52 protein-coding genes and 1 pseudogene (2 of these 53 cut by a window edge) are annotated in these 57,671 nt (G+C 60.1%); 34 read left to right on the top strand and 19 right to left on the bottom strand.

All coding sequences use genetic code 11. From position 1 onward, the window contains the following. The 11 genes from RCH91_RS12070 to RCH91_RS12020 form a co-directional block, all read right to left on the bottom strand. Window positions 1-967, bottom strand: partial view of an efflux transporter outer membrane subunit gene (locus RCH91_RS12070; protein WP_306535208.1) — the 5' portion only. 482 nt of this gene lie to the left of the window's left edge; 967 of the gene's 1,449 nt are visible here — the first part of the coding sequence; the start codon lies at window positions 965-967; the stop codon falls past the left edge of the window. Next, a complete protein-coding gene (locus tag RCH91_RS12065; RefSeq protein ID WP_373694385.1) occupies window positions 960-4,160 on the bottom strand; it encodes an efflux RND transporter permease subunit in 3,201 nt (1,066 codons plus the stop codon). The genes RCH91_RS12070 and RCH91_RS12065 overlap by 8 nt, the downstream gene beginning before the upstream one ends. A 5-nt stretch (window positions 4,161-4,165) precedes the next feature. Continuing rightward, window positions 4,166-5,455: an efflux RND transporter periplasmic adaptor subunit gene (locus tag RCH91_RS12060; RefSeq protein ID WP_306535206.1), complete on the bottom strand. Its 1,290-nt coding sequence runs from the start codon at window positions 5,453-5,455 to the stop codon at window positions 4,166-4,168. Between the two features lie 47 nt (window positions 5,456-5,502). Continuing rightward, window positions 5,503-6,591, bottom strand: coding sequence for an AI-2E family transporter YdiK (gene ydiK / locus RCH91_RS12055; RefSeq protein WP_306535205.1), 1,089 nt, complete (start codon window positions 6,589-6,591; stop codon window positions 5,503-5,505). A gap of 108 nt (window positions 6,592-6,699) precedes the next feature. Further along, window positions 6,700-7,350 (bottom strand): membrane integrity-associated transporter subunit PqiC, encoded by a 651-nt coding sequence (locus RCH91_RS12050; RefSeq protein WP_306535204.1) that lies wholly within the window; start codon window positions 7,348-7,350, stop codon window positions 6,700-6,702. 10 nt (window positions 7,351-7,360) lie between these two features. Then, window positions 7,361-8,341: an MlaD family protein gene (locus RCH91_RS12045; protein ID WP_306535203.1), complete on the bottom strand. Its 981-nt coding sequence runs from the start codon at window positions 8,339-8,341 to the stop codon at window positions 7,361-7,363. A gap of 34 nt (window positions 8,342-8,375) precedes the next feature. After that, a complete protein-coding gene (locus tag RCH91_RS12040; RefSeq protein WP_306535202.1) occupies window positions 8,376-9,167 on the bottom strand; it encodes an ABC transporter ATP-binding protein in 792 nt (263 codons plus the stop codon). Beyond that, window positions 9,164-10,324 carry an ABC transporter permease gene (locus tag RCH91_RS12035; RefSeq protein WP_306535201.1) on the bottom strand — a complete coding sequence of 387 codons (1,161 nt, stop codon included), beginning with the start codon at window positions 10,322-10,324 and terminating at the stop codon, window positions 9,164-9,166. The genes RCH91_RS12040 and RCH91_RS12035 overlap by 4 nt, the downstream gene beginning before the upstream one ends. A 75-nt stretch (window positions 10,325-10,399) precedes the next feature. Beyond that, window positions 10,400-11,095 carry a DUF3313 domain-containing protein gene (locus RCH91_RS12030; RefSeq protein WP_306535200.1) on the bottom strand — a complete coding sequence of 232 codons (696 nt, stop codon included), beginning with the start codon at window positions 11,093-11,095 and terminating at the stop codon, window positions 10,400-10,402. Between the two features lie 28 nt (window positions 11,096-11,123). Further along, on the bottom strand, window positions 11,124-11,480 hold the full coding sequence (locus tag RCH91_RS12025) for a putative quinol monooxygenase (protein ID WP_306535199.1): 357 nt from the start codon (window positions 11,478-11,480) through the stop codon (window positions 11,124-11,126). A 140-nt stretch (window positions 11,481-11,620) separates the two neighbouring features. Beyond that, a complete protein-coding gene (locus RCH91_RS12020) occupies window positions 11,621-13,798 on the bottom strand; it encodes a sigma 54-interacting transcriptional regulator (RefSeq protein ID WP_306535198.1) in 2,178 nt (725 codons plus the stop codon). Between the two features lie 343 nt (window positions 13,799-14,141). On the opposite strand from RCH91_RS12020, the gene RCH91_RS12015 reads away from it, so the two are divergent. The 19 genes and pseudogenes from RCH91_RS12015 to RCH91_RS11925 all read left to right on the top strand — a co-directional run bounded on the left by RCH91_RS12015 (window position 14,142) and on the right by RCH91_RS11925 (window position 31,400). After that, a complete protein-coding gene (locus RCH91_RS12015) occupies window positions 14,142-14,705 on the top strand; it encodes a lipid-binding SYLF domain-containing protein (RefSeq protein ID WP_306535197.1) in 564 nt (187 codons plus the stop codon). A gap of 53 nt (window positions 14,706-14,758) precedes the next feature. Beyond that, entirely contained in the window at window positions 14,759-15,748 is a 990-nt protein-coding gene (locus RCH91_RS12010) for a TAXI family TRAP transporter solute-binding subunit (RefSeq protein ID WP_306535196.1), read from the top strand. A gap of 51 nt (window positions 15,749-15,799) precedes the next feature. Next, on the top strand, window positions 15,800-17,086 hold the full coding sequence (locus RCH91_RS12005) for an alpha/beta hydrolase (protein ID WP_306535195.1): 1,287 nt from the start codon (window positions 15,800-15,802) through the stop codon (window positions 17,084-17,086). 2 nt (window positions 17,087-17,088) lie between these two features. Further along, window positions 17,089-17,853, top strand: coding sequence for a VacJ family lipoprotein (locus tag RCH91_RS12000; RefSeq protein WP_306535194.1), 765 nt, complete (start codon window positions 17,089-17,091; stop codon window positions 17,851-17,853). Window positions 17,854-17,876: 23 nt separating this feature from the next. Further along, window positions 17,877-18,566, top strand: coding sequence for a potassium channel family protein (locus tag RCH91_RS11995; RefSeq protein ID WP_306535193.1), 690 nt, complete (start codon window positions 17,877-17,879; stop codon window positions 18,564-18,566). Window positions 18,567-18,663: 97 nt separating this feature from the next. After that, window positions 18,664-19,674 (top strand): DUF4105 domain-containing protein, encoded by a 1,011-nt coding sequence (locus RCH91_RS11990; protein ID WP_306535192.1) that lies wholly within the window; start codon window positions 18,664-18,666, stop codon window positions 19,672-19,674. 2 nt (window positions 19,675-19,676) lie between these two features. After that, window positions 19,677-21,548 carry a triacylglycerol lipase gene (locus tag RCH91_RS11985; protein WP_306535191.1) on the top strand — a complete coding sequence of 624 codons (1,872 nt, stop codon included), beginning with the start codon at window positions 19,677-19,679 and terminating at the stop codon, window positions 21,546-21,548. 36 nt (window positions 21,549-21,584) lie between these two features. Next, complete coding sequence (locus RCH91_RS11980) at window positions 21,585-22,565, top strand: hypothetical protein (protein ID WP_306535190.1); 981 nt, start codon at window positions 21,585-21,587, stop codon at window positions 22,563-22,565. Window positions 22,566-22,739: 174 nt separating this feature from the next. Continuing rightward, the gene (locus RCH91_RS11975) at window positions 22,740-23,288 is read left to right on the top strand and encodes a hypothetical protein (RefSeq protein ID WP_306535189.1); all 549 of its coding nucleotides are present in this window, start codon (window positions 22,740-22,742) and stop codon (window positions 23,286-23,288) included. Beyond that, window positions 23,248-24,273 (top strand): class II fructose-bisphosphate aldolase, encoded by a 1,026-nt coding sequence (gene fbaA / locus RCH91_RS11970; RefSeq protein WP_306535188.1) that lies wholly within the window; start codon window positions 23,248-23,250, stop codon window positions 24,271-24,273. Before RCH91_RS11975 ends, fbaA begins: the two co-directional genes overlap by 41 nt. 30 nt (window positions 24,274-24,303) lie before the next feature. Continuing rightward, complete coding sequence (gene aspT / locus RCH91_RS11965; protein ID WP_306535186.1) at window positions 24,304-25,983, top strand: aspartate-alanine antiporter; 1,680 nt, start codon at window positions 24,304-24,306, stop codon at window positions 25,981-25,983. Between the two features lie 44 nt (window positions 25,984-26,027). Continuing rightward, the gene (locus tag RCH91_RS11960) at window positions 26,028-26,453 is read left to right on the top strand and encodes a hypothetical protein (RefSeq protein ID WP_306535185.1); all 426 of its coding nucleotides are present in this window, start codon (window positions 26,028-26,030) and stop codon (window positions 26,451-26,453) included. Then, window positions 26,441-26,872, top strand: a pseudogene (locus RCH91_RS11955) (aspartate ammonia-lyase); the annotation flags it as partial. The gene RCH91_RS11960 and the pseudogene RCH91_RS11955, both read left to right, overlap by 13 nt. Before the next feature lie 56 nt (window positions 26,873-26,928). Further along, window positions 26,929-27,582, top strand: coding sequence for a hypothetical protein (locus RCH91_RS11950; protein ID WP_306535183.1), 654 nt, complete (start codon window positions 26,929-26,931; stop codon window positions 27,580-27,582). Window positions 27,583-27,597: 15 nt separating this feature from the next. Continuing rightward, a complete protein-coding gene (locus RCH91_RS11945) occupies window positions 27,598-28,185 on the top strand; it encodes a hypothetical protein (RefSeq protein ID WP_306535182.1) in 588 nt (195 codons plus the stop codon). A 39-nt stretch (window positions 28,186-28,224) separates the two neighbouring features. Then, window positions 28,225-28,635, top strand: coding sequence for a cysteine rich repeat-containing protein (locus RCH91_RS11940; RefSeq protein WP_306535181.1), 411 nt, complete (start codon window positions 28,225-28,227; stop codon window positions 28,633-28,635). Window positions 28,636-28,671: 36 nt separating this feature from the next. Then, a complete protein-coding gene (locus RCH91_RS11935; RefSeq protein ID WP_306535180.1) occupies window positions 28,672-29,025 on the top strand; it encodes a hypothetical protein in 354 nt (117 codons plus the stop codon). A 52-nt stretch (window positions 29,026-29,077) separates the two neighbouring features. After that, the gene (locus RCH91_RS11930; protein ID WP_306535178.1) at window positions 29,078-30,298 is read left to right on the top strand and encodes a sodium:proton antiporter; all 1,221 of its coding nucleotides are present in this window, start codon (window positions 29,078-29,080) and stop codon (window positions 30,296-30,298) included. 25 nt (window positions 30,299-30,323) lie between these two features. Continuing rightward, the gene (locus RCH91_RS11925; RefSeq protein WP_306535176.1) at window positions 30,324-31,400 is read left to right on the top strand and encodes a hypothetical protein; all 1,077 of its coding nucleotides are present in this window, start codon (window positions 30,324-30,326) and stop codon (window positions 31,398-31,400) included. A 159-nt stretch (window positions 31,401-31,559) separates the two neighbouring features. Here RCH91_RS11925 and RCH91_RS11920 read toward each other — a convergent pair whose 3' ends face one another. After that, window positions 31,560-32,075: a GSU3473 family protein gene (locus tag RCH91_RS11920; protein ID WP_306535175.1), complete on the bottom strand. Its 516-nt coding sequence runs from the start codon at window positions 32,073-32,075 to the stop codon at window positions 31,560-31,562. A 439-nt stretch (window positions 32,076-32,514) separates the two neighbouring features. Here RCH91_RS11920 and RCH91_RS11915 point away from each other — a divergent pair, with 439 nt between their 5' ends. The 14 genes from RCH91_RS11915 to RCH91_RS11850 all read left to right on the top strand — a co-directional run bounded on the left by RCH91_RS11915 (window position 32,515) and on the right by RCH91_RS11850 (window position 49,033). Then, window positions 32,515-33,504, top strand: coding sequence for a response regulator (locus RCH91_RS11915; protein WP_306535174.1), 990 nt, complete (start codon window positions 32,515-32,517; stop codon window positions 33,502-33,504). Between the two features lie 149 nt (window positions 33,505-33,653). Next, the gene (locus RCH91_RS11910) at window positions 33,654-35,327 is read left to right on the top strand and encodes a SulP family inorganic anion transporter (protein ID WP_306535172.1); all 1,674 of its coding nucleotides are present in this window, start codon (window positions 33,654-33,656) and stop codon (window positions 35,325-35,327) included. 12 nt (window positions 35,328-35,339) lie between these two features. Next, entirely contained in the window at window positions 35,340-38,078 is a 2,739-nt protein-coding gene (locus RCH91_RS11905) for a glucosidase (RefSeq protein WP_306535171.1), read from the top strand. 64 nt (window positions 38,079-38,142) lie between these two features. Continuing rightward, window positions 38,143-39,027, top strand: a complete 885-nt coding sequence (ppk2, locus tag RCH91_RS11900) for a polyphosphate kinase 2 (protein ID WP_306535170.1) — start codon at window positions 38,143-38,145, stop codon at window positions 39,025-39,027. A 127-nt stretch (window positions 39,028-39,154) separates the two neighbouring features. Next, window positions 39,155-40,474 (top strand): ATP-dependent 6-phosphofructokinase, encoded by a 1,320-nt coding sequence (locus RCH91_RS11895; RefSeq protein WP_306535169.1) that lies wholly within the window; start codon window positions 39,155-39,157, stop codon window positions 40,472-40,474. A gap of 56 nt (window positions 40,475-40,530) precedes the next feature. Further along, window positions 40,531-40,716: a hypothetical protein gene (locus RCH91_RS11890; RefSeq protein WP_306535168.1), complete on the top strand. Its 186-nt coding sequence runs from the start codon at window positions 40,531-40,533 to the stop codon at window positions 40,714-40,716. 9 nt (window positions 40,717-40,725) lie between these two features. After that, window positions 40,726-42,651 carry a rhodanese-like domain-containing protein gene (locus RCH91_RS11885; protein WP_306535167.1) on the top strand — a complete coding sequence of 642 codons (1,926 nt, stop codon included), beginning with the start codon at window positions 40,726-40,728 and terminating at the stop codon, window positions 42,649-42,651. Between the two features lie 20 nt (window positions 42,652-42,671). Then, window positions 42,672-42,854 carry a hypothetical protein gene (locus RCH91_RS11880; protein ID WP_306535166.1) on the top strand — a complete coding sequence of 61 codons (183 nt, stop codon included), beginning with the start codon at window positions 42,672-42,674 and terminating at the stop codon, window positions 42,852-42,854. Between the two features lie 56 nt (window positions 42,855-42,910). Next, complete coding sequence (gene glk, locus RCH91_RS11875) at window positions 42,911-43,885, top strand: glucokinase (protein ID WP_306535164.1); 975 nt, start codon at window positions 42,911-42,913, stop codon at window positions 43,883-43,885. A 50-nt stretch (window positions 43,886-43,935) separates the two neighbouring features. Continuing rightward, window positions 43,936-45,609 carry a mechanosensitive ion channel family protein gene (locus tag RCH91_RS11870; protein WP_306535163.1) on the top strand — a complete coding sequence of 558 codons (1,674 nt, stop codon included), beginning with the start codon at window positions 43,936-43,938 and terminating at the stop codon, window positions 45,607-45,609. 102 nt (window positions 45,610-45,711) lie between these two features. Further along, the gene (locus RCH91_RS11865) at window positions 45,712-46,959 is read left to right on the top strand and encodes a DUF3300 domain-containing protein (protein WP_306535162.1); all 1,248 of its coding nucleotides are present in this window, start codon (window positions 45,712-45,714) and stop codon (window positions 46,957-46,959) included. A 48-nt stretch (window positions 46,960-47,007) separates the two neighbouring features. Next, window positions 47,008-47,946 (top strand): DUF2950 domain-containing protein, encoded by a 939-nt coding sequence (locus tag RCH91_RS11860; RefSeq protein ID WP_306535161.1) that lies wholly within the window; start codon window positions 47,008-47,010, stop codon window positions 47,944-47,946. Between the two features lie 76 nt (window positions 47,947-48,022). After that, on the top strand, window positions 48,023-48,610 hold the full coding sequence (locus RCH91_RS11855; RefSeq protein ID WP_306535160.1) for a hypothetical protein: 588 nt from the start codon (window positions 48,023-48,025) through the stop codon (window positions 48,608-48,610). A 162-nt stretch (window positions 48,611-48,772) separates the two neighbouring features. Next, window positions 48,773-49,033 (top strand): hypothetical protein, encoded by a 261-nt coding sequence (locus RCH91_RS11850; RefSeq protein ID WP_306535159.1) that lies wholly within the window; start codon window positions 48,773-48,775, stop codon window positions 49,031-49,033. A 1-nt stretch (window position 49,034) separates the two neighbouring features. Here RCH91_RS11850 and RCH91_RS11845 read toward each other — a convergent pair whose 3' ends face one another. From RCH91_RS11845 to bfr, 3 genes are read right to left on the bottom strand one after another with little or no spacing between them, the layout of a single operon-like run. After that, window positions 49,035-50,192, bottom strand: a complete 1,158-nt coding sequence (locus tag RCH91_RS11845) for a CapA family protein (RefSeq protein ID WP_306535158.1) — start codon at window positions 50,190-50,192, stop codon at window positions 49,035-49,037. A gap of 2 nt (window positions 50,193-50,194) precedes the next feature. Then, entirely contained in the window at window positions 50,195-50,503 is a 309-nt protein-coding gene (locus tag RCH91_RS11840; protein ID WP_306535157.1) for a hypothetical protein, read from the bottom strand. 11 nt (window positions 50,504-50,514) lie between these two features. Continuing rightward, complete coding sequence (bfr, locus tag RCH91_RS11835) at window positions 50,515-50,982, bottom strand: bacterioferritin (RefSeq protein WP_306535156.1); 468 nt, start codon at window positions 50,980-50,982, stop codon at window positions 50,515-50,517. A gap of 232 nt (window positions 50,983-51,214) precedes the next feature. On the opposite strand from bfr, the gene RCH91_RS11830 reads away from it, so the two are divergent. After that, a complete protein-coding gene (locus tag RCH91_RS11830; protein ID WP_306535155.1) occupies window positions 51,215-51,607 on the top strand; it encodes a pyridoxamine 5'-phosphate oxidase family protein in 393 nt (130 codons plus the stop codon). A 241-nt stretch (window positions 51,608-51,848) separates the two neighbouring features. Here the strand turns inward: RCH91_RS11830 and acnB are convergent, their stop codons facing one another. The 4 genes from acnB to RCH91_RS11810 form a co-directional block, all read right to left on the bottom strand. After that, the gene (gene acnB, locus RCH91_RS11825) at window positions 51,849-54,392 is read right to left on the bottom strand and encodes a bifunctional aconitate hydratase 2/2-methylisocitrate dehydratase (RefSeq protein ID WP_306535154.1); all 2,544 of its coding nucleotides are present in this window, start codon (window positions 54,390-54,392) and stop codon (window positions 51,849-51,851) included. Window positions 54,393-54,596: 204 nt separating this feature from the next. Beyond that, a complete protein-coding gene (gene hisS / locus RCH91_RS11820) occupies window positions 54,597-55,838 on the bottom strand; it encodes a histidine--tRNA ligase (RefSeq protein ID WP_306535153.1) in 1,242 nt (413 codons plus the stop codon). A 43-nt stretch (window positions 55,839-55,881) separates the two neighbouring features. Continuing rightward, window positions 55,882-57,261 carry a diguanylate cyclase gene (locus RCH91_RS11815; RefSeq protein WP_306535152.1) on the bottom strand — a complete coding sequence of 460 codons (1,380 nt, stop codon included), beginning with the start codon at window positions 57,259-57,261 and terminating at the stop codon, window positions 55,882-55,884. Between the two features lie 81 nt (window positions 57,262-57,342). Continuing rightward, window positions 57,343-57,671, bottom strand: the end of a protein-coding gene (locus tag RCH91_RS11810; protein WP_306535151.1) for a DNA internalization-related competence protein ComEC/Rec2. Its footprint extends 2,068 nt past the window's final position; only the last 329 of its 2,397 coding nucleotides appear in the window; its start codon lies off the right edge, out of view; its stop codon occupies window positions 57,343-57,345.

Raw genomic sequence — 57,671 nt, 5'->3', positions numbered from 1 at the left:
ACAGGTCGGAAAAATCGGCGCTGGCGGTCCCCAACAGGCCAGAGAGGGATATCACCGGGAAATAGAGTGCCTTGGCTACCCCGATCTGGGCATTGGCGGCGATGAGGTTCTGTTCGGCCTGAACGATGTCGGGGCGCCGCTCCAGAAGCGTCGAGGGGAGTTCGGCGGGGATTCCGGGCGGGGACAGCTCGTCGATGGTCCTGCCACGGGGGATCGGGCCGGGGTTGCGGCCCAGGAGGACCGAAATGAGATTCTCCTGCTGCCTGACCAGGGATTCCAGCTGGGGGATCGCCTGGCGGGCGATCTCGTACTGGGATTCGACCTGGCTCAATTGCACCCGCGAGATGGTGCCGTACTCATGGCGAAGCCCAAAAAGCTTGAGCGACTTGCCATAGGCCTGCTCCGTCTCCCGGGCAATCTCCAGTTGCCGGTCGAGGCCCCGCAGCACGATGTAGCTATTGGCCACGCTGCTGACGAGCGTGAGGACCACCGCCCGGCGCCCCTCTTCGGTGGCAAGCACCTGGGCCTGGGCCGATTCGGAGGCACGGCGGATGCGGCCCCAGACATCGATCTCCCAGTTGACGTTGAGGGCGGCCTGGTAGTAGTCGTAGGTGGTACTGTGGCGGGGCACGGGACCGGTCTCGGTGTCACGCTGCCGCGCGGCGCTTACGGAGGCGCCGAATTGGGGGAAAAACTGCGATCGGGTCGTGTCCAGCTGCCCGAGGAACTGGTCGACCCGTGCCGCGGCGGCCTTGAGGTCCCGGTTCTCCTTGAGCGCCGTCTCGATGAGGGTGTTGAGCGCCGGATCGCCGAACTGCTCCCACCAAGCGGTGTCGGCCAGATTCGCAGCCCCCTGGTAGTCAATCCGCCAGGACGGAGGCGAAACGATCTGGGGCTTCACATAGTCGGGGCCCACTGCGCACCCCGCAAGTAGAAGAGTAATCATACCGATGATCGCGTTACGCATGGCCCGCACCTCCTTCCTCATCGGAACCGCCTGTCCCTCCGTGCGGATGCCCCTCCCCTGCCCCAGCCACCGCCCCCTTCTTGCGGCGACTGAAGATGCCGGTTGCGCCCTCCAACACCACGAAGAAGAGCGGTACGAAGAAGGAAGCCACGATGGTCGAGGCGAGCATCCCGCCGATGACGCCGGTGCCGATGGCCCGCAGGCTGTTGGCGCCGGCGCCGGTGGCGATGGCCATCGGCACGCAGCCGAGGATGAAGGCCAGCGAGGTCATGACGATGGGGCGCAGGCGCATCCGTGCCGCCTCGATGGCCGCTTCATCCAGGGCCATCCCGGCGCGGACGTTCTCTGCGGCGAATTCGATGATCAGAATCGCGTTCTTGGCTGCCAGGCCCACCAGGGTCACCATCCCCACCTGGAAGTAGACATCGTTCTCCAGCTTGCAGATCCAGGTGAGGAACAGGGCGCCGCAGATTGCGAACGGCACCGCCAGCACGACCCCCACCGGGAGCGACCATTTCTCGTACTGGGCGGCGAGGATCAGGAAGACCATGATAATGCCGAAGATAAACGCTGCCGACGAGGTCCCGCCGGCCTTCTTCTCCTCGAAGGCCTGGCCGGCCCAGGAGAAGTCATACCCCTCCCCCAGCACTTCCTTGGCTGTCTCTTCCATGGCGGCAATGGCCTGACCGGTACTGAAGCCCGGTGCCTGCGCCCCGGTAACCTTGGCGGCAGGGAAGCCGTTGAAGCGGGTCAACAGGTTCGGGCCGGGAGTATAGCGCCTCGTGGTAAGGGCCGAGAGCGGCACCATGCTGCCGCTGTTGGAGCGGACGAAGATCTGGGAGAAGTCCTCAGGGGCGTCCCGGTATTCGGGGTTCGCCTGGATGATGACCTGCCAGATGCGGCCGAACTGGACGTACTGGGCCACGTAGGATGAGCCGAAGTAGGACTGGAGGGTCTCGTAGACCGCGGACACGGGTACCCCGAGGGTTTCTGCCCGGGCACGGTCCAGGTCCAGGTAGAGCTGCTGCTGCGAGGCGGAGAAGGTGGATGAAACCGTTGCCAGCTCCTTCCGCTCCTTGCATTTGGCGATAAAGGCCTTGATCTTTGCCTCCAACTGCTGGGGAGTACCGGATCCTTTGCTCTGGATGTAAAACTCGAACCCGCCGGTGGTGCCCAGGCCGGGAATGGAGGGCGGGTTGAGTGCCACCACCAGTCCCTCCTTGATGGAGGCGAATTTCTTGCGGGCGTCGGCCACCACGGCAAAGGCGGTCCCCTCCTTCCCCTTCCGCTCCTCGTAGGGTTTGAGGGAAGCGAACATGAGGGCGGCGTTCGTCTTGTTCTGGCTGTCGATGATGCTGTAGCCGTCAAGCTGGGCGATATCCCCCATGGCCGGGTTCTGCTTCAACAGGGCGACTGCCTTGTCGCTGACGGCGGTAGTCCGCTCCAAGCTTGCCGCGTCGGGCATCATGTTGGCCACGAAGATGTACCCCTGGTCCTCCTCGGGCACGAAGCTTCCCGGTACCACCTTGAAGAGGAAGAGCACCGCCGCAATGACGCCGCCGAAGATGGCGATGCCGATCAGCTTGTGGCCGACCAGAAAGCGGACCCCGGACACGTAGCCGTTGGTGAGCTTCTCGAAGCTCGCCTCGAACCACTTGAAGAATCCCTTCTTTTCTCCGTGCCCCGGTTTCAGGATCCGCGCCGCCAGGGCCGGAGACAGGGTGAGCGCCACCACCCCCGACAGGACCATGGAGATGGCAATGGTGATGGCGAACTGTTTGTAGAGGGTGCCGGTCATGCCGCCCAGGAAGGCCACCGGCAGGAAGACCGACCCGAGAACGAGGACGATGGCAATCAGCGCCCCGGCCAACTCGGCCATGGCCTTCTTCGATGCCTCCATGGCGGACATGTGGAGGGCGTGCATGTTGTGCTCCACGTTCTCCACGACGATAATGGCATCGTCGACCACGAGGCCGATGGCGAGGATCATGCCGAAGAGGGTCAGCATGTTGGTGGAGAAGCCCAGCATCTTGATGCCGATGTAGGTGCCGATGATGGCGATAGGGACCGCCAGGACCGGGATAATGGTGGCGCGGAAGCTCTGGAGGAAGAGGAAGACCACGAGCACCACGAGCACCACCGCCTCGAAGAAGGTATGAACCACCTTCTCGATGGATGCCTCGGTGAACTTACTGGTATCGAGGACGACCTTGTATTCAAGTCCGGCCGGGAATGTTCCTTTCAGGTCATCGATCAGTTTGCGGATCTGCTTGGAGGTCTCAATGGCGTTGGCGCCCGGCTGCTGGTAAACGACAATGCAGCAGGCCCGCTTGCCGTTGACCTTGGTGGCGATGGAGTAATCCTTGCTCCCCATCTCCGCATGTCCCACGTCCTTCAGCCGGACAATGGCGGCACCTTCACTGGCGGCGCGGATGATGATGTTGTCGAACTCCTTCGGGTCGGTGAGCATCCCCTGGGTGGTGACGACAAAGGACTGCTGGGTCCCCTTGGTGGTCGGCGACTGCCCCACCTGGCCGACGCCGTAGGCCTTGTTCTGGCGCTGGATCGCCGCGGTCACATCCTGGGACGTAATGCCAAGCTGGGCAAGCCGGTCGGGCTTCAGCCAGACCCGCATGGCGACGTCCGGCACCGGGAACATCGTGGAGAGGTTGGCGCCGGGAATCCGCTTGATGGCGTCGAGCACGTAGAGGTTGGTGAAGTTGGACAGGTAGGTCTGGTCGTAGCGCTCATCGGGGGAGTAGAAGCTGATGACCATCATGAACGCCTGGGAGCGCTTCTCCACCGTCACTCCCTGCTTGTTGACGATGTCGGGAAGCTTGGACGACGCCTGGCTGACCCGGTTCTGGACGTTCACCTGGGCCATGTCCGGGTCGGTCCCCGGCTCGAAGGTGACGGTCAGGGTCATGTTGCCGGTGGAGGAGCTGGTGGAGGACATGTAACTCATCTTGTCCACGCCGTTCACCTGCTGCTCGATGGGTGCGGCAACGGTATTGGCGATGACCTCGGCGGTGGCCCCTGGGTAGACGGCGCTTACCTGCACCGTCGGCGGGGCAATGTCCGGGTACTGGGCGATGGGTGTCGCCTTCATGGCCACCAGACCCGCCAGCACCAGGATGATGGAGATGACTGCGGCAAAGACTGGCCGATCAATAAAGAAGCTTGCCATGGTCAGGACTCCTATTTAGCCGCCGGCTGTGCCGGTTTGACAGCTGCAGCCGCCGCCTTTGCCGCGGCCTCTTCGGGGGTTATGACCTTCACCGGGGCTCCCGGGGCCAGACGCTGGAACCCTTCGACAATAATCTTGTCACCACCCTTCAACCCCTGGTTGATGACCCATTCATCGCCGACCCATTCACCGACCATGACCGGCCGAAGTTCAGCCTGCCCCTTGTTGTTCACCAGATACACCACGTGGCCGTTGGCGGTCTGCTGCACCGCCTTCTGGGGAACCACGATAGCGTTGGGGCGGACCGCCCCCTTCACATGGACTTTCACGAACATGCCCGGCCGGAGGGCTCCCTTTGGGTTGGGGAGCTCGGCACGGACCAGGAAGGTGCCGGTCTGCTGACTGAAGGAGGGGTCGGCAAAGCTGAGCTTGCCCGTATGGGGATAGCGGGTGCCGTCGGACAGTTCGACCTCCACGTCATAGTTCTGGTTCTTCGGCACGGTGAGCCGCCCCTTCGCCACCTCCTGCTGGTTGGTGGCCATCTCGTTCTGGGAGACACTGAAATTGATCCAGATGGGATCGAGCCGGGCCACATAGCTGAGCTTCGAGGCCTGCCCCACGGGGGAGAGGTAAGCCCCCTCGCGCAGCAGGGCCTGACCCGACACGCCACTTACCGGCGATTTGATCGTCGTGTAGCTCAGGTCCAGTTCAGCCTTCTCGAGCCGGGACTTGGCCTCGTAGAGGGACGCCTCGGCCGACTTGACCGCGCCGACGGCGTTATCCAGGTCGCTCTTGCTGGCGGCGTCCTGGGCAGCCAACGGCTGGATCCGGTCCAGGTTGGCCTTTGCCGTCCAGAGTTGCGCCTGGCGGTTTTCCACCTCGCCCCTGGAGGCATTGACTTGGGCCTTGAACGGCTTCTGGTCCATGAGAAAGAGGACCTGCCCTGCCTTCACCACTTCACCCTCCTTGTAGAGGATCTTTTCCAGGAAGCCGTTGACCCTGGCCACGATCTCCACCTGGTGGGAACTCTCGGCCTGGGCGACAAAGGGGGTGGTGATCGGGACCGTCTTCGGCGCTACCGCGACGGCAACCACCTCGGCGGGAGGGGGCGCGGCAGCCTTGGGCGCTTCCTTCTTGCAGCCGCAGACCGTCCCCATGAGCATAAAGAGAAAGACGGCAGGCATGCGCCATGACCACGATGAGCTGGTGCCGCGTCCGGACGATGCGCACGCCACGTTCCCGTCGGGCAGGAACTTTTCAATACAAGGGAGGCAGGATTTCATGATGGTCGACTTGAACATGGATGCTCTCCTTCCAGGGAAATCGTGATACTGCTTCGCAGATGTCATCAACCGGCATCGACGGACGATTTTTCAGGTTCCTGCTCGCCCGTGGAAACCCACGCCTGAAGCAGGGTGTAGGTCACGGCGAGCATCACCGGGCCGATGAACAAACCGATGACGCCGAAGGCGATGAGGCCGCCGATCACGCCGGCAAAAATCAGGAGCAGAGGAAGATCTGCCCCTCTCCTGATGAGGATCGGGCGGACGAAGTTGTCGAGGGTTCCGACAATGATCGTCCAGACGACCATGACCGACCCCCAGAGGGTCTGGTCCGTATAGAAGAGCCAGGCCACTGAGGGAATAAGCACAAGGGCGGGACCCAACTGGGCCACGCAGAGGATAAACATGACCGCCGTCAGTACCGCCGCTGCCGGAATGCCGGCCATGGCCAGGCCGATGCCGCCGAGGAGCGACTGGATAAGGGCAGTGACGACAACACCGAGTGCAACGCCGCGGACGGCCTTGGCGGCAAGGATGGCAGCGTCTTCGCCTTGCTGGCCCGCAAGCCGCCGGGCAAAGCGGCACACGCCACTGGCAGCCGTCTCGCCGTTGGCGTAGAGAACCGCGCTGATGATCGCGGTCAGCAGGAACTGCACGATCATCATCCCGACGCTGCCGGCCTGGGCTACCAGCCAGCTCACGATATTTTTCGCGTGGGGTGCCAGACGCTCGGACAACTCTCCCGGGCCGACCGACGCAAACTGATTCCAGCGGGCGGCAAGCTTCGGCCCGACAACCGGGAGCTGTTCGACCCACGCGGGTGGCGGTGACGCGGCAAACGCAGCAAGGGATTTTGCCCAGCCGACGATCTCGTCGGACCGCTCGATGATGCTGACAACGGCAAGGGTAAAGGGGATGATGAATACCAGCAGGAGCGTAAGTGTCATAACCGTGACGGCGAGGGACCTCTTGCCCCAGAGCCGCTTCTGGACAGCGAGCATGAATGGCCAGGTGGCCACGACGATCATGGTTGCCCAGACGAGGGCCGTAAAGAATGGGTGCAGGATCCAGAAGCTGGCGCTGATGAGAATGCCGATGAAGAGCACCGCCAACGTCGTTCGTGCTATGTCCCGGGAGGGGAGATTCTGTGTCATTGGTTCGGCCCTCCGTACATGTATTCGAGATATCCAGGTAAGTACGACTTTACCTGCACATGCATCTGCCTGTGAACAGGGTGTCGCCCGTCACGCCGCTGTTTGGCGTCATGGACGCACCTCGACTGTCGGGCTTGCGGGAAGAACGTCCTTAGGCCGTGCCGCGATCTCCCGAGCGATCTCGCGACTCAACTGCCCGACCGTGCGGCTGACGGCAGCCACGAGGGTTTCGTAGCGTCCGTCGCCCACTTGTTCGGTGTAGGTCGAAAGTCCGTTTGCCACCCCCTGCTTCTCCTGCCCCGCCGAGACGACCCATTGGGCCTTGAGCTCAACCCGGTCGCCGGGAACGCAGTCGAGGCGCAGAATCCTTACCCCCACCCAGTAGTCGGGCTTCTCGGGATGCAGTCTCGGATAGGCGAAGACCCGGTCGGACTCCAGGAGCGCCGAGAGGTTCTCCACGAGCACCGTGGAAATATTCTCGCCAAGGGAGCCGCCCCACCGGTCGAATTCTGCGAGCTTGAGACCGTTATTCCCATCACGGGTGACGATCTGGGACCGGTCCAGGTAGTCGGGAACCTCGACTGGTGCAACGCTCACCGAAACCGGGTTCGCTCCCTGCCCTGCCGCCGGCTTCGCTTCTTGATGTTCGAGGGAGCTGAGCGTGTACATTCGCGCCGGCTGCGTGCTGCCACACCCGGCACCGAGTGCTGCAACCGCTCCAAGGAAAAGAATTCCTGCCAGTGAATATCCCTTCAGCATCTCATTCTCCTTACTCGCCGGCCTTGCCTCTCAGCAGTGCCTCGGGGTGCCGCTCAAGATAATCGGAGAGCTGTCGGAGCGACCGGGTCGTCATGGAGAGCTCCCGCAGGGTCTTGTTCAGGTCGACGACCAGCCGCGAATCCTCTCCGTACGCCTGCAGGGTATGCTCGGACTGCTTCAGGGCCGACTGGGCCGAAACAAGGGTTAGCTGCGCACCATCGAGGACCTTCTGGGTGTCGCTCCGGACGGCAACCATCGTTTCCCTGGTTTCCACGAGGGCAGCATCGGCGGAGCGGGCGGCCTGGGCAAGGTTATCGGCTACGGGGCCGATCCTGCTGTTGAGGTTCTGCACCAGCATCTGGGTATCCCTGATGGCAGCGTCAACAGCCTCCGCCGTCTTTTTCGCGTCGACCGAGTTGACGAGCCTGTCGACTCCCGCGAGCGTGTGATTGAGGTTTTCGACGATTTCCTTGAACGGAAGATTCTCTATGGTCTTCGCCAGCTCCTCCAGCGACGTGGGAATGCTCGGGATCTCGGGATACTCCTTGTACAACCCGACGTAATTAGCCGGCTTGTCGGGAAAAAAATCGAGAGCAACCATCAACTGACCGGTTACGAAACTCTGGGTCTGGAGTTGGGTCCTCAATCCCATCTCGACGGCCTTTTGGATGGACTTGGCATCCCGTCGAAACTCGGACTGGGCCCCCTTGAACTTCCCAGGCTCCAGAGTGAAAATCACCGGGATCTTCAACTCACGCTTTGCGGGGTCTGCGGTGATGCTGATATCGGTCACCGAACCGACCTTCACCCCCCGGAACATGACGGGCGAACCCACGTTCAGCCCTTTCACGGAGCCATCGAAGTACGTGATGTAGACGAACTCATGGGTAAAGAACTTACCGGCGCCAAGGACGAGCACCCCGGCAACCAGCAGGGCAATGGCACCGAGAACGAACGCTCCGATCGCTGTCTTGTTCACTTTAGTGCTCATCTGGGTCTCCGCTTCCGGGTTACTGCTGGCACAGTCAGCGTTGCCGCGCCCCTTCACCCCGCGTCAGGAAGTTGATTACCTTCGGGTCCGGCGATTCCCTGAGGAGCAGTTTCGGGTCGCCGGCAGCGGTCATCGTCTTCACGTCGGGATCGAGAAATACCGAGTTGGTGCCGATGGCGAAGATGCTCGCCAGTTCGTGGGTCACCACCACCACCGTGGTGCCGAGGCTTTCGCTCAGCTCGATGATCAGGTCATCCAGCAGCCGGGCGCTGATGGGGTCCAGGCCGGCCGACGGCTCGTCGAAGAAGAGGAGGTCCGGGTCCAGGGCCATGGCCCGGGCAAGCCCTGCCCGTTTCTTCATGCCGCCGCTGATCTCCGAGGGATAGAACTCCTCGAATCCGCCAAGCCCCACCAGTGCCAGCTTGAACGACACCAGCTCCCGGATCTGCGCCGGCGCGAGGCCGGTGTACTGCTCCAGGGGCATGGCGACGTTCTCCGCCAGGGTCATGGAACTCCAGAGGGCCCCGCTCTGAAAGAGGATCCCGAAGCGCCTCTTGAGCCGCTCCTGCTCCTCGCTTTCAGCCTCCCAGTAGCTGACGCCGTCGTAAAGAATCTGCCCCTTGGCGGGCTGCTTGAGTCCCACCAGGTGCTTCAGCAGGGTGCTCTTGCCGCAGCCGCTTCCCCCCATGATGATGAAGATGTCGCCCCGGTTGATGGTGAAATTGAGGTCGCGCATCAGCACGAAGCTGCCGTAGGACATCTCCAGGCCACGGACGGCGATGACCGGATCCTTACTGCTGCTTTTCAGTGCCTCCGCTCCGCTCATATCCCCAGCACCTGACAGGAAAGGGTGATGATCGCCGTGGCAACGACGATGCAGACAATGCCGGTCACGACCGCCGAGGTGGCTGCATAGCCGACCGCCGAGGCGCTCCGCTCGCACTGGATGCCGCGCAGGCAGCCGGATATGGCCACGAGGATGCCGAAGACGAAACTGTGGAACAGGCCGATCAGGAAATGGGTCAGCGTCAGGGATGAGCGCGACTGGTTCACGTACTCAACCACGCCGAGGTCAAGCATCCCCACCCCCACGATCATCCCCCCCAATACCCCCATCAGGTCGGAATAGACGCAGAGGAGCGGCATCATCAGCATGAGGGCCAGCATCCGGGGGAGAACCAGGAACTCCACCGACGAAAAGCCCAGGGTCTCCAGGGCATCGATCTCTTCGTTCACCTGCATGGTGCCGAGCTGGGCGGCAAAGGCCGCGCCGGTTCGGCCCGACATGATGATGCCGGTCATGATGGCTCCCATGACCCGCACCATGCCGATTCCCACCACATCGGCCACGTAGATCTGCGCCCCGAAAAGCTTCAGCTGGATCGCCGCCACAAAGGCCAGGATCATCCCCACCAGCAGGCTAATGAGGGAGACGATGGGGAGCGCCTGTGCCCCGGTTTCCTGGATGGTCGTGACCAGGTCCAGGCGCCGGAAAACTGCCTTGCCCCGCAGCATCTTGAGGAAAACCAGCGTCACCTCGCCGATGAAGGCGAGCACCTCCTTCGTCCCCTTCATCTGATCGAGGGCAGCATCCGCAACCCGCACCAGGAACGCAGGGCGCCCACCTCCCCGTGTCACTCCCGAGCGCTGGTTTTCGGGGGAGGCCAGGTCCATGAGCTTCCGTATCCCCGGCGGCAGACCGGTCGGGTCAACATCGGCCCCTGCCTGCCGGCAGATGCCGGAGAGCTTCATCAGGAACACCAGCAGGCCGCTGTCCCACGGGCCAAGCTCCGTCGTATCGAACGTGACCCGTGTGACCGGCGGCTGGGATGCAAGGTGCTGCTGAACCTCTTCGGCCAACGGGAGTTTGCCACTCACCTGCCAGGATCCCGCAAGGGTCACGAGCAGCGTATCTGGCGCCGGACGACTGAAACTCAGACCGGCTGTCGCAGATTTCGTTTCGCCGTGGGTCTCCTGATCCATACAGCCCCCCGTGTCATGTGCCCTGACAGGTTTCCCCTGGTACCCCAAACCAAGGGAAACCCTCTTTGGGCGCGATTACGGTTTTTCGCAGTTCGGTCCCTTCCGCTCCGTGCAGAGTCCCCAACGGACCTGCTTGGCCCAGAATTTCAGTGCCTCGTCAGCGTTGTACCAGGTATCGACAATCCCTTGGGCTGCCTTCCCCCCGACGCGGCGGTCGACGGCCGCGGCCAGCAGTTCGCCGGTAAGCGCATCGGTAACTTTCATCTCGCCGGTAATCTCCCCTACCCCCGACTGCTTGCCGGTTGCCCCATACTTGAGAACGGAAACACCGATGCCAATGGGCATCACCGTGGAGAAAAGGTTACGGACCGGCTTGGACGTGTCGGCATCGACGATGGCAAACTTGAGCTGCATGGTATTTGCCTCTGGCGACATCACGATCTGGTAATCCTTCTTGAGCTCTTCGTTCAGATAGACGAAGGCGTTGTTGGCGAGCTTCCGGTAATTTTCCTGTTCATCCGCGTCCAGCTCGCCGTCTTTTGCAATAGTGACCGGCTCGATCATCACCTTGGTGTAACTTGCAATATTGACCTTCGGATTGCGATACCGGTACAGGGCCTGGTCCTCGGTCCCCTCTTTAAGCAGGGACGGATTTACCAGCGTTGATTTCAGATCAACGCTCCGCGCCTGATAACTGGCACCGCACCCCCCGAGCAGCCCTGCCAGAGCAACACACACCGCGCCTGCTACCAATGACTTGATACGTTCCATGATGATCCTCCTTGTTTGACTCTGTCCCCTACGTCCCTCTCCTCGGCTCAGCTTTCTTTCTGCTCTGTTTTAGTACCTGCTCCACCAACTCCAGGCCGCTGGACTCGACTATCTCGAAAAAGCATACCTGCGGTTCCGTGTCCGAAAGCTCCATGGCCTGCAGAATCCGTGCATACAGAGGCGTTCGCATGTGACGATGCATTTCCGCAAAGCTTCGCCACTGCTCCACATAGACAATTGCCGGATCTTCCCCGAATTCCGCGAGAATCCAGCAGGCAAGACAACCCTGCTCCGCCTGGGTAGGCCCCTTCACTGAAAGGAGAATATCCAGGACTTCATCTCGCCTCTCCGGAACGGGAGTAATTCTGACCAATGACAGTCTCATGCCTACACACAATCCGAGATTTGTGCCAAGGTTTCGAGACAGATGATAAATGGCAAAAACTGTTTAGTTACAGGGGGTAATCGACTGCCGAAGAGAATAGAGAGGACGGATGGGGGATGGGAGTGGGCGACATTTCGTCCTTAAGACGAAATGTCGCCCCTTGCCTCCCGTGAGGGGATGCCAAGCTTGAGCATCCTTGAATAGAGGGTGGAAGGATTCATTCCCAGAAGCTGGGCAGCCCCCCCTTCTCCCTTGATGCGCCAGCCGGTCAGCTTGAGCACCCTATTGATGTGACTGGATTCAGCCTCCTCAAGGGTCATGATCTTCGCGGGTTCCGAGTTGTCATTTTCAGGCAGCCGGATTTTCAGGGTGTCGTCGGTGCTCACGATGACGGCATACTCGATCACATTCCGCAGTTCCCGGATATTGCCCGGCCACGAGTAGCGCTGCAGAGCCGCCATGTCACGCTTGGCGACCTTATTGATCTTCTTGCCCATTTTTTCGGAGAATTCGTTGATGAACCCCCAGACCAGAAGGGGAATATCCTCGATCCGGTCGCGCAGGGGTGGGACGACAATGGGGAAGACATTGAGGCGATAGAAGAGGTCTTCCCTGAACGTTCCTTTCTTCACTTCTTCTGCAAGGTTCCGGTTGGTGGCGGCTATCACCCGGACATCGACCTTCATGGTCTTTGGACTCCCCAGCCGCTCGAAACGTCCTTCCTGCAGCACCCTCAGCAGTTTCGCCTGCAGTTCGATCGACAGCTCCCCTATCTCGTCAAGGAAGATCGTCGAGCCATCGGCCAGCTCGAACCGCCCCGCCTGCCGTGACAATGCCCCGGTGTAGGCCCCCTTCTCCCGGCCGAACAGCTCGCTCTCCACCAGTGCCGCCGGGAGCGAGGCACAGTTGACCGTCACCAGAAGCCTGTCCCTGCGGGAACTGAGGTTATGGACGGCCTGGGCCACAAGCTCCTTGCCGGTGCCGGTTTCTCCGCAGATGAGCACGGTGGAACTGGTGGGGGCGACCTGTTCCACCTGCATCAGGACATTGGTGAGCGCCTCGCTCTGCCCGATGATTGCCTCGTGCTCCCTGCCGATCCTGATTTCCGACCTGAGATAGTCGGCTTCGAGTTCAAGCCGGTTCTTCAGGCTCACGATTTCGTCGAAGGACCGCTTCAATTCCAGGTCTGACCCCATGCGCTTCAGGGCGTTCACGATGATTTCCCCGAGCAGACGCACCCTCGGTATGTACTCCTCCGGCCAGGTACGCTGCCGGGTAGTGGCCACGGTAAAGCAGTACACTGTCGGAGATCCGAAAGCGATGGGGAGATTAATGGATCCTTCAACGCCAATTGCCTTGTTGGTTATCCGGTCAATCTCCGCCTCGGGAGGAATGTCGTCCAGGCAGGTGCGAATGCACGGTTTTCCTTGCCGAATGATTAGATCGTATGCCCAGGGGAAGGCCTCCCTTGGATCAATATCCTCCGGCAGGTGTGATGCTTCCGGGGCATACCTGATGTAGGGAAGGCTAGCCTCCATGGTCACGTTATTTGCTTCGAACAGTGCACAGAAATCGGCATGGAAAAAGGTGCGGACATGCTCAAGCGCCGAAGAAACCGCTCCCTCGACCTCTTCAGTGGAGAGATTGATAAAGCTGGCGGAAAGATTCGATATCAAGGTCTCAAAGCGTATCCGTTCCTCGAGCTGTCCATGGGAGACTTTGCGCTCCAGCGCATTTCCGAGTACCGCTCCAATACGCGTGAGCTGCAGGATAGTTTCGTCAGACCATTCCTGCTCTGACCCTACCGTTGCCAGGGAAAGACATCCCCGCGGAGCACCAGCCGTGAACATAGGGATTGAGAGCATTGATTTGATGCCATAGCGTTGGAACTTCTGCCTGTCGATTGAGGCCGAGTCAGGGAGGTCGACGATTCGAGACATGCGGAAGATTTCATTCTGCCGTATCCGGCTCAGAAGATAGGGCATTTCCGCGTGAAGAACGCTCCTGACAGGCGGTTCTGCGCCATTCTCCGCAAAGAAATGGGTCATCACGGCCAGTTTTCCGCCGTCGACAAATTCCCACAGGGTAATCCGGTCGCCCCCGAAATAGGCAATGACATCCTTGAGCCCGGCATCGATTTCCTCGTCCAGTTCCTTCGGGGAGGCGTTCTTGAGCCTGGTTGAAAGGGAGATCAGCAGCTTGTCGAACCGCCGGCGTTCAGACGGAACTTCGCAAGTGCACCCAAAGATGGCGACAGCGTTCCCTTTTTCCCTGGTCCTGTTGCTCGGAGCCCCCTTGTGCTGCCTTATTTCTGCCATACCGACATTTCCTCCCTGAAATGTAGTTGGAACACGGCTTCAAGTAACACCATGGAAACAGATCACGATCACAAGCCTACCACCAGATTAGAAACATTCAAGGCGACATTTCATCCGAAGGACGACATATCGTCCTAACCGCCACTGCCGTCCCAGGTGTCATTCATTTATTGATTCAACATTACAGCATGTTACGCAAAAAGATCATTCACCGGACTTCTGGCACGAATCTGGGAATTAATTTTCGGCAAAGGCAGGACTATCGCCACGACAACAACGCCCTGCGTGTGATTGGGACGTGAATCCCTGACTCTGTCAGCACCAAACGCAAAGGAGAAAAATCATGATCAAGCATATTCGTCTGGTAATCGCGGCACTTATTCTGGCACTGGCAGTGCCGTCTCTGATGAACGCGACCACAGCCCTCGCCGCCAGCATGGCCGAGATCGACCGCGACGTGGACTCGGCCCTGCAGAAGCTTTACGAAAGCACCCCGGCAGCCAAAGCCCTTTCGGAGAAGGCAACGGCAATTCTCGTCTTCCCGAGCATCATCAAGGGAGGACTGGTCATCGGCGGCCAGTACGGCGAAGGGGCGCTCCGTGAACAGGGGAAGACGAGTGGCTACTATCGAAGCGTCGCCCTTTCCTACGGTCTGCAGGCAGGCGCCCAGACCTTCGGCTACGCCCTCTTCTTCATGAACAAGGAAGCACTGGACTACCTGAACAAATCGGAAGGATGGGAAGTCGGGGTCGGCCCGAGCATCGTGGTCGTCGATATGGGCGCGGCAAAATCGCTCACCACCACGACGGCCAAGGACGACATCTATGCGTTCTTCTTCGATCAGCGGGGCCTCATGGCCGGTATTGGCCTGCAGGGGACGAAGATTACCAGAATCGAGCCGAAATAGCGCCGGCACTGAAACACCATGACCGATTCGATCCCAACAGGAGGAAGATACTGATGATATGCCCAAACCGATTCAAACACGCCGCACTCCCCCTACTCTCGGCAGTGGCTCTGCTGCTGGCGCCGGCCGCCCTCCCCGCCTTCCAGCAGCCGTCCATCGTCATCAGCTCCGGAGACACCACCAGCACCAACTACGCTGCCTCCAGCGCCGTTGCGAAACTTTTCAACCGCAAGAGTGCCGAGTACGGGTTGAGGGTCTCCGCCATGCCATCGCAGGGGGCGCTTGCCACCATCGACAATGTGGTGCAGGGAAAGACAGCCTTCGGGATTGTCCAGGCCGACATGCTTCAACGTGCGGCAGACGGAACCGGTCCGTGGAAGGGAAAACCCCAGAAGGAACTGCGCGCCGTCCTCGCCCTCCATGGGGAGGCATTGACGATCGTCGCCGCCACTGATCGCGAAATACGGCGGATCAGCGATCTCAAGGGGAAACGGGTCAACATCGGTGCCCCCGGTTCGAGCGATAACGAATACGGTACGACTCTGCTGGAGCGGTCGGGTGTAAAACTGGCAGACATGAAGATCTCCGAACATCCCTCGGCACTGGCCGCCGAGCTCCTGCAAAAGGATGATATCGATGCATACATCTACACGGTGGGGCACCCGAACCTCTCGGTTCTTGAGGCAAGCGCCGGCAAGCGGAAGGTGCGACTGGTCCCCCTCGACAACACGATCATTTCTCAGGTGACTGCCGGCAATCAGGTCATCATCCCCGTGACGATCCCCACAAACCATTATCCGGGCCTGGAGAAACAGGGGGAGGTTCCGACCGTCGGCGTCAAAGCCGTACTGTTCACCAGAGCAGACACTTCTGATGAAACCGTCTACCGCCTGGTAAAAGAAGTCCTTGCAAACTTCGATCTCTTCAAGCGCCAGCATCCCGCCCTGCAGGACCTGACCTCACGTGACGTCAGCACCATCACGGTAGTTCCACTCCATCCGGGGGCTGAACGCTATTTCCGCGAGGCAGGCCTCGCCCCCTGACGAATGTGCCGGACTGAGCGGTTGACTACCTTATTCTCATCGGAGGACGTAATGAAACGACTGATTGCATCAATACTTATTATGGCCTGCCTGTGGTGGGCGCAGAGCGCCTCTGCGGCTTCCCAGCCCTATTTCTATCCCTTTGTCAATCCCTATGTAGCTACCGTCACGGAAATGCCGAAAGCTTTCGAAGTCAAGCTGCCGGAGGAAGTCCCCACCAAGGAATACACCCTTGACGTATTCCCCGAGCGCGAGATCCCCGACGTTTTCTGGTACGAAGACGGGCTCCCCTTCTCCCTGGCCTACCAGGACCACAAGGCACCGCTCGTCTTCGTGGTTGCCGGCACCGGGTCCCGCTACAACACGCCGCGGATGGTGAAGCTCCAGAAGGCGCTCTACCAGGGCGGATTCCACGTCATCACCATCACCTCGCCGACCCACATGGATTTCGTGGTGAACGCCTCGGAAGGGCTGCCGGGGGATTCCCTCCGGGATGCCAAGGACCTCTACCGGGTCATGAAACTGGCCTACGAGAAGGTCAAGCCCAAGATCGAAGTCTCTTCCTTCGCCCTGACCGGCTACAGCTTCGGCGCTTTCAACGCGGCATTCATCTCCAAGCTGGACGAAGAGCAAAAACAATTCAATTTTAAACGGGTCCTGCTCATCAATCCGCCGGTCAATCTCTACGATTCGGTAACAGCCCTCGATCAGCTGATGGTGGAGAACATCCCCGGCGGACCGGAAAAGTTTGATCTGTGGTTCCGGGGCCTCCTGGCGAAGCTGGCAGCCGTCTCGAAAGAAATGGGAAACGCGGAACTGAGCGGTGACTTCATCTATAACGCCTACAAACGCCTCCCCCCCAGCGAGGAAAATCTGGCCGCCATCATCGGCACGGCATTCCGCATGAGTTCGGCAAACATGCTCTTCACGGCCGATGTCATGAACGGCGGCGGCTACATCGTCCCGAAAAATGCCAAGCTCAACAACTCGACGTCGCTGACCAACTATGCCTTGGTCTCCTACCGTACCCGTTTCGTGGACTACTTCAACGAGTACTTACTCCCTTACTCCGAGAAGAAGGATCCGTACATGAACCGGCAAGCCCTCCTTGACCGCTCGAACCTGCACAGCATCGAGCCGTACCTCAAGAGCGCTGGCAAGATCGGTCTGGTCCACAATGAAGACGACATCATCCTGATGCCCGGCGAGATCGACTACCTGCAGGGAGTCTTCGGCAACAGGGCCCGGATATTCCCGACCGGCGGCCACATGGGCAACATGTTCCATCCCGACGTGGTCCGCTCCATGATCGATTTTCTGACGGGTAAGGAGATATGACCATGAACTATACCAGCAAAAGGATATCACTCATTTCGGCTGCTCTTTCAGCCATGCTCCTGGTGAGCGGATGCAGCACCCTGCCCGAAACCAGTAGCAAAACCATCCCCCCGCTGCGCACCTACGAGGACGTGGTGAAGAAGGATAGCCCTCGCCTGCTTGAAATCAGCGACTCCATGGAAGGGTTCAACCGCGGCGCCTACCGTTTCAACTACAACTTTGACAAGTATTTCTTCATCCCGGTCGTCCGGACTTACGAATTCATCCTCCCTGACTATGTTGAGGATCGGGTCTCCAACGCCATCAACAACATCGGCGAATTCGGCAACCTCACCAACAACCTGTTCCAGCTCAAGTTCAAGGATGCCGGCATCACCCTGAGCCGCTTTGCCATCAATACCACCATCGGTATCGCCGGCCTCTGGGATCCTGCCACATCCTTTGGGCTGGAGCGCCAGAGTGAGGACTTCGGCCAGACCCTCGGCCACTACGGGACGGGCAACGGTTCGTACATTGTCCTCCCCATTGCCGGGCCGTCCAACGTACGCGACACAGCGGGCATGGTAGTCGACGGGGCAATCTTCACCTTTGTGGGACCGAGCGCCTGGGTCGATGACCAAGGAATTTCCAATGCGTACACCGCGACGTATGCCGTGGACAAGCGGCACCGTATCCCCTTCCGCTACCGTCAGACCGGTTCGCCGTTCGAATATGAGCTGGTGAGGATGCTCTACACCATGAAACGGGACTTCGATATAGCACAATGATCTGGGGGGGGAGGCCTCCGCACATGCGATCAGTTGCCGATACATTCAAGGGGGTCACCAGTTTCTGGTGGGGGGACAAGGGGCTTTCGGCCTTTCTTATCCTGCTCTTCATCTCCCTGTTCCTGGGGCCGTTCATCGAATCGGTCCTGATGCGGATTATTTCCTCTCTGTTCTTTTCGTTCCTGCTGATCTCGGGGGTTGTGACGATTTCGTCACGCCCCCTTCCCCGTTTTATTGCCGGTATGGTCGCCGTAGCGGCCATCATCCTGCGCTGGGCGGACAGGTTTACCGAGAACACCACCATAGCAGTCTGGTCAGCCGCCACATCCCTGCTGTTTCTTGCCTTCATGACCGGAGTACTGCTGATCCGGGTTTTCCGCAGCGACAAGCAGGTGACCCTTCACCGGGTCAAGGGGGCAGTGGCGGTCTACATTCTGTTCGGCATCACCTGGTCCATGCTCTATCAGTTCCTGGATCTCTCGTTTACGGGGGCGTTCACCCTGCCGGCCGCTCACCATATCGACGCGACAACCCGGCAGGAGACCTTCACCTATTTCAGCTTTGTCACCCTGACTACCCTCGGTTACGGCGACGTCACCGCCATCCACCCGACGGCGCGCATGTTCGTCATCATGGAGGCGCTCATGGGACAGCTCTACCCTGCAACGCTCCTGGCGCGGCTGGTTTCTCTCGAGATCAGCAGCCGGCACTAGTATCCCGTGCGGTTCGTTTACCGCACCTTTCGTTTGGCGGAGGCTCCGGTCGTCATACCGATCAGCTCGTTACCGCCAAGAAGGGAATACACAGAGAATGAAGGGGAGCATTCCCAAAATATTCGGCCTGGCAGTGGCCTTTATCTGTCTCGCCATCGTTGCCCTCCTGGGGACGCTGGCCATCTACTATTCAAACCTTCCTGCCGTTCTGCGCCCTGTAACGGCCGGCATCTTTGCGCTGGTGGCCGTGAGCCTCATCCTCTCCGGGCTCAGGAAGCAAAAACGACGGGCATGGGGCGCCTTCCTGGTCTTGTTCACGGTGGTATTCATTGCCTGGTGGTTTTTGATCCCGCCGTCCAACAGCCGGAACTGGCAGCCGGATCTGGCAGTGCTCCCCTGGGCTGAGATCAGGGATAACCTGGTCACCGTCCACAACATCCGCAACTGCGATTACCGCTCCGAGACCGACTTCACGGTCCGCCACTACGACCGGACCTTCGACCTGAACCAATTGAAGAGCCTCGATCTCTTCCTCGTCTACTGGGGGTCGCCCAGCATCGCCCACACCATGATGAGTTTCGGCTTCAAGGACGAAAGGCATCTCTGCTTCTCCATCGAGACCCGCAAGGAAGTGGGCGAAGAGTACTCGGCGATCAAGGGGTTCTTCAAGCAGTTCGAATTGACGTACGTGGTTGCGGACGAACGGGATGTCGTGCGCCTGCGGACCAACTACCGCACAGGTGAGGATGTCTACCTCTACCGGCTCAACGTCCCCACGGACTTTGCCCGCAAGGTGCTGCTCGACTACCTGCGCGAGGTGAACAGCCTGAAGGACCATCCCGAATGGTACCGGGCCATCGGTACAAACTGCACCACCAGCATCCTTCGCCACACCCGCCGGTTCAACCCCGATGCCCGTTTCGACTGGCGGCTCATTGCCAATGGCTACCTCGATGAGATGCTTTACGAACGGGGAACGCTCGACCAGACTCTCCCCTTCGCCGAGTTGAAGAAGCGAAGCCTCATCAACCAGCGGGCGAAAGCAGCCGACAAAGCCCGTGACTTCTCACGGCTGATCCGCGTGGGATTGCCCGGAATGGAGCCGTAATCATGGGAACACACGGAACATTCCTGCGCTTCAGTCTGCTTCTCCTGGCACTCGTCCTGCTGGCGGGCTGTGCCACCCCGATCGGCATCCGCCAGGTTTCGCCACGCGATTCATATCGGGATTCAATACGTAATCCCCTGGCCGAAGGAGTGACCAGCAATGCGACAACCATTGTGCTGCGCCGTTTCGACCTCTCCTCCACATACAAGGACGACCCGGCAGAAGTAATCGAATTCCTCCACGACAGGGCGCTGCATGATGACCGGCGGGATACCCTCTACGCACTGGCGGAACTCTCCTATCTCTACGGTGAGCGCCTGGGGGAAAGTGCCGACGAGGCAGACCAGGAGCTGGCACCCGACTATTTCATCCTTGCGGCAGTCTATGCCTACCAGTTTCTCCTGGATGAACGAACCGAACCTCCACCTGGTACCTTCGACATTCGTGCCCGCACTGCCTGCGATCTGTACAATTTTTCCCTGTGGCGGGGGATGTCAACGGGCAAGGCAGGCACCCTCAGCTTTGCCTCAGACGTGCGCAAATTACCAGTCGGCAGCCTTGCCATCACGGTCGATCTGAGCAAATTCCCCTGGGCCCTCGAGGATTTCGAACGGTTCGAGCCGGTAGACAAGTATGTGATACGCGGTGTTTCCATTCGCAACCGCTCAAAGGGGATCGGCAGTGCCCTTATTGGCGTGAAGAAGGCGAACCAGGCGTCACCTTTTCCCCAGGCCGCGCCGGTAACCATGTTTCTGCGGATCAACGGCAACCTGGCTCAGTTGACTGAGGGGACGGCGACCGCCTCTCTGGAGTTCTACTCGGCCTACGAAGAAAATCTTCTGGAAGTCAAAGGACGCCGCCCCCCCCTCGAGACCGACACCACCACACCGATGGCCTACGTACTCGACACCTCCAGGATCTGGGATTTCGGACTGGGTTCATTTCTTGGCACGGAATTCCAGTCCATTTCCAATGGCCTCTACATGAGCCAGCCCTACCAACCGGGCCGCATTCCGGTGGTATTCGTACATGGCACCTTCAGCAACCCGGCCTGGTGGGTGGAGATGTTCAACACACTTCGTGCCGACCCCATACTGCAGAAAAAGTTCCAGTTCTGGTACTTCCTCTACAACAGCAGCGCCCCCCTCGTGGTGTCCGCCGCCGATTTGCGGGACGCTCTGCGGGACAAGGTCGCCCAACTCGACCCGGCAGGAAAGGACCCGGCGCTCCAACAGATGGTCGTTGTCGGCCACAGCCAAGGGGGGCTCCTGACCAAATTCACCGCCGTCGATATGGGCGATAGCTTGGTACGCGCACTTACGGGGAATAATTTCGACGCCCTGAAGTTGCCTGAGGAGAAGATGGCCGCAGCCCGCAGGCTCCTTATTGTGGAACCGGTACCAGCGGTAAAGCGGGTAGTTTTTATCTCCACTCCCCACCGGGGGAGTATCCTCAGTAAACAATGGGTGCGAACCCTGATCAAAAAACTCGTCACCCTGCCTGGAAAAATTGTCGAGACGACCTTCAGCATCCACGAGTATTTAACCGATGACATGAAAAGATTAATGGGCAGCAGCAAGATTCCAACCAGCATCGACGGCATGTCGCCGGACAATCCGGTCCTGAAGGCACTGGCTGCCACCCCGCTGGCAACCGGGGTGACCGGCCATTCGATCATCGCGGTCAAGGGGGATGGCGATCCCAATCTTGGGGACGATGGCGTCGTCGCCTACAGCAGCGCCCATCTCGACGGGATGGAGTCGGAATTCATCGTCCGCTCTGGCCATTCCTGCCAGGAGCACCCGTTCACCATCGAAGAGGTGCGGCGGATTCTGCTCAAACATCTCGGCGCACAGGAAGAGACGGCAAAGTGATTGCCTTGTCTGCTCCGCTACCCCCGGAGGTAACCTATGTTGCGGCTTTTTCAATCCCTATTCGGCGGCGACACCACAGCGGGGAACTATCCCGAGTCACTTGTCAGGGAGGCCATCGAGCGTGCGGTGGACGGCACCGACCCGTGGATTCGCGCCGTGTCGGGCTACAAGAAGAAGCTGAGGCCGGCGGTGGTTCGTGCCATTGACCATGTGGTGGCGTTGGTGGATGGGATGCCGCCGCCGCTGGAGTTGAGCATCGAAAACTATGCTGACGGCGATCCCCTCCTGAGGAGATTTTTCATCTCCACCGATGAGTTGCGGGATTTCATAGCTGCCGAACGGAATCTGGCAGCGTTCCGAAAAGGGCCGGAAGGGGCCTCTCCTCGTGTCGTTGCCATGCTGGCCATGGAGAAACAGGAACGGGGGATTATCGGCGTTGCCCTGTCCGGAGATGTCGTCATGCGAGATGTTCCCCAGACAACGGTCAGCTTCGAGGGGCACCGCCTCATGGACCCCTCGGGGAGCGAGGAGGAAACCCGCAGCCGGCTCATGCGCCGCGCCTACGACCACCTGCTGAGCCTGGCCCTCGGGCGCATCGCCACCATAAAGACCGAGCGCGTGAACCTGGAGAGATACCGCACGCTCATCCAGTCAAAGCTCAACCTTCTGCAGCGCGGTGGCTGGGGATTCGACTCTGCCGGCTCGCCGGAGAGCATGGATGAGGCAAAGCTTGAGGAAATGCTGGGCCGGATCGAGACGCAGCTCATGGAAGTGGGGGGGGATGACCGGGCGCTCGAGGCGTATCTCGACATTGTGGCGGACGTATTGAGCCGCCCCGAAGAACATCTCTGGTCCACCAAGACAACACTGATCGTCGACCGCCTGGGAATCAAGCGGGGTGAACCCGCCGATGACGCGCCGGAACTGACTCTCGACGAACTGTGCAATGCCGAAGGGCAGAGGCTCATCGTCTCGCTTGTCACTCTTCCCGATACTGATCAACAGGTCAACGACTGACACGAGAACCCGGAAAAGGAGGACACCATGCCTGTGGATCATTCGCAAGCTCCTGGACGCCGATGAAAGCGATCCCTTGTACTACCACCTGACCTTCAACAACTGCAGGGTCAAGAACCGGAAGATCGCACGGATCATTGCCGACTTTGTCGTGAAATGAGGGAGGAGCGATTCATGGAAGCATCAAGTTCAAAGGGCAATATACCGACTCCCGAACCAGGGGGTGAACGTGAGGGCATCCGGCGCGGAATGGGCATTGTCCCCCTCAAACAGGCAATACTGGATCACCTGCACTTCACCCTGGCACGACACATCGGCCTGGCGACCCGCAACGATTGGTACATGGCCGTTGCATACACCGTCCGCGACCGGATGCTCGACGACTGGCTCAGCTCGCTCCATCACCTGTCGGACCGAACGATCAGGATCGTCAGCTACCTGTCGGCCGAGTTCCTGATGGGGCCACACCTGGGGAACAACCTGGTGAACCTGGGGATCATGGGTCCTGTTCGCCAGGCCTTGGCCGAGCTTGGGCAAGGCACGCATGGGGAAGTTCTCCCCGGACCGGTCAATCCGGGAGTACTGCACAAATATCTGGGGGGCACGGCCCGTCGAAGAGCCGGCACCTGTCGGCACTCGCGGAGCGGCAAAGGCCGCCGCTGCGAAAAGGAGAAAGTGACCCATGCCTATTGCCAGTTACGACGTCTACTGCAGAATGCTTGACCGGGCTCGGGATGGGCGCTTCGCCTACCCCGCCATCAACGTCACCTCCCTGACCACGGCAAACGCTGTGCTCAAAGGGCTCGCCGAAAGCGGCAGCGACGGGATCATCCAGGTCTCCACCGGGGGGGCGGCCTTTGCCTCGGGCATGGCGGTCAAGGATATGCCACTGGGTGCCATCTCCATTGCCGAGCACGTCCACCGGGCCGCCGAGCGCTACCCCATTTATGTTGCACTCCACACCGACCACTGCCCGGCGGACAAGCTCGACACCTTCGTCCTGCCGCTGGTGGCGGAAACCGAGCGACGCCGTGCCGCAGGGCTCCCCAATCTCTTCAACAGCCACATGTTCGACGGCAGCGCCCTGCCGCTGGCGGAGAACCTGGAGATTGCCGCGAAGCTGCTGGAGCGGTTCAAGGCAAGCGAACTGATCCTGGAGATCGAGGCAGGCGTCGTGGGGGGCGAAGAGGACGGCATCAGGGCCGAGGCCAGCGCCAAGCTCTACACCACTCCCGAGGACACCCTGGAGGTGGCACGGTGCCTGAACCCCATCGGCGCCCGCTATCTCCTGGCAGCCACCTTCGGCAACGTCCATGGCGTCTACAAGCCTGGTGCCGTAAAGCTGAGGCCAGCAGTCCTCAAGGAGTGCCAGGATGCCGTGGCCGCCCAACATGGCGAGGGGTTCCGCTTCCATCTGGTCTTCCACGGCGGTTCGGGCTCGGAGCTCCACGAGATTCACGAGGCCCTGGACTACGGCGTGGTCAAGATGAACATCGACACCGACACCCAGTACGCCTTCACCCGTCCGATAACCGCCCACATGTTCACCCGCTATGACGGGGTCCTGAAGGTGGACGGCGAGATGGGGGACAAGAAGGCCTACGACCCCCGCACCTATCTGGCCCTGGCCGAGACGGGAATGGCCGAGCGGGTCAAACGGGCGGTGACGGAGCTGCGGGGAACCGGCACGACGCTCTTCGGGCGGTAGGCTCGGACGGAAGCGCGAGGAGAAGACCCCATGGCAACACTCATCTCGATTCTCCAGCAGTACCCTGAACTGGCCATCTTTCTCACGCTGGCGCTGGGATTCTTCATCGGTCGCCTCAGGTTCGGCAACTTCTCCCTCGGCACCGTCGTTGGGACGCTTCTGGCGGGTGTGCTCATCGGCCAGTTCGACATCAAGGTTTCCCCGACGGTGAAGACGGTCTTTTTCGACCTGTTTCTCTTCGCCACCGGATACAAGGTGGGTCCCCAGTTCTTCCGTGGTTTGAAAAAGGACGCCCTGCCCCAACTCCTGCTCACGGTGATTATCTGCGTTTCCTCTCTGGTTACCGCGGTCGTCGCGGCAAAAATCCTCGGCTATGACGCGGGAACCGCGGCCGGGATGCTGGCAGGGGCCTTCACCGAGTCGACGGTGATCGGCACGGCCGGCGACGCCATCAACCGTCTCCCTCTCCCCGAAGCGGAAAAGATCCGGCTGGTGAACAACATCCCCGTCGCCTACGCCGTCACCTACCTGGTGGGGACGACGTTTCTCGTCTGGTTCCTCTCGTTTTTGATGCCTCGGCTCATGGGGCTTAACCTCCGCGAGGAGAGCAGGAAGCTGGAGGTGGAACTGTCGGGGAAGGAAGAATTGGAACCGGGCATCCTCTCCTCGTACCGGGAGTGGGACTTTCGCGCTTTTCGCGTCACCGGGTCGACGGCCATGAACCGGACCGTTGCCGAGATCGAGGCCTCGTTCCCCGGTGTTCGGCTGTTCGTGGAACGGATCCGGCGCGACGGGTCACTGATCGAGCCGGACGTGGATACCGTGATCCGCGAGGGAGACCTTATTGCCGTTGCCGCCCGCCGCAACCTCATCCTCGATGTCGGCACCAAAATCGGCCAGGAGGTGGAGGATCGGGAACTGCTGGAGTTCCACCTGGCCAATCTTGAGGTGGTCCTGACCAACAGGGAGCTGGTCGGCGCCACGCTTCTCGAGCTGGCCGAGCGCCACGGCCGGGGGGTGGCCCTGCTGAAACTGATCCGCGGCGGCCAGGAGATCCCCTTTACGGCACAGACGAAGGTATACCGGGGAGACCTGCTCCAGATCGCGGGAGACCGGCGCAATGCAGAAAGGGCCGCCCAGGCCATCGGCTACGTGGACCGCCCATCGGCAGCCACCGACATGATCTTTGTCGGGCTGGGGATTTTCCTTGGGGGGCTTGTGGGCCTCCTGTCGGTCACGGTGGGAGGGGTTCTGATCACCCTCACCGCCAGCGGCGGCGCCCTGGTCATGGGACTGGTGTTCGGCTGGCTCCGCTCCGTCCGCCCCACCTTCGGCCGCATACCGGAGGCCGCCCTCTGGGTTTTCGACTCGGTGGGGCTTTGTACGTTCATCGCCGTGGTCGGCCTGGGCGCGGGTCCCAGCTTTGTGGCCGGGGTGCGCCAGACCGGCCTGAGCCTCGTGTTCGTCGCCCTTGTGGTGGCTGCGGTCCCGCACATCATCGGCCTTCTGGTGGGCCGTTACCTTCTCAAGATGAACCCGGTCATCCTGCTGGGAGTGTGCACCGGCGCGGGAACCCTCACTGCGGGCCTGAAGGCCCTTCAGGACGAATCACAGAGTAAGCTTCCGGTGCTCGGCTACACGGTCCCCTATGCGGTGGGAAACATTCTGCTGACCGCCTGGGGACCGGTCATCGTTGCCCTGATGAGTTAACAACTGTTCCACGAACGGGAAGACCACCGCTAAAAGGAGAAACCATGAACGGCAGCCTGGTGTTACGAATCGTTGTGTGTGTGGTTCTGCTGCTTGTTTCCCTGACCGAAAGTCATGCGGCAGAATCGGGCGAATTCAAGGGGGGCTGGATCGCCAACGGCACCCGGGCACCCTTCCCCTTCGGGGACGGACGGCAGGTTTTCACCTTCAAGCTCGCCGGCCATGTGAACCTGCAGACAGTACTCGGCAAGAAGAAGGACTACTGGTCCGAATGCGTCGGTTTTGCCGATTCGGTGACCGGTGTTGTCGGCCGCTGTGTCTGGAAGGATCTTGCCGGTCCGGAGATCTACATCATGCTGCAGAGCAATCAGCTGCAGCAGGGAAGCCTTGTTACCGGCACCATTGTCGGCGGCACCGGGCCCCTCGCCGGAATCAGCGGTGATGTGTCGTTCAACTGGTCAATCCCGTGATCCCGGAGATGGTCAGCCAGGTCTGCTTCACCATCATCGGCTACGACGTGACCGTCGCCATGGCTTCGGAGGCCAGCGAGCTGGAGCTGAACATGGCCGAGCCGATCATCGCCTACTGCCTGCTGCATGGGCTCATGATCCTCAAGAACGCCGCCATCGTGCTGACCAGCAGGTGCATCGTCGGCATCCAGGTCAACGTGGAGCGCTGCCGTGAGTACGTACAGAACAGTATCGGCCTGGTCACTGCTCTCAACCCGGTACTTGGTTACGAGAAATCGGTCTCCATCGCCAAGGAAGCCCTGGAAACCGGCGGCAGCGTCTACGACCTGGTGCTCCAGAAGGGTTGGCTGAGCAAGGAGGCCCTTGACGACATCCTGAAGCCGGAGAACATGACGCAGCCGCGCACGATATCAAAGTAATCAGGGGTATTAGCGACGCCCACGAACAACTATCATTTCCTGGAAAGGGGAAACCGATGAAGAAGCTGTACCTCGCTCTCTGGGCGCTCATGCTCATCGTCATGCAGACGGGATGCGCATCCGTCTCGCTGGTCAACTCATGGAAGGATGCCGAAGCGCCGGCAAAGCAGTACCGGAAGCTCCTGGTCGTAGGCGTGGCAAACAATAACCAGATGCGACAGGTCTTCGAGGAGGTTTTTTCCGATGAACTGCGGAAAATGAAACTTACGGCCATCTCGAGCTACACCATTACCGGCGTCGAGGCGAAGCAGTCCCGGGAGAGCCTCGAAGAGGCGGTCAGAAAGACCGGAGCCGACGGGGTCCTCATCACCCGCCTCGTGAACCTGAAGCGCAACACCACAACCCAGACCGGCTTTATCATGTCGGATCGGGGCTTCTCACATCCCGACTTCTATGATCCCGTTTTCATGCCGACCGACCTGTACGGGTACTATGGGGCGACCGTCTCCTACGCCACCTTTGAGCATCGGACAGTGGAGGTAACCACGTCGACGGTCGCGACCCTGCAGACCAATCTCTTCGACGCCGGAACGGGGCGCATGGTCTGGTTGGGGACCACGAGCGCCGTGGACCCCAAAGGGGTCATTACAGTCAGTAGCAAGCTATCGGGTGTGGTGATCAGGGCCCTTGCCAGCCAGGGGCTCATCTGAGACAGGGAGGAACCGATGAACGTATGCTGGAAGATTATGTGTGCCTTGATCGCCATGGGATCGCTGCTCCTGGGGGGGTGCTCCTCCCTGACGGTGAAGGAATCGTGGCATAAGACCGGCGGGTCGGGACATACGTACAAGAAACTGATGATACTCGCCATAGCCAACGACGAGAGCCGCCGTAAACTTTTTGAAAACGTCATGGTCGATGAGCTTGACCGTCACGGTGTCACTGCCGTGGCAAGCCATACCCTGGTGAAGGATCTGGAAAAGGCCAAGAGGGACGATATCGTGGCGGCCGTAAAGGCAACCGGCGCAGACGGAGTGATAACGGCCCGGCCGGTGTCCGTCGGAGACAAGACCGTGACCCAGGAGGGGATGGCAGGCCCCGCATTCGGGACCGCGGCAAGCGGTTACTACAACTTTGCCGGATCAAAGGACTATCTGCGGGCGAATCTGCAGACCAACCTCTATGACAGCGCAACGACCGAACTGGTCTGGACCGCCACCATAGACACCTACGACGCCGAACGGATAGCCCGGGTCAGCCGTGATCTGGCCAAATTTCTGGCCGAACGTCTGCGGCTAGACGGTTTTCTGTGAGCCGCTCAGGTTCCGAGCATGTCAAAGGAGATACAGCACATGATTGTGTTACCCAGAAAACTTTTCCTTATGGCTGCGGCAGCCATTTTCATGCTGCAATCGGCATCAGCCGGTGCCGCGGAGACGGAATATCCCTGCATGGATGAACTCGAAAGGTTCTGCAAGGACGTGCAACCGGCAGCCGGTCTCCTGGTGACATGCCTCAACGGCCACGTGGAAGAATTGTCACCGTCGTGCCGGGCCAAAGTCGAGCGCTCCCTCAAGCGAATTGAGGAGGCAACGAAGCTTTGCGAACCCGACATCCAGAAGTTCTGCGCGGATGTCACACCCGGCCAGGGAAGAGTGCTTAACTGCATGAAGAGCAAGCTGGAACTTCTCTCGCCGGCGTGCCGGGAAAAGGTCGTGCAGTATGGGGGGCACGTGCCGAAGAAACCCTCCGCACACGAGTAACCCTTAAACTGTCACATGAATAAGGAGTAGCTCAACATGGGATTTTTCAAGACATTCTGCGTTACTGGCACTCTGTTTCTCTGCGTTGCAGCGGCCTGGGGCGATGACGCGCTACCGTCACTGCAATCCACCCCGCTTCCCTCCATGAGTGAAGCACCCATGACGGTGATTACTCCTTCCGAAGTATCACTTTCGGTAACCTGTTACCTCGGCAACCCCCTTAACAACAATACCCTGGGAGGTATCATGGTCACCAGCGCCGAATCCGCGGGGCCCACCTGCAACGCCATGTTTTTCGCCTGCAAAGGGAACTGTTACGGGTGTTACGCCGATTTTGATCTGTCGGAGGACATCTGCGCCAACAACGCCGGAAAAAAGTTTTTGCGCTGAGCAGGTCGCGGGGTCTTCCGTTTCAATCGGTTGTGACGTCGCAGGAGAGTCCATGGTGATCATAGCGGTATTCATTGCGCTGGTCTTTCTGTACAGCCTAGTGTCCAGGCGGCTGGAGCAGACGGTCGTGACCGCACCTATCCTCTTCACCGCCGCGGGGACGCTGCTGGTCCTCGCCATTCCAAGTGCCGGCGAACTGGGCATCGGGCGGGAAAGTTTTCTGAAATTTGCCGAGATAGGGCTGGTGATGCTCCTGTTCACCGACGCCACCCACATCAACGCGAAGACGGTTCGGAGCCGGGAAAGGCTCCCTCTTCGGCTGCTGAGCATCGGGATGCTGCTGACCATTCTGCTGGGGGCCATTGCGGCCCACCTCCTCTTCCCCCGGATGTCGCTCTGGGAGGCGGGCATCCTTGCGGCCATCCTGGCGCCCACCGATGCAGGGCTGGGGCAGGTCATCGTGCGCAGTCCGCACGTGCCGCTACGCATCCGCCAGGCACTCGATGTGGAAGCGGGCCTCAACGACGGGCTGTCCGTCCCCTTCCTCATGTTCTTCATCGCCGTGTCCCAGGTCGGCACCGACGGGGCCGGCCAGGTCCTCATGAAATATGTCGGCGAGCAGCTGGGGATGGGGGCCGTGGTGGGGCTCGCCATTGGGCTGGCCGGCGGAGTGCTCCTGGGCACAGCCCGGCGGAAGGAATGGATGGCCGAATCGGTTCAGCAGCTTGGCCTGGTGAGCTTGCCCATTCTCTCTGTTCTGGCGTGCGAACCTGTTGGCGGCAGCATGTTCATCGCCGCCTATGTGGCCGGCCTGGCCGTTCAGTTTGGCTATCCTGATGCCAGCGCCCACAGCGTCGAATTCACCGAGGGGTGGGGACAGTTGCTCGACTACTTCGTCTTCTTCCTGTTCGGTCTGTTCGTGGCATTGGCATTGGGCCGCTTCAACATCGTCCACATGCTGTATGCCGTGATCAGCCTCACGGTGGTGCGGATGGTCCCCGTGGCGATCGCCCTGGCAGGAACCCGCCTGAGTTCAGCCACCGTCCTGTTCATGGGATGGTTCGGCCCCCGCGGTCTTGCCTCCATCGTGCTGGGGCTCGTCTTCCTGGAAGAGGAGGCGCGGTTGCCCGGAGAGGAAACCATCAAGCTGGCAGTCATGGCGACGGTCATGCTCAGCATTTTCGCCCACGGCTTCAGCGCCCTCCCCGGCATTTCCCTCTATGCCCGCACGGTGGCGACGCTCGATGCCACAACCCCTGAAAAGAGGGAATAACGTCTGAGAATGGAGGAGGACACCCATGATCAGGAAGCGCCATGTTTCAAGCCTCGTTATGGTCGTACTTCTCGCGCTCCTCACCGGCTGCGCGACGCTCGGACCGGGGACCATCGCCCGGGACCGCTTCGACTATACCACCTCCGTCGCCGACTCGTGGAAGCGGCAGATGCTCCTCAACATCGTCAAGATTCGCTATGGCGACGCCCCGATCTTCCTCGACGTGGCCTCCATCATCAACCAGTACTCCCTGGAGGGGGAACTAAACGCCTCCTTCGGCTGGCAGTTTCCGACGGCCGGCAGCAATAACCAGCGGGTTGGCGGATCAGGCCGCTACTACGACCGCCCCACCATAACCTACACCCCCCTGACCGGTGAGAAATTCGCCCGGAACCTGATGACGCCCGTGGCCCCCGCGACGGTCATGAGCCTGATTGAAGGGGGTTACCCCATAGACCTCGTTTTCCGGATTCTCGTCCACTCGGTCAATGGCATCCAGAATCAGTTCGGGGGTTCCGCGCGGATGCGCAAAGCCGATCCGGAATTCTATACTCTCCTTGAGAAACTCCGTCAGAACCAGACAGCAGGAAATGTCGCCCTGCGGGTGAAAAAGACGGAAGACCGCGCCGCCCTGGTCATGGTCTTTCGAAAGCGAGTGGACAAGGAGACTGAAGAAACAGCGAAAGAGATACGGCGGATACTCGGCCTCAAGGAGAGCGGCGGAGAATTCAGGGTCGTCTACGGGTCAGCGCCGAGCAACGATGAGGAGATCGCCCTGCTGACCCGCTCGATCATCGAAATTCTCAGCGACATTTCCTCAACCGTCGAAGTCCCTGAAGAACATGTGGCCGAAAAGCGGGTGCCCCCGACCAAGGAGCCCGAAGGTGAGGGAATCAAGGGACCGATGATACGGATCTTCTGCTCCAAAGCGAAGCCCGGTGACGACTTCGCCGCCGTGCCGTACCGGGACCGCTGGTTCTGGATAGACGATCGGGATTACCAGTCGAAAAAGCTCTTCTCGTTCCTGATGTTCGTGATGACCCTCACCGAGACCGGCGGCAAGGAAGGTGCGCCGATCGTCACGATCAGTGCGGGGGGATGAGCCATACGGTGATTCAAGTCATCGTGAACACGGAATCCGAATTCGGTCTCGTGACTTTTTACAGGCTGTTGAAAAACATCGAGAGGAGGCCGGGATGCTAGGCGCAAGCAAGCGAAGAAGCGAGGAGGATGGTGTGATTAGCGCGCGGAACCTGAAATCCTACACATAAATATTGAGTATCGCTCCCTTGCGCCTTCGTTCGACCCTGGGGGACCTGACCGGGTCAACCCCTATTCGTACCCACCCGCTGGATCGCTCGAAAGCTACGATCCTGCCATCTTCAATCAGGGGTTCAAGACTCGTATCGTCTACCGTACCAAAAGACTTATCTTCATACTGTACGCGGATAAGCATCAGAACGACCTCCGTGTCGCATCCATCAAAGGTTACTGTTTTGCTGCTCTCCCTTTTCAACCACTTTCCTCCCGGCATCCGCACCTGTTCGATCAGCTTCAGGCCACGGATATCCACAATCTCGTACACACAGACTACGGGCTCAAATTGCGAGAGCTCTATGGCTTCCAGAATTCGTGAAAATAGAGTGGAGCGAAAATGACGCTGCATCTCCCCGAGAGTCTGCCACAGTTCCACAGAAACTGTGTTCGCATCGTCCCCGAACTCTTCGAGAATGCAGCAGTTCAGGCAGCTCGCGGCCACCTGGGTAGGCCCATTCATGGAAAGGAGGATATCCAGGATCTCCTGTCACTTTTCAGGGAGCGGTGAGATTTTAAACATTATCAGACTCTCATGCTCACACCCAATCCGAGATTTGTGCCAATGGCAGGATTGAAGGCAAATATATTTAAATCTCTTTAAATGCAGCGGAGTATCTAGAAAAAAATAGTGGCGGGAATGACCCGCGTGGTTCGGCAAGTCGATATTTCAACCTTTGGTCGACATATCGACCAAAACGCACCAATGCCAGCCGAAATCGCTTTGAATTACAGCTCTATAACAGCCCGTTACAGGGTGATTCCCCTTTAATTTCTCATGGCATGAATCTGGGATACTATTCCGTAACTAATTGTGGCGCTCAGGCCATCAATCTTCCACCCGGCCCGACGTCCGCAATTCCCTGACCTTACAATGCTTAAAAAACAGGATTGACAAGCTCATGAATCTGACCAAACCGAAATTCAGCCTACTGCACATTGAAGACGATCCCAGTCTGGTAAAACTCGTCAAGATTGCCTTCGGGAAATTCGGCTTCAGCGGTGAATCCATGTCAGCGGGAAGTGTGAACGAAGCTCTCGAACTGCTCAACGCGAGAGAACGTGCCGGTGAGCCATTCAACCTGATCCTGACGGATATTCAGCTTCCCGACGGCACAGGGCTGGACCTGATCCGCGAAGTTAGGTCAAGCCCCTACTGGCGGCTTACTCCGGTCATCGTTCTTTCCAGCGAGGTGGCTCCGGGAACGATCGACAGTGCCTACACGCTGGGAGCCAACTGCTATGTGCCCAAGTTATCCAGGGGCACGCGAATACTGGACTCGCTGAAGGCCCTGTATGAATGCTGGATGGAGAGGGCGATTCTACCTCAAAGCCATCCCATCGATCGGGTGCAGGACCTTCTCGCCAGGGGCGTCGCCCTGCGGACCCGTACCGCCGACTTCTACATGGGCCTTGCCCGTGTATTCGAGGCTGTGCCCGAAGAAGAGGGATTCTGGCTTGACCGTGCCCTGTACGAAGGGAATATCTCGAACCTGCTTGGATTTTTTCGGGGGAGCCTTAGAGGGGCAGATCCCCCCCTGAAGCTTTTGGAACACATAGACACCATGCAGGTCCGGGTCAGGGGTGCCCTGGCCCTGGCTGAAAATCATTTCAAGGAGAATTCCGTCCCCTCTCCCGTAGAGGCATACCGATGGGTCCTCGAAATTATGGATGTCCTTGACGAGGAGATTTTTGCAAAGGTCCTCGGCTTGCTCTTTCCCAGGGAACCGGTGGCTACGGGTGCCCTCATGGCTCGCGCGGCCGGCCAAATGCGGGACCTGGCGGCCCGTGTACTGGAACGGACAGAAGAGCCGCAGCTCCATGTCAAGGCGGCACGATTGCGTGCCTGGGCCGACCGCTTGAATGAGGGTGTACCTGAAAGTCAGATCTGACGGGCATAGAGTTCCCGATATGTAGTGCCCAGCAGCTCAATGAGTGTTTCCAGTCCAAGGGATGGGGGCCGACCATCCCCCGTAAGATGACCACCGGCAAGGGTAATCAGATAGACCGCAGCGGACAGTAACAACAAAGGAGTCGGACCATGAAGATTCTCGGCACAATTCTTCCGATGATGAACTGGCTCCCTTCCTATCAAAAGGATTGGCTCCGCTACGACCTGGTCGCCGGGCTTACGGCAGCGGCGGTGGTCATACCTAAGGCGATGGCCTATGCCGCCATCGCCGGCCTCCCGCTGGTGGTCGGTCTCTACACCTCCCTCGTGCCGCTGGTGGTGTATGCCGTGATGGGTACCTCACGCCCCCTGAGCGTCACCTCCACCTCCACCATCGCCATCCTGGCAGCCGGCGCCCTCGGCCAAGCGGTTCCCGGTGGCGATGCCGCCTCGCTGGTGGCGGCGTCAGCCACGCTGGCGCTCCTGGCGGGCGCGTTCCTGGTGCTGGCCGGCCTGCTTCGCCTCGGCGTGGTGGCCAACCTCATCTCCGACCCGGTGCTCACCGGTTTCAAGGCGGGCATCGGTGTAGTCATTGTCCTGGACCAGCTTCCCAAGCTCCTGGGGATACATATCACCAAGGCCGGATTCTTCCGTGACATCCTGTCGATAGGCAGACATCTGCCGGAGACGTCCCTCCCTACCCTTCTGTTCGCCCTGGCGATGCTGGCCCTCATGCTGGGCCTCGAGCATTTCGCCCCACGGGTGCCGGCGCCGCTGGTTACCGTGGCAATCGGCATTGCCGCCGCCTACTACGCCGGTCTCGACAGGGCGGGCATCGCCCTGGTGGGAACGGTTCAGGCGGGACTCCCCTCCTTCGCCCTTCCCAACCTCTCCCTGGTGGTGCATCTCTGGCCCGCAGCCCTGGGCATCGCCCTGATGAGCTTCGTCGAAACGGCAGCTGCTGGTCGCGCCTTTATCAGGCGGGGCGACACGCTCCCCGACGCGAACCAGGAACTGGTGGCGACCGGCATGGCCAACCTCGCCGGCAGTCTCTTCCATATCATGCCGGCCGGCGGAGGAACATCGCAGACGGCGGTGAACGATGGCGCGGGAGCCCGGAGCCAGGTGGCAGGGCTGGTGACTGCCGCGGTTGTCATGGCCACGCTTCTCTTTCTTGCCCCTCTCTTCGGTATGATGCCCCATCCGACCCTGGCCGCCGTCGTGGTAATTGCCAGTATCGGCCTGATCAACCCGGCAGAATTCCGTGCCATCCGACAGATCCGGTCCATGGAATTTCGCTGGGCCCTCATTGCCGTGGCCGGCGTGCTGCTGCTCGGCACCCTGAAGGGCATCCTCGTGGCGGTGCTGGTGTCGCTGGTGGCACTCATAATCCGCGCCAACCGTCATCCTCTCCTCGTCCTGGGACGCAAGCCCGGCACCAACGTATTTCGCCCCCGCTCGCCGGAGCATCCGGAAGACGAAACATTTTCCGGCCTCCTGATGCTGCGGCCCGCAGGGGCGATATACTTCGGCAACGCCCCGACCCTTGGTCAAAAGATGCGGGGGCTGATCGACGAGTACACCCCGAGGGTGGTTGTCCTGGAGCTGAGGGCGGTGCCCGATCTGGAGTTCACCGCCCTCAGGATGCTGACCGACGGCGAGGAGAAGCTGCGCGAGGCCGGGACCGTGCTCTGGCTGGTGGCGCTGAATCCCGAGGTACTCGCGGTTGTCCAGAATTCACCTCTGGGAGCGCGATTGGGCCGGGAACGGATGTTCTTTACCCTGGAACAGGCGGTGGATAAGTATCAGCGAGAATGCCGATAGGAGGGTGAAACCATGGCGGAGCAGAAATTCATCGACGTCACGGAACAGAAGCGGCTCAATGATGCGCGCGAAGCGGGTATCCCCTGGAAAAAATGGGGACCCTATCTCAGCGAGCGGCAGTGGGGAACGGTCCGGGAGGACTACAGCGAGGACGGCAACGCCTGGGACTATTTCACCCACGACCAGTCTCGCTCGCGGGCCTACCGGTGGGGCGAGGACGGACTGGGGGGGATCAGCGATGACAAGCAGCGGCTCTGCTTCGCCCTGGCCCTCTGGAACGAGCGGGACCCCATCCTGAAAGAGCGCCTCTTCGGGCTCACCAACAGCGAGGCGAACCACGGGGAGGATGTGAAGGAGTACTACTTCTACATCGACAGCACCCCCACCCACTCCTACATGAAGTACCTATACAAGTACCCGCAGCGCGAATTTCCCTACCGCGACCTGATCGAGACGAACCGGGGCCGGTCGCGAGAAGAGTTCGAGTACGAACTGCTCGACACCGGGGTGTTCGACGACGACCGGTATTTCGACGTGTTCGTGGAATACGCCAAGGAAGGCCCGGAAGACGTGCTGATCCGGGTCACTGTGCACAATCGTGGTCCGGAAGCGGCCCGGCTTCGACTGCTGCCGACCCTCTGGTTCCGGAACACCTGGTCCTGGGGCGGGGACGATCCGAAGCCATCTCTCCGCGAAGTGGCGCCGGGCGCCATGCAAGCCTCCCACCATGAACTGGGTGAATACTGGCTCTACTGCGATGGAGCCCCGGAGCTGCTCTTCACCGAGAACGAGACCAATACCCAGCGTCTCTGGGGCCAGCCCAACGCCTCTCCCTACGTCAAGGACGCGTTCCACGCCTGCCTCATCGCGGGACAGGGCGAAGCGGTGAATCCCGCCAAGGCGGGGACCAAGGCCACGGCCCACTACCTGCTCGACGTGCCCGCCGGCGGCAGCCAGACGGTCCGCCTGCGGCTCGCGGCCACCCCGATGGACAATGCCTTCAACGGCTTCGAGAAGGTGTTCACCAGCCGCATCGGCGACGCGGACGAATTCTACCAGAGGATCACACCGAAATCCCTGAGCGAGGACGAGCGCCGGGTGCATCGTCAGGCGCTGGCAGGGATGCTCTGGAGCAAGCAGTTCTACTACTTCGACCTGGAGCAGTGGCTGCTGGAGCACAAGAGCCATCCGCTGCTCCAGGCAGACCCGCACAACGTGCGGAACATGGAATGGTTCCACATGCTGAACGCCGACGTGATCTCCATGCCGGACAAGTGGGAGTATCCGTGGTATGCGGCCTGGGACCTGGCCTTCCACACGACCGCCCTGGCCCTGGTGGATTTCGATTTCGCCAAGGAGCAGCTTCTGCTGATGCTGCGCAATCTCTATTTCCACCCCAACGGCCAGATTCCCGCCTACGAGTGGAACTTCAGCGACGTGAATCCGCCGGTGCACGCCTGGGCCACGCTCTACCTCTATAAAATGGAGCGGACGCTGGGCCGTGCGGACCTGCGGTTCCTGGAGCGGTCCTTTCAGGGGTTGATGCTGAACTTCAACTGGTGGGTGAACCGGAAGGACCCTGCCGGCCGCAACGTCTTCGCCGGGGGCTTTCTGGGGCTGGACAACATCGGCGTGTTCGACCGGAGCGCCCAGCTGCCAACGGGGGGGTCGCTGGAGCAGGCGGACGGAACGGCCTGGATGGCGTTCTACTGCCAGTGCATGCTGGAAATGGCCCTGATCCTGACCGAATACGACCCGATGTACGAGGAGATCGCCTTCAAGTTCATTCAGCATTTCATGTGGATTTCCTACGCCATGGACCGCATCGGCGAGAATAAGGACGAGATGTGGGACGAGGAAGACGGGTTTTTCTACGACCTGCTGAGGCTGCCGGACGGCCAAGCCATGCGGCTGAAGGTGCGGTCGCTGGTGGGACTGCTGCCGCTCTGCGCGTCCACGGTGTTCGAGGGGGATTATCTGAAGCGCTATCCGAAAATGGCGGAGATGATCAACATGTTCCGGAAACGGCATCCCGACCTGGTGAACCACGTGGCACCCACCGACGAGGGGTTCATCGGCCATAAGGATCGGCGTCTCCTGTCGATCCTCAACAAGAAGAAACTCACGCGGGTTCTCGGGTACATGCTCGACGAGAATGAGTTCCTGGGGCCCCACGGGATCCGCTCCCTCTCACGCCATCACCTGGAGCATCCGTTCCTGTTCCAGGTAGACCACGAGGAGTTCAAGGTGCAGTACCTGCCGGGGGAATCCAATACCGGGATGTTCGGCGGGAACTCCAACTGGCGGGGTCCGGTCTGGATGCCGGTCAATGCGCTGATCATCCGGGCGCTGTTGAACCTCTACGGCTTTTACGGCGACAAATTCACGGTGGAGTGCCCGACCGGTTCCGGCCGGCAGATGACGCTGTTCGAGGTGGCGCAGGAGATTTCCTGCCGGCTGGCCGGCACGTTCCTGCGGGATGCCGATGGACGACGGCCGGTCTACGGCGGGACGGCAAAGTTCCAGGACGATCCGCACTGGCGTGACCTGATTCTGTTCTACGAGTATTTCCACGGTGACAATGGGGCGGGGCTCGGGGCGAGCCACCAGACGGGGTGGACCGGTCTGGTCGCCCTCCTTCTGGACGTCTTCGGGCGCCTTGACGCCAAAGCCATGCTGGAGACCGAACGCGGGCGAACCACAGCGCGACTCTTCAGGGAGCAGGTGGGGGGGGAACAGGGCGGGAAATGAGGGAACGACCAGGCTCGTTGATGCGCGGATGCTAACACACAGATTGTCGGAAAGGAGCTCTATCATGGGCGCTGCTAAAAAAGACAAAAAGAAGAAAAAACACGAAGCCATTGAAGAAACCGGCAAGAAACTCGACACCACGAGTGCCGACGAGACATCGGCTGATGAGCCGGGGAAGAAGCTCAAGAACAAGGCTTACGAGCAAGAACTGGCCAAACTGCACGTGGAACTGGTCAAGCTCCAGGAATGGGTCAAGCTCAAGGGGCTCAAGGTCTGCATCGTCTTCGAGGGGCGAGACGGCGCCGGCAAGGGGGGGACCATCAAGGCGATCACCGAGCGGGTAAGCCCGCGGGTCTTCCGGGTGGTGGCGCTCCCCACGCCGACGGAGCGGGAGAAGTCCCAGATGTATGCCCAACGCTATATCCCCCATTTCCCGGCAGCCGGCGAGGTGGTCATCTTTGACCGCAGCTGGTACAACCGGGCGGGTGTCGAGCGGGTAATGGGCTTCTGCACCGAGGCGCAGTCAAAACGCTTTCTTGAAGTCGTGCCGCTCTTCGAGAAGATAATGGCCGAATCCGGGATCATCCTGCTCAAGTACTGGCTGGAGGTGAGCCCGGAGGAACAGACCCGCCGGCTCAAGGGTCGGGTCGATGACGGGCGCAAGATCTGGAAGCTCTCCCCCATGGACCTCAAGTCCTATAGCCGCTGGGATGACTATACCCGGGCACGCGACGAGATGTTTGCGGCGACCGACACGCCCTGGGCTCCGTGGTATGTGGCCAATTCCGAGAACAAGAAACAGGTGCGGCTGAACATTATCAGCCACCTGCTCAGCAAGGTCCCGTACGAGGAGTTGCCGCGGGAAAAGGTGAAGCTGCCGGAGCGAAAAAAACTGAATAAATACCAGTCGCCCGACTATCCGTTCAAGTACATACCCGAGAAATTCTGAGCGGTTTCTCCGTGGGCCGATGAGAACAAGAGAAAGGGCACACTCTGATACATGATGAATTACTGGCGCGCGATGCCGAAATCGGAATCATAAGCCGGTCACGAGAATTCTTCAGAGAGGACACCCGATGAACGATCCAAATCTTGACTTCACCATCAAGCGACTCGGTTCGTGCCACGCTTCATCACCAATGGAGGGGGGACGATTCACGGGCGACGATGAGCGAATCCTGTACCACAGCAGTCCTGCCGAAGTCAGGCGGCACTTCGAGGAGGGCAAGGAGCCCCCGACCCTGGAACTGGCCGGGCCAAGGGAGCGGCTCTTCTTCGACCCGGGGGCCATCGCCTGCGGCATCGTCACCTGCGGCGGCCTCTGCCCGGGGATCAACGACGTGATCCGCGCCGTGACCCTGAGCCTCCACCACCACTACGGGGTCAAGCGGGTCTACGGTTTCCGCTACGGCTACGAGGGGTTGGTGAAGCGCCTCGGCCACCCCCCGCTCCATCTCACGCCGGCGTCGGTGAGCCAGATCGGCGAGCTGGGAGGGACAATCCTCGCCTCCTCCCGGGGGCCCCAGGAGCCGGCGGAGATGGTGGACTACCTGGCGGAGCTGGGGGTCGGCATCCTCTTCGCCATCGGCGGCGACGGCACCCTGAAGGGGGCCGGGAAGATCGCCGCGGAGGCGGCCCGCCGCGGCCACCACCTGAGCGTCATCGGCATCCCCAAGACCATCGACAACGACATCTCCTTCGTCCAGAAAACCTTCGGTTTCGAGACCGCCGTGGCCGAGGCCCACCGGGCCATCTACGCGGCCCACACCGAGGCCACCGGGGCCCGCAACGGCATCGGCCTGGTGAAGCTGATGGGGCGTGATTCGGGCTTCATCGCCGCCTATGCCTCCCTGATCGACAGCCAGGTGAACTACTGCCTGGTGCCTGAGGTCCCCTTCACCCTTGCCGGCTTCCTGCGGAGCCTGGAGGAGCGCCTTGCACGGCGTGGCCACGCGGTGGTCGTGGTGGCCGAAGGGGCCGGCCAGGAGCTGCTGGCGGCCACGGCGGAGCGCGACGCCTCGGGGAACGTGAAGCTCGGCGACATCGGCACCTGGCTGCGCGACGCCATCAAGGGGCATTTCAACGGTCGCGGGATGGAGTGCAACCTCAAGTACATCGACCCCAGCTACATCATCCGCAGCCAGCCGGCCAACCCCCACGATTCGGCCCTCTGCCTGCTTCTGGGCCAGAATGCCGTCCATGCCGGCATGAGCGGCCGGACCAACATGGTGGTGGGGCTCTGGAACCACCAGATTACCCACGTGCCGATTCCCCTGGCGACCCGGCAGCGGAAGAAGATCGACCCCGACGGGTGGCTCTGGAGCAGCGTGCTGGCCTCCACCGGCCAACCTCGGGAGATGCAGGGAATCGGAAAGACCTTGGAAAGTCACGACTGACCCCTCAGACCGGATCGTCAACCAGTGAAACAATCGGAAAATGGGAGGAGAACCACATGAGACTAAACAGAAGACTCCATAGCGCAGCCCTCGCGGGCCTTCTGGCCGTGGTCCTCGCCTCGACGGCTTCGGCGGCAGAGCCGTCCGGTTGTGTAACCTGTCACCTCGACAAGGCAATGATCATCAAAAATCTCAGTGCGGACACGGCCAAGAAATCGGCAATGCAGTCAGGCGCTGGCTGAGGTGGCTCGGTGGCTCCGTTGGAGCCACAGGAGAAGGTCCTTGTTGCCAAAGAGTTTCTTTCTTCCCCCCACGGGAAAATTGCCTGCGAGAGCTGCCATGGCGGTAACGCTGCAAGCATGGACAAGGCAGCCGGCCATACGGGGATGGACCCCCACCCCTCCAGCAACAATCCCCAGAAGGCCTGCGGGGACTGCCACGGCAAAATCGTGGCCACGGCCAAGGACTCCCTGCATGCCACCCTTTCCACCTTCCCTTCGGTGCTCAAGAGCCGGGCGAACATGGACAAGTGGGCGCATATTGACGAGGCGCGGAAGAACCACTGCGCAGCCTGCCACACAAGCTGCGGCGGCTGCCACGTGAGCCGGCCGAAATTCGCCCAGAAGGGATTCGTGAAGGGGCATCTTTTCCAGAAGCGCACAGACCCCATCAACCAGTGCACCGCCTGCCACGGCAGCCGCGTGGGCTTTGAGTTTTACGGAGAACGTGGACAAGGCGACGTTCACGCGGCAAAGGCGGCCATGGACTGCGTCGCCTGTCATTCGGCTCGCGAGATGCACGCCGCGGCGCCCAAGGATCTACCGGGCCGGTACCACCTCAAGGAGATGGCGCGCTGCACCGACTGTCACAAGGACCTGGAGCGCGGGCCGGTGCCTGAGCATCAACGCCACATCGGCAGGGTGCAGTGCCAGGTATGTCATTCCCAGACCTATGTGAACTGTTACAACTGCCATATGGGGAAGGATAGCGAGGGGCTGGCGTTCTTCCAGAACCGGCGGGAAGTGGAAACCGTGAAGATCGGGCTGAACTACGACGACAAGGCGCCCGGCGCCGGATACCGATACATGCTGGTCCGCCACGTCCCTTCCTATCCGGAGATGTTCGACTTCTACGGCAAGGGCGGATTCACCAACTTCGGCAAGACACCCACCTGGAAGCGCGCATCACCACACAACATCCAGCGGCGCACCTGGCAAGCGGCCAGCTGCAACCACTGCCACGGCAACCGGGCTCTGTTCCTCGCCAGCTCCGATCTCCTGGACTACGAGAAGGAGGCCAACCATAAGGTGGTCGTTCCCGACGGCTCGGTTCCGCAGGCAATCAAGAAGGTCCGGAAGGTCGCCGTCGACACGAGCAAGGTCCGCACCGGCATGGTGGTGGATGCCCGGTGGCTGCACGACAACCTCGGAAAGAAGAACGTGGTGGTGGTCGACACCCGGGGCAGCGCTGCCTTTGACAAGGGACACATCGAAGGGGCCATCTCGTTCGATCCCCTGACGAGCGGCCTGCGTACCGGCGGCGACGCGGAGAAAGCATTCGTGCTCGTACCGCATGCCAGAGTAGCGGAAATTCTCGGCAGCAAGGGGATTGCCGCCGGCGACCACATCGTCGTCTATGACCAGAGCGGCGTGATGGCAACTGCACTGGGCGCGGTCCTGCAATGGGCCGGCGCCACCAACGTCTCCTATCTGAACGGCGGCATAGAAGGATGGCACGAGGCCGGCTTCCATACGAGCACCAAGCCCTCCACCCGGCAGGCACGCATCTTCAACGGGACCGTCCAGCCGTCGCTCGTGGTGGACAGCGACACGCTGGCAAAGCTCCTCGGCAAGCCGAACGTCGTGGTTCTCGATGCTCGCGCCATTCACCGGGTCCTCGGCGAGACCAGGCACGAACTGGCCCGCCGGGTCGGCGCCATTCCGGGGTCGATCAATCTGCCACTCGGCGCGCTCATCTTGGACAACGGTGCGCTGAAGCCGCCCGAGGAGCTCTTGTGGATGCTGAAAACCTACGGCATCACGCCGGACAAGACCGTCATCACCACCTGTGACACCGGCATTGCCGCTTCGGATGCCTTCTTCATCCTGCGTTACCTCGGATTTCCCGACGTCAGGGTCCACGACGAAGCGTGGGTGAACTGGAGCATTGACCGGTAACTCAAGGGAGGGGGAAGACCTTGGTGGCGGAAGATCAGTGCCAATCAGGTCGGGAAAAATCCGCGCCTTCCCCTTCCGAGGGCGAGAGCGAAACTTCAGAAGATTCGAGGTTGTTTATGAATATGTTCCAAAAAGTGCTTCTGGTTGATCCGGCCACCGGCTTCTACAAGACAATCGACGAGAGCCTGCGGGAATTCTTCTAGCCACTTTGGCTAAAGGTCATTATGAACAGACTCGGAAACTGGAGGGAGGAGAACGGATGCTGATCCTTGCGGGAGACATCGGCGGGACCTCTACGCGGTTTGCCTATTTCGACACCGCCGACGGCACGCTGGTGCCGGTTGTCGAAAAGCGTTTTCCGAGTCGTGAGGCGGGAAGCCTGGAGGAGATCGTCAGCCACTTTGCCGGGGAGCACGGGCTGGCGGCGGAACGGGCCTGTTTCGGCATCGCCGGACCGGTCCGCCAGGGGCGGGTCCGGACCCCCAACCTCCCCTGGAGCGTGGATGCCACCGTGTTGGCCCGAACCCTGGGGCTCCCGGCGGTGGAGCTCATCAACGACCTGGAGGCCAATGCCCACGGCATCGATCTCTTGGCCCCGGAGGACCTTGCGGTTCTCAACCCGGGGATTCCCGACCCCACCGGTACCATCGCCGTGGTTTCGGCCGGGACTGGCCTGGGGGAGGCCCTGGCCTACTGGGACGGCACCGCTCACCGGCCGCTCCCCAGCGAAGGGGGACACGCCGACTTCGCCCCCCGCACCGAACTGGAGGCGGAGTTGCTCCTCTACCTGCGGGCCGAGCATGGCCGAGTGAGCACCGAGCGGCTCGTCTCCGGTCCCGGCCTGCGAAACATCTACCGTTTTCTTCGGGACGCCCACCACCTGCCGGAGAGCGCGGCGGTTGCCGACGAGATGCGTCGGGGCGACCCCTCGGCAGCCATCACCCGGGCTGCCCTGGCCGGCCAGTGTGTGCTCTGCGAACAGGTTCTCGACCTGTTCATCTCCCTTTACGGGGCCGAGGCCGGAAACGTGGCGCTTCGCTATCTCGCCACCGGCGGGGTCTACCTGGGAGGCGGTATCGCACCGAAGATCATCGACCGTCTCAAGGGGCCCGGCTTCATGCTGGCCTTCACCTCCAAGGGGCGGCTCAGCCCCCTCCTGGAGAGCATCCCCGTGCGGGTCATCCTCAACGATCGGACCGCCCTGCTGGGTGCCGCCCGCTGTGCAGCACGATGAATATCCCTGACTGAAGGACCGTTTGAACTCGGGACACTAAGGAGCCGGCCATGTCAGAACTTATTACGAGGGCCACCAGGGCATTCCTCAGGGACTTTCGGCTGAAAGTGTTATTCTGCCTGGCGCTTGGACTGCCGCTGCTCTCCGCAGCTGCAGAGGGTCCGGATCCCGCGGCACCAGCGACGGCTCACGTAGAGAGTACCCAAGAGGTGGATACTGCGCCAGTGGTGGTGGACGGGGTGGTCCTGTTCGGCGTACGCGGTTTTCCCGCATACCCGGCGGGAAAACGCGCCCAGGCCATCGTTGACCGAATCGAGGCAGTGGCGGCGGATCCAACCATGTCCCGGCAGTCGCTGCATATCGAGCAGGAACCGGGTGCCTCCCTCATCATGGCCGACAAGAAACGCATCATGGGCGTCGTCGATGCCGATGCGAATCTGGAGAGAATCGACCGTCATACACTCTCTAAAGGTTATGTCTGGCGGATTGGCGAAGCGGTCGATGCATGGCGCCATGACCGCAATCCGGATGTTCTGAAGCGAAACGCCCTCTTCACCTTCGGTGCGTCCCTGCTGCTCATGCTGGTTCTCTGGACCGGCCACCGGCTCTTTCGCCGCCTGCGCAGCTGGATCGAGTCGCGTTTCAAGCCGAAGGTGCATGACGTTCATATCAAGTCGTTCCAGGTCATTCGGGGCGAGCATATCTGGCGTCTGCTGACCGGTGTCCTCGGCCTGCTGTGGGTTGCCACCGTACTGACAGCGGTCTATCTCTACCTGTATAACGTGCTCACACTCTTCCCCTGGACGCGGGGCCTCGCCAACGACCTGGTCGTCATTCTGGTTGATCCCCTGCATACCATGGGCAAGGGGCTCCTGAAATCGATCCCCAAGCTGGTATTCCTGATCGTCCTCTTCTTTGTCATACGCTACCTGCTGAAGCTCGTCCGCCTTTTCTTCTCAGGCATCGCCGACGGGACCGTCGTCCTTCCGCAATTCGAGGCGGACTGGGCCTGGCCCACCTACCGGCTGGTCAGGCTGTTTCTGGTCGCCTTCGCCCTGATCATCGCCTATCCCTACATTCCCGGCTCCGAATCCGCGGCTTTCAAAGGGGTGTCGCTCTTCATAGGCGTACTTTTCTCCCTGGGCTCCTCCTCCGTCATCGGCAACCTGATCGCCGGCTACACCATGACCTATCGGAAGGCCTTCAGGAAAGGAGACCGGATCAAGATCGGCGAGCACCTTGGCGACGTGGAGCAAATCCGCCTCCTGGTCACCCACCTCCGCACCCCCAAGAACGAAGAAGTGGTTGTGCCCAATTCCACGGTCCTCAGCAGCGAGGTTATCAACTACAGCACCATGGCCCAACGAGAGGGGCTGATTCTCCATACCACCGTCGGGATCGGCTACGAAACGCCATGGCGGCAGGTGGAGGCGATGCTGCTGGAGGCCGCGGCGCGCACCCCCGGCCTGCTTCAGGAGCCCCGTCCCTTCGTGCTGCACAAGGCGCTCGGCGACTTCTGCGTCACCTATGAGATCAACGCCTACTGCGCCGACCCAAAGGCCATGAACCGCCTCTACACGGAGCTGCACCGCAACATCCTCGATATCTTCAACGAGTACGGGGTACAGATCATGACCCCGGCCTACGAGGGGGACCCGGAGCAGCCAAAGGTGGTGGCGAAGGACCAGTGGTACACCGCTCCGGCCAGACCGCCGGAGGGATAGTGGGTTCTGCACAAAGCACCAGGGTAATAACTGATTGAACAGTTCGACACCTCGCTGCAGCAGCATGGACTCTTGCTCGAAACAATTATGAAAGGAGCCTGTATGAGATTGAAACCATTATTGATTAGCATTGCCGGCATCTTTGTTGCCATCCTCCTGGCCCTGCCCCTCCAAGCCCCGGGGCAGAGCGGCGACACTGCCTCCCAGAAGAAGCTGCCAAAGGAAGAGTTGGCGCAACTCCTGGCCCCCATTGCCCTCTACCCCGATGAATTGGTTTCGCAGATCCTTATGGCCTCGACCTATCCCCTCGAAATCGTCCAGGCCGACCGCTGGGCGAAGAGTCACAAGCAGAGTGCGGGGGACGTTCTGGCCAAGGAGCTCGAAAAGGAGAACTGGGACCCAAGCGTCAAGTCGCTGGTGAATTTTCCGACGGTGCTTTCGTCCATGAGCGAAAAACTCGACTTAACCACGAAAATCGGCGATGCATTCCTGGCCCAGCAGAAGGACGTGATGGATACGATCCAGGAATTGCGGAAGAAGGCCTATGACGCGGGGAACCTGAAGACGACCAAGGAGCAGAAGGTGGTGGTGGAGAAGGAGGTCATCATCATCCAGCCCGCCGATCCCCAGGTCGTCTACGTCCCTACCTACAGCCCGACGGTGGTGTACGGCACCTGGATGTATCCCGCCTACCCTCCCTATTACTATTACCCGCCGCCACCCCCCGCCTACCCTGCATACCACTTTGCCGCCGGCGTCGCAGTGGGAGTAGCCTGGGGCTATGCCTGGGGCAACTGCGACTGGCATGGCGGCGACGTTGAAATCAACCACAACCAGAACGTCAACATCAACAAGAACATCGACCGGAGCAAATACCAGAACCGGGTAAGCAACACCGGCAAAGGAACATGGAAACATGACCCGAGCCACCGCAAGAACGTTGCCTACCGGGACAATGCGACGGCGAAGAAGTTTGGCCAGTCACCGACCCGCGCCACCGAGACGCGGCGTGACGCACGGGGCTTCGGTGAAGGAGGCGGGAAAGGCATGGGGACACGCCCCTCTGCCGGAACCATGGACCGGAGTGCTGCGCAAGGTCGCACTTACGGAGAGTCCGGAGCACGAGATCGGGATGGCGCCGCCAGGACCGGTCGGGACAGCGCCTTCAGCGGCGGATCCAATAGCGGCAGACAAGAGCGGATGGCAAGTGACAGGGGCTTCTCGAGCCGTCAAAGTGCCGGAGGCGGCAGGAGCTTCAGCGGCGGCGGTGGCGGCATGTCCCGGCCCAGCGGAGGATTTGGCGGCGGCGGTCGTGGTGGCGGCGGTCGTGGCGGCGGAGGTCGCAGGTAGATGTCCGAGCCTCTTTCAGTCACCGACAGATATTCGGAGGATACAAGCATGATGCTCTTGACATCCCGTAAATCAGGAAATCTACTCCTGCCCCTGCTGGCGATACTCATCATTCTGGCAACTGGCGCGCCTGTACTGGCAGCATCGGCCAAAACATCCCAAAAATCCTTCGCCTCCCCGGAGGAAGCGTTGAATAGCCTCGTTGTCGCATTGAAAAATCACGACAAAAAGAACCTGCTCGCCATTCTCGGCCCCGGTGCCCGGGAGATCGTATCGTCGGGGGACCCCGTTGCCGACAAGGCAGGCCGTGAGCAGCTCGTCAAACTCCACGAAGAAAAAGTAGTGATCGAAGGCGCTGATTCAGGAAAGGCGGTTTTCTCCCTCGGCAACGAAGACTACCCCTTCCCCATCCCGGTGGTGAAGAAGGGAAATGCGTGGCGCTTTGATGCCAAGGCCGGCAAGGAGGAGTTACTGAATCGGCGGATCGGACGGAATGAACTGAAGGTTATCGAAGTGCTGCACGCCTATGCGGATGCCCAGCGCGAGTATGCCGCGAAAGACCGGACCGGCGAAGGCGTTGGGGAGTTTGCCCAGAAGATCAGGAGCACTCCGGGCAAAAGGGATGGTCTCTACTGGGCAACAAAGGAAGGCGAGGAGGAGAGCCCCTTAGGGCCCTTAGCGGCACAGGCCGCCGACGAAGGGTATTCAAAGGAGAATACGGCGCTTTATGGGTACCGCTACAAGGTCCTGAAAGCTCAAGGGCCCCATGCCGAAGGGGGTGCCTTCGACTACGTGGTCAACGGCAGGATGGTTCTCGGCTTCGGCCTTGTGGCCTATCCGGCCCAGTATGGAGCATCGGGCATCATGACCTTCATCGTGAACCAGAACGGCATCGTCTATCAGAAGAACCTGGGCAGGAACACCGCCAAGGTCGCGACGAAGATGCCACATTACGATCCCGACGAAACCTGGAAGAAAGTCGAATAGGCCAGGATGATCTGTCACCACCAGTGGAAAACGTTGACGCATTCTCCCTGAAATCACGGAAGAAAAGGAGAGCACCATGAAGAAATTGCTTGCAGTAACGGTTGCAGCGTTGGTTGCCCTGTCATCAGGAGGGGCTGCCCTGGCCGAGAAGAATGCTCCGGCCAAGAAGCCCTATGTGAAAAAGGAGAGAACGGTCACCGCCACAGCCACCGTCCAGGCCATCGACCTGGAGAAGCGCGTCGTTACTCTGAAGGGGCCGGAAGGGAACGTGTTCGATGTCACGGTTGGAAAGGAGGCACGGAACCTGCCGCAGGTCAAGGTAGGCGATGAGGTAACGGTCAAGTACTACGAAGCGCTGTCTGCCACGGTGTACAAAAAGGGAGAAGCCCCTCAGGTTGAGGGGGCAACCGAGGGATTGGCCAGAACAAAGCCGGGCGAGAAACCGGGTGGGATTGCCGGGCGCCAGATGACCGTGACCGCTACGGTGGAAGCCATCGACATGAAGAAGCCGACCGTCACCCTGAAGGGGTCGGAAGGGAAATTACTCACCGTAAAGATCAAGGACCGGAAAAACCTTGAAAACGTCAAGGTGGGCGACGAAGTGGTGCTCACCTACACTGAAGCCCTGGCAATCTCCGTGGAAAAGGCGAAAAAGCAGGAATAAAGGGTTCTTCATGGCCGTCGGGGTCCTGCTGCCGTGAATAAACGGCCGGCAGGACCCCGACGGTTCCCCCTTGCCGGCAAAAGCATGAAAACAGTGGACGCTATCGTTACCCTGAAGTATTCTGTGCCGCAGTGTATACACAACAATCCAAAGGGGAATGTCATGCTGAAGGAGGACGTGGGGGCTGCAGTTTACAAGACATGGAATAGCGCACAGCGGCGGGAGGAAATCGCCAAGTTGGTTCAGGGGTATCGGTCAGGCCTGCCGGCTTCCATGTTGTGCAAAATTTCGGAAAGCATTGCTGGCAACCGGAAACGGGCTCGGAAATACCTCCAGGAAATGATGACGCCTGATGAGCGCCAGGTCGCGGTGGACAGCGAATCCGGCGATATGATGGCTTTTGTTCGTGGCTATCTGTTGTAGTTCAGGCAGGATCTGCCGATACAATCAGCTCCTTCGCCCAACGCAGCACGAGGATGCCATCGTCCTGCAACTCCACCCGTGTGCCGAGGCGTTTTCCTTCCCGGTTCAGGGTATCCCTGAGCCATGCTGCATCCCGCCGAGATGCCCGGTTGAGCCTGAACTTCCTCATCTGCATCGGCACCATTTCAAGACCGGCGAGCTTTCCCGTCTCAGTGTCGACCCGGACAAAATACATAAGTCCCAGGTCGCCACGAAATTCCTCGTACCCCCCTATTCCCTCATAGTCGGTGATGAGATCGCCGCAACCATAGAGAATCAACTTTCCCTGATACACTTCGATCCCCTTCGCGTGGTGGGACGAATGCCCATGGATCAGGTCGACGCCGCCTCTGTCCAGTAGAAGATGGGCAAACCGCTGCTGTCTGCTGGAAATATCGTATCCCCAGTTGCCTCCCCAGTGGATCGAGGCCACCACCACATCCCCCGGCCGCTTCATGGCGCGCACCTTTGCCCCTATGCGGCTGGCGGCTGCCTCTGACAGGTCAGGCAGGAGATTCACACCGGGGCGGTCGGACAATGGCGCCCACTTCTCGGGGATGCCGCTCGACTCAGCACCGAAGGAAAAGACGATGACCCTCCCCTTCCCTCTCACCTCCACCACTGCCGGGGCCTCGGCCTCGGTACGGGTGCGCCCCGCACCGGCTGTCCGTATCCGCGCCTTGCGGAGGGTTTCGAGGGTTTCTGCAAGCCCTCCGTAGCCCCAGTCGATGACATGGTTGTTGGCCAGGGAACAGACATCGATCCCCGCAGTACTGAGAAGAGAAACATTGCCCGGATGCATCCGATAGTGGATACCCTTGCCAAGCCATGGCTCCCCGCCTGCCGTTATGCTCGTCTCCAGGTTGACGATCCTGGCATCCGGCTTGCGGCGGCGGAGTTCCGCCAGAGCGTCGCCCCATACGTAGGTAAAGTCGGCCTTGCGGGGAATCGCCCCATTGAACTGCTCCGCCAGCTCCACGTAGCGCCGTGCGTCCCGCACGTAAGGCTCGAAGAGCTGCGGAGGAGCAGAGTAAGGAAGGATCTGGTCTATTCCCCGGCCTGACATGATATCGCCACAGAGAAACAGGGTGACGATGGCGTGGGAGAGGATTTTGTTCATGGCTAGAGCAGCTGCACCTCGCTCGACCGGACGATCAGCACCTCCTGGCGGAACCGCTCCGCCAGTTCCTGCCGATACCCTCGCCACCACATACGGTCCAGGAGCTCCGTCATCACCTCGTAAATGACGATGTCATCCTGGACCGTTGTGGTCGGCGATCCCTTCCACAGCCCCCTTGCCGGAGAGCGCACAAAGGTGGTGATGCCGCCGAATCGCTCCGCCAGTTCATCCCGGACCCGCAGAAATTCCTCTTGGGGAAAGGGGGTGCCACCATTGTCGTAGAGCGGCAACAGGATCTGGATGAGATGCATGCCGGTCCCGTCTAGTCGATCTGCTCACCGAGATAGTTCTGTGGACCCATCTGCCGGATCTGGTCGAGTTGAGCCTCCAGATCGTCGATATGTTCCTCTTCATCCTTCAGGATCGCTTCCAGCAATTCTCTGCTTCCGTTGTCTCCCACCTCCACCGCCAGCCGGATGCTCTCGTTGTACCCCTTGATGGCCGACTCCTCTGCAAGCCGGTCGTTTTCGTGCATTTTGGGAACTTCGTCGCCGATGTGCATCTTGTTCAGGTTGTTGACGATCGGTCTTCCTTCAAGGAACAGGATCCGGGCGATTAGCTTTTCCGCGTGCTTCATCTCGTCGATTGCACGCTTGCGGATCATGGCGTGAAGCCGCTCGTACCCCCAGTTCTCACACATCTCGGCATGCACGAAGTACTGATTCACGGCGGTCAACTCTTCAGCCAGGCGTGCGTTCAGGTGCTCGATGACCTTCTCGTTTCCTTTCATGTCTCGTCTCCCTTTCGATTCCGTAGTGTGTTGTACCCTCAACATTGGGTAACTACTGTCAAGTGAATCAGACTCGGCTCAAAGGTCAAGTCATGTTCTCCACTTACCCTGATTGCATACTCCTCGCTTCGGGGGGAGAGTACGTCTGTTCCTTGTAATTGCCTGATGGAGCCCTATACTTGATCTTGCCGGATCGTCTGAAGAAGGAACACGCAATGATAGAGGAAAAATCATGATACCTGAGACGGTACAGAAATTCGTGGAGGAGAGAGGTATTGCTTTTGTCGCATCGGCGACGTTGCAGGGCGTTCCCCATGTGGCTGCCGGGGAGAACGTGCGGGTCGAAGAACCCGATCGCATCGTCTTCGAATCATGGTGTTGTCCTGAGACTCTCCGTAATGTGAAAGGAAACCCCAGAGTCTCCGTAGCGGTAACCACGCCCGATGGCCGTAACGGCTACCAGTTTCTCGGCGTGGTGGAAAAGATCACCGATACGGCGATCCTTGACGGATTCGTGCCGGGGCTGGAGGAACCCGGGATGCCTCAGGTTGCTTCCCGTCTCGAAGTCCGGGTCGAGGAAATCCTGAAGTTCTCGGTGGGTGTGCATACCGATAAGCCGATCTAAGGTGATACACCCTCCCGTTGACAACCGGCAGGTCCGGACCGATCCGATCCGCCATCTTCCCCTCCTTCTTCCTGAGCCATGTGCTTACTCTATCCGGAAACGGGATAAAGGCAAGTCCACATAAATGGTTCAGTAATGCTTCCGTAAAAATCAAGACCCCCGCCCGGGCTAGCCCGAACAGGGGTCTCATTTCACGTTTTCAGTATCTCTGCCTCAAGCTTTTCAGCATGAGGCGCAGAGACTACTTGTACTCCGGCATCTCATCAAACTGCAGATACTTGTAGATGGCATCCTTCTTCGGCTCGACCTTCTCCTTGTAAGCCGCCATGAACTCGGCAACCGTCGGCAGTTTACCCATGGTGGCGGCAACCGCCCCCAGTTCGGCGGAACCGAGGTATACTTTGGCGCCGTCGCCGATCCGGTCGTCGAAGTTACGGGTGGAGGTGGAGAACATGTTCACCCCATCGGGCACGCGGGCCTGGTTACCCATGCAGAGGGAGCAACCGGCGATTTCGATGCGGGCACCGAAGGCGCTGTAGACCGAGAAGTAGGCCTCATCCTTCAGCTGCTGCTGATCCATGCGGGTCGGCGGGCAGATCCAGGTGCGGACGCTCGGGTTGAACTTGAGGCCGCGCCAGATTTCGGCGGCAGCACGGAAGTGGCCGATGTTGGTCATGCAGGAGCCGAGGAAGACGTCCTGGATCGGGGTGCCGGCCACTTCGGAAAGAAGTTTCACGTCGTCCGGGTCGTTCGGGCAGGCCAGAATCGGCTCGGTGATTTCGGCCAGGTCGATCTCGATCACGTCGGCATAAGCACCGGTTGCCTCGGCGTTCTTGTCTGCCTCCAGCAGTTCGGGCTTGGCCAGCCAGGCATTGACGGCGTCGATGCGGTTCTGCAGGGTTTGGGCATCCTGGTATCCGTCAGCAATCATCTTCTTCATGAGGGCTACGTTAGAGCGCAGATAGGTGGCAACCGATTCCTTGGAGAGCTGGATGCAGCCCGCAGCGGCAGAACGCTCGGCAGCGGCGTCGGTCAGCTCGAAGGCCTGCTCGACGGTCAGGTCGGGGAGTCCTTCCATTTCCAGAATGCGACCGTTGAAGATGTTGATCTTGTTCTTCTTGGGGACGGTGAGCTTGCCCTGCTTGATGGCCCAGTAGGGAATGGCGTTAACCGCGTCCCGCAGGGTGATGCCGGGGTTCAGCTTGCCCTTGAAGCGGACAAGCACTGACTCGGGCATGTCAAGTGGCATGAAGCCCATGGCGCCGGCGAAGGCAACGAGGCCGGAACCGGCCGGGAAGCTGATGCCGATGGGGAAGCGGGTGTGGGAGTCGCCGCCGGTGCCGACGGTGTCGGGGAGGAGCAGGCGGTTCAGCCAGGAGTGGATAACGCCGTCGCCCGGCTTGAGGGGTACGCCGCACCGCTCGATGATGAAGCCGGGAAGGTTCTTGTGCATCTTCACGTCCGCCGGCTTCGGGTAGGCGGCGGTGTGGCAGAAGGACTGCATGAACATGGGGGAGAGGAACTTAAGGCAGGCCAGTTCCTTTAGCTCGTCGGCGGTCATGGGGCCGGTGGTGTCCTGGCTGCCAACAGTGGTCATCTTCGGCTCGCATGCGGTACCGGGGAGAACGCCCGCCACGCCGCAGGCCTTGCCGACCATCTTCTGGGCCAGTGAGTAGCCCTGGTTAGCTTTGGGCTGCGGGTTCACCGGCAGGGTGAAGACGTCGGTAGCGCCCAGGCCCAGAGCCTTGCGGGCCCTCTCGGTCACGGCGCGGCCGATGATGAGCGGAATGCGGCCGCCGGCGCGGAACTCGTCAGCCAGGGTATTGGGGCTGATCTTGAAGGTGGAGATGACCTCACCCTTCTCGTTGGTTATCTCACCCTTGGCGGTGTTGATGGTGATCACGTCACCATCATTCATTTTAGTGACATCCGCCTTGAGGGGGAGCGCACCTGAATCCTGGGCGGTGTTGAAGAAGATCGGAGCGATGACGCCGCCGATGATGACGCCGGCGGTCTTCTTGTTGGGAACGCAGGGGATGTCCTGGCCCATGTGCCAGAGCACGCTGTTACAGGCAGACTTGCGAGAAGAACCGGTACCGACAACGTCGCCCACGAAGGCCACCTGGTTGCCGGCGGCGCGCCACTCGGCGATCTGGGCCAGGCGGTTCGGGAAGCGGGTCTTGCCCATGGCCAGGGCGTGAAGCGGGATATCGGGGCGGCTCCAGGCGTCGCCGGCCGGCGAGAAGTCGTCGGTGTTGATTTCGCCTTCGACCTTGAATACCTTGACCTTGATGGTCTCGGGCACGCCGGGGCGGTTGGTGAACCACTCGGCATTTGCCCAGGACTCCAGCACCTTCTTGGCGGCCGCGTTGCTTTTGGAAAGTTCAACCACCTGATCGAATCCGTCATACACCAGGGTCATGCCGGAGAGGGCGCAGGCAGCCTCATTGGCCAGTTCGGCATCCTTCAGGGCATCCACCAGCGGACCAACGTTATAGCCACCGAGCATGGTGCCGAGGATGCGGACCGCATCAACCTTTGAAACCAGCGGCGACTTCTTGGATCCCTTGACGATCTCGGCCAGGAAGGCAGCCTTGACCTTTGCGGCGGGGTCGACACCGGGGGAGACACGCTCTTTCAACAGGTTCAGAAGGAACTCCTCCTTGCCGGCAGGAGGGTTTCCAAGCAGATTGCACAGTTCGGCGGTCTGCTCCGGGTTGAGCGGCAGCGCCGGGATCCCCTGCGCCTTTCGTTCGGCTTCGTGGGCGAGATAGGCTTCGATCATTTTCCATTCCTCCTGTGATTTTACTTCTTGAATCAATCGTTATTTCGAGATGTTGGCACGATGACGCGGTGTGGGGGAAATGGATACTGTATACAATCTTTGTGGTGGGTTGTCAATTGCTTTAAGTGGAGTTTATGGGTGGGACGTGGGGTTGTAAACGGCGAGGGGGCAAGGAAGCGTGTCCGCAATCCTGCCCCCAAATCATCACCTTATCTGTTCCGCTATGACAGCGGGATCAAGGACCACATCACCCTGGGTACCGGTGTCCATGGCCTTGAGCACGGCTTTTCCATTCACCAATTCATCGCCGCCGATAATGAGCGTGAAGCGGGCGTTGAATTTGTCGGAACGACGCATCTGGCTCTTAAGACTCTTCCCTTCGTAGTCCATTTCCACCGACACGCCGAGACGCTGGAGGCCGCACATGAGCCGGAATGCTTCGTCCTGTGACTCGCCTCCTAGGGCAGCGATAAAGAGGTCGGGACGCCGTGCGAACTCCTGTCCGCCCAACAGAAGAGCTACCCGCTCGACCCCCATTGCGAAGCCGATGCCGGAAATGGCAGGACCGCCCAGATCGGCGATGAGTCCATCGTAGCGGCCGCCGGCAGCCACGGCGCTCTGGGCACCGAGAAGGCCCGTGACCAGCTCGAAGGTGGTGCGGGTGTAATAATCTAGGCCGCGCACCATCCGGTTGTTGATGGCGTAAATAGTGCCGGCACGTTCCAGGTGGCGGCGGGTGGCGGCAAAGTGGTCGTCGCAGCCGGCGCAGAGGTGGTCGAGCATGGCCGGAGCGCCGGCGGTTGCCTCCTTGCAGTGGGCCGATTTACAGTCAAGGGCCCGGAGCGGGTTTGTCTCGTACCGCCGCTTGCAGTCGTCGCAGAGCTGGTCGAGTCGTTCGCGGAGGAAGGTCTTCAGTGTCTCCCGATAGACGGGCCGGCACTCGGGGCAGCCGAGGGAATTTATCTGCAGTGTCGGTTCCGAAAGGCCCAGCTCTGCGAAGAAATGGCAGAGCATGGTCAGAACCTGAGCGTCCACCTTGGGGTCGGTAACACCGGTTACCTCGGCGCCTATCTGGTGGAACTGGCGGTAGCGCCCCTTCTGTGGGCGCTCGTAGCGAAACATGGGACCCATGTAATAGAGCTTGGCCACCGGATCCTGGGCATAGAGCTTGTGCTCGATGTAAGCCCGCATGACACTCGCGGTCCCCTCGGGGCGCATGGTGACTGCATTCTCCCCCTTGTCGACAAAGGAATACATCTCCTTTTCTACAATGTCGGTGGTGTCACCGATGGAGCGACGGAAAAGGTCGGTTTTTTCGAGAATGGGAATACGAATCTCTGCGAAACCGTAGAGTCCAAAAACCCGACGGGCAGTCGCCTCGATGTGCTGCCACCGCTCCACTTCCCCGGGAAGAATATCATTGAAACCCTTAATACCAGTGATCATGTACTTACCTACTCCTTAATTTATTACTAGAACAGTAGCAAGTTCAACGGATTGCAGTGGCCCTGAACACACAGTTTTTGCCCTCTTCCTTCCCCCGGTACATGGCCTTGTCGGCCAGTTCGAGAAGCTCCAGCTTCGACTGTGTGTCGGCGGGATAACAGGCGTAACCAAGGCTGGCGGTAAGCCGGATGTTGAGTCCTTCGGCAGCCTGGAACGTGTGGTCCTCTATGGAGCGGCGAATCCTCTCTGCCACGGTGGCGGCACCCTTTTCCCCCGTCTCCACGAGCATGACAGTGAACTCGTCACCGCCGTATCGAATGACGATATCGACTTCACGAACCGACTTCTTGAGGAGCATCCCCACCTCGGTAAGAACCTGGCTTCCCACCAGGTGGCCATGGGTATCGTTTACCCCCTTGAAGAGGTCCAAATCGATAAAGATCATGGATACCGTAGAGCCGAAACGGTCGGCCCGCTTCACCTCGCGGTCGAGGGATATGTCCAGGTAGCGGTAGTTGAAAAGCCCGGTAAGTTCATCGATATAGAGCATATCCCTGGCGCTTGAGTACCTGCCAGCGTTCTCGAAGGCAAGGGTCGACTGCTCCAGGAGAAACTGAATACTCTTCAGCTTGAAGTCGACGGGAAGGTGCTTCCCTGGGTTATTGAAGAGAACAACCACCCCCTGGACCGCCGATTTGGAGCGAATGGCAAGAAGCAACCCTTCGACAAGCTCCAGACCGTCGAATTCTGCACCGGATACAAGCGCTGCCGGATTGATGGTTTTATAAACCGGACAGCTGTCAGCCTCAGTGCAGAAATTATCCCGGACCGCTTCTGCAATCTTCTGCGCAGTTTCCTCATCGAATCCCTTGAACTCCTTGAGAGCCAACTGGCCTTCCTTTTGACGAAACAACCCAATGGCCCTGTCAGCGCCAACCTCTTTTGCCAGAGAATCAAACACTACTGCAGAAAGTCGCTCCATGTCGATGCAGTTGGCGATATTCTGCCCCACCTGAAAGAGGTTCAGAAGCTCTTTCAGTTCGAAGTTCTCGTTGATAAGCCGGCGCTGCTCGAAACAGAGGGCCACGGTATGCTTGAATTCCTCGTGATTGAAGGGTTTGAGGATGTAGTCTCTGGCGCCGCTTTTCAGGGCCAGGACAGCCGTTTCAAGATTCGCGTGGCCGGTCACGAGGATGACGTCCACGGTGGGGGTCTGCTGCTTGACCCGCGTGAGGAGTTCGATACCGTTCATGCCGGGCATAACCAGGTCGGTAACGACAAGCTGATAGTCGTTTCTGTCGAGAAGCTCCAGGGCCTCGTCACCGGAGGCCACGGTATCTACTTCGTATCCTCCTTCCTTGAGGAGATCGGCATACATCTGCCGGAAGAAGCGGTCATCTTCGACAACGAGGATTCTTTCCATGGAAAGGAACTCCTGATGAGGGTAAATTGCGGAACGACCGCGCCACAAACCATAAAACTATCAAACAAAAGGGGGTGCTTGTCAATGAAAATGCCCGCCCGAGAAGGTTTGGACCGTATATCCCGTTCCATCGCTGGCAACCTCGATCGTCCCGTTCAGGTCGGTGCGGCAGACCGCTACTCCACGTTCTTGGAGCCGGGAAAGGGTCTCGGGTGAAGGAAGGCCGAAACTGTTCCTGACCCCGGCCGAGATAAGCGCCAGCCGGGGTGAAACGGCATCGAGAAAACGGGGCGACGAGGAGTGCCGGCTGCCATGGTGGGGTACCTTGAGGACCGTGCAGCGGAGCTTCGCCGGATCGGCCAGGAGACGCTCTTCGGCATTGCGGCCGATGTCGCCGGTGAAGAGCATGC

Origin of the sequence: Geobacter sp., from assembly GCF_030834625.1 — a bacterium.
Taxonomy (GTDB): Bacteria; Desulfobacterota; Desulfuromonadia; order Geobacterales; family Geobacteraceae; genus Geobacter.
The sequence above is the reverse complement of the archived record's forward strand: the minus strand, read 5'-3'. Positions and strand labels throughout refer to the sequence as shown.

Bases quoted from the DNA above. Each gene is read 5' to 3' on its own strand.
- RCH91_RS12060 (WP_306535206.1), bottom strand. From the start codon at position 5,455: ATGTTCAAGTCGACCATCATGAAATCCTGCCTCCCTTGTATTGAAAAG.
- ydiK (WP_306535205.1), bottom strand. From the start codon at position 6,591: ATGACACAGAATCTCCCCTCCCGGGACATAGCACGAACGACGTTGGCG.
- RCH91_RS12050 (WP_306535204.1), bottom strand. From the start codon at position 7,350: ATGCTGAAGGGATATTCACTGGCAGGAATTCTTTTCCTTGGAGCGGTT.
- RCH91_RS12045 (WP_306535203.1), bottom strand. From the start codon at position 8,341: ATGAGCACTAAAGTGAACAAGACAGCGATCGGAGCGTTCGTTCTCGGT.
- RCH91_RS12040 (WP_306535202.1), bottom strand. From the start codon at position 9,167: ATGAGCGGAGCGGAGGCACTGAAAAGCAGCAGTAAGGATCCGGTCATC.
- RCH91_RS12035 (WP_306535201.1), bottom strand. From the start codon at position 10,324: ATGGATCAGGAGACCCACGGCGAAACGAAATCTGCGACAGCCGGTCTG.
- RCH91_RS12030 (WP_306535200.1), bottom strand. From the start codon at position 11,095: ATGGAACGTATCAAGTCATTGGTAGCAGGCGCGGTGTGTGTTGCTCTG.
- RCH91_RS12025 (WP_306535199.1), bottom strand. From the start codon at position 11,480: ATGAGACTGTCATTGGTCAGAATTACTCCCGTTCCGGAGAGGCGAGAT.
- RCH91_RS12020 (WP_306535198.1), bottom strand. From the start codon at position 13,798: ATGGCAGAAATAAGGCAGCACAAGGGGGCTCCGAGCAACAGGACCAGG.
- RCH91_RS12015 (WP_306535197.1), top strand. From the start codon at position 14,142: ATGATCAAGCATATTCGTCTGGTAATCGCGGCACTTATTCTGGCACTG.
- RCH91_RS12010 (WP_306535196.1), top strand. From the start codon at position 14,759: ATGATATGCCCAAACCGATTCAAACACGCCGCACTCCCCCTACTCTCG.
- RCH91_RS12005 (WP_306535195.1), top strand. From the start codon at position 15,800: ATGAAACGACTGATTGCATCAATACTTATTATGGCCTGCCTGTGGTGG.
- RCH91_RS12000 (WP_306535194.1), top strand. From the start codon at position 17,089: ATGAACTATACCAGCAAAAGGATATCACTCATTTCGGCTGCTCTTTCA.
- RCH91_RS11995 (WP_306535193.1), top strand. From the start codon at position 17,877: ATGCGATCAGTTGCCGATACATTCAAGGGGGTCACCAGTTTCTGGTGG.
- RCH91_RS11990 (WP_306535192.1), top strand. From the start codon at position 18,664: ATGAAGGGGAGCATTCCCAAAATATTCGGCCTGGCAGTGGCCTTTATC.
- RCH91_RS11985 (WP_306535191.1), top strand. From the start codon at position 19,677: ATGGGAACACACGGAACATTCCTGCGCTTCAGTCTGCTTCTCCTGGCA.
- RCH91_RS11980 (WP_306535190.1), top strand. From the start codon at position 21,585: ATGTTGCGGCTTTTTCAATCCCTATTCGGCGGCGACACCACAGCGGGG.
- RCH91_RS11975 (WP_306535189.1), top strand. From the start codon at position 22,740: ATGGAAGCATCAAGTTCAAAGGGCAATATACCGACTCCCGAACCAGGG.
- fbaA (WP_306535188.1), top strand. From the start codon at position 23,248: ATGCCTATTGCCAGTTACGACGTCTACTGCAGAATGCTTGACCGGGCT.
- aspT (WP_306535186.1), top strand. From the start codon at position 24,304: ATGGCAACACTCATCTCGATTCTCCAGCAGTACCCTGAACTGGCCATC.
- RCH91_RS11960 (WP_306535185.1), top strand. From the start codon at position 26,028: ATGAACGGCAGCCTGGTGTTACGAATCGTTGTGTGTGTGGTTCTGCTG.
- RCH91_RS11950 (WP_306535183.1), top strand. From the start codon at position 26,929: ATGAAGAAGCTGTACCTCGCTCTCTGGGCGCTCATGCTCATCGTCATG.
- RCH91_RS11945 (WP_306535182.1), top strand. From the start codon at position 27,598: ATGAACGTATGCTGGAAGATTATGTGTGCCTTGATCGCCATGGGATCG.
- RCH91_RS11940 (WP_306535181.1), top strand. From the start codon at position 28,225: ATGATTGTGTTACCCAGAAAACTTTTCCTTATGGCTGCGGCAGCCATT.
- RCH91_RS11935 (WP_306535180.1), top strand. From the start codon at position 28,672: ATGGGATTTTTCAAGACATTCTGCGTTACTGGCACTCTGTTTCTCTGC.
- RCH91_RS11930 (WP_306535178.1), top strand. From the start codon at position 29,078: ATGGTGATCATAGCGGTATTCATTGCGCTGGTCTTTCTGTACAGCCTA.
- RCH91_RS11925 (WP_306535176.1), top strand. From the start codon at position 30,324: ATGATCAGGAAGCGCCATGTTTCAAGCCTCGTTATGGTCGTACTTCTC.
- RCH91_RS11920 (WP_306535175.1), bottom strand. From the start codon at position 32,075: ATGAATGGGCCTACCCAGGTGGCCGCGAGCTGCCTGAACTGCTGCATT.
- RCH91_RS11915 (WP_306535174.1), top strand. From the start codon at position 32,515: ATGAATCTGACCAAACCGAAATTCAGCCTACTGCACATTGAAGACGAT.
- RCH91_RS11910 (WP_306535172.1), top strand. From the start codon at position 33,654: ATGAAGATTCTCGGCACAATTCTTCCGATGATGAACTGGCTCCCTTCC.
- RCH91_RS11905 (WP_306535171.1), top strand. From the start codon at position 35,340: ATGGCGGAGCAGAAATTCATCGACGTCACGGAACAGAAGCGGCTCAAT.
- ppk2 (WP_306535170.1), top strand. From the start codon at position 38,143: ATGGGCGCTGCTAAAAAAGACAAAAAGAAGAAAAAACACGAAGCCATT.
- RCH91_RS11895 (WP_306535169.1), top strand. From the start codon at position 39,155: ATGAACGATCCAAATCTTGACTTCACCATCAAGCGACTCGGTTCGTGC.
- RCH91_RS11890 (WP_306535168.1), top strand. From the start codon at position 40,531: ATGAGACTAAACAGAAGACTCCATAGCGCAGCCCTCGCGGGCCTTCTG.
- glk (WP_306535164.1), top strand. From the start codon at position 42,911: ATGCTGATCCTTGCGGGAGACATCGGCGGGACCTCTACGCGGTTTGCC.
- RCH91_RS11870 (WP_306535163.1), top strand. From the start codon at position 43,936: ATGTCAGAACTTATTACGAGGGCCACCAGGGCATTCCTCAGGGACTTT.
- RCH91_RS11865 (WP_306535162.1), top strand. From the start codon at position 45,712: ATGAGATTGAAACCATTATTGATTAGCATTGCCGGCATCTTTGTTGCC.
- RCH91_RS11860 (WP_306535161.1), top strand. From the start codon at position 47,008: ATGATGCTCTTGACATCCCGTAAATCAGGAAATCTACTCCTGCCCCTG.
- RCH91_RS11855 (WP_306535160.1), top strand. From the start codon at position 48,023: ATGAAGAAATTGCTTGCAGTAACGGTTGCAGCGTTGGTTGCCCTGTCA.
- RCH91_RS11850 (WP_306535159.1), top strand. From the start codon at position 48,773: ATGCTGAAGGAGGACGTGGGGGCTGCAGTTTACAAGACATGGAATAGC.
- RCH91_RS11845 (WP_306535158.1), bottom strand. From the start codon at position 50,192: ATGAACAAAATCCTCTCCCACGCCATCGTCACCCTGTTTCTCTGTGGC.
- RCH91_RS11840 (WP_306535157.1), bottom strand. From the start codon at position 50,503: ATGCATCTCATCCAGATCCTGTTGCCGCTCTACGACAATGGTGGCACC.
- bfr (WP_306535156.1), bottom strand. From the start codon at position 50,982: ATGAAAGGAAACGAGAAGGTCATCGAGCACCTGAACGCACGCCTGGCT.
- RCH91_RS11830 (WP_306535155.1), top strand. From the start codon at position 51,215: ATGATACCTGAGACGGTACAGAAATTCGTGGAGGAGAGAGGTATTGCT.
- acnB (WP_306535154.1), bottom strand. From the start codon at position 54,392: ATGATCGAAGCCTATCTCGCCCACGAAGCCGAACGAAAGGCGCAGGGG.
- hisS (WP_306535153.1), bottom strand. From the start codon at position 55,838: ATGATCACTGGTATTAAGGGTTTCAATGATATTCTTCCCGGGGAAGTG.
- RCH91_RS11815 (WP_306535152.1), bottom strand. From the start codon at position 57,261: ATGGAAAGAATCCTCGTTGTCGAAGATGACCGCTTCTTCCGGCAGATG.